This is a genomic window from Shewanella sp. Isolate8, from assembly GCF_022398495.1.
Taxonomy (GTDB): domain Bacteria; phylum Pseudomonadota; class Gammaproteobacteria; order Enterobacterales; family Shewanellaceae; genus Shewanella; species Shewanella aquimarina.
In genome coordinates this window covers 115,344-173,014 of the sequence record NZ_JAKEVI010000003.1, presented here as the reverse complement: position 1 = coordinate 173,014, position 57,671 = coordinate 115,344, and the positions used below count along the sequence as shown (strand labels likewise).

Genomic DNA, 57,671 nt, shown 5'->3' with positions numbered 1-57,671 from the left:
CGTATACTGGTGATGGATAAGGGGGAGCTGATCGCCAGCGGTACCCATGGTGAGTTGATGCAGAGCAACAGCCTCTACCGCGAGTTCGCCAGCTTGCAGCTACTTACCGAAGAGGCCTAAAGGATAGGAGAGTGAGATAAGGGCAGACAGGTTATATCTGCTCTTATCTGTTTCTATATTTAGCTAGACTAGCCTCTATGGCCGCCGTGGCCACCACGGCACTGATGGCGGGTTTCTCTGCCGCCATCTTCGACACCGATCTCACCGCCATCTTCAAACAGCTTAAATGCGCCTTGAGTCATATCGTTTTGGGTCGGGTCATCAAGGTGCCCGAGGCAGGTGTAGCCCACCCGATAGTTGCCGGCGGGCAGATAGCCCATGGCAAAGAACCAGTTGCCATTGTTGTCTTGGCGTATGGGGGAGATGGCCACCGGCGAGAAGAGGCCGTCGTCGCGGCTCTGGGCTATGTCACCCATCTGCGCCAGGCCGGTCACCTCGCTCGGGTAGAGATAGGCCATGTGATAGAACTGGCCGCCCTCGGGGGCGCTCGCTGCGTATTGAGTCTCACAATCGGCGATCCATTGAGGATCCATCTCGCCGAAGATGTGTCCCATGGTGTCGTCGTCGATGGAGTAGATACCGTGATGGTTGAGTTGATATTGGCCATCGGAAAGGTGCATTGACTGGTAGAGGTCGATCTCCATGGTCAGGTTGAGGTGCTGATGTTCGCCCAGGGTGAAGTTTGCCATGGGGAGGCGGCCATCTTCTATCATCAGCGGGTGCTGGCCCTGGCCATTTTCTATGAGGCAACCCTGGGCCTGATCGCCATTAACCAGGGTGAAGTGTACGTCGTGATATTGGCCTGCGGGGAGTTCTAGGCCGTCGATCACTCTGTGGCTGTCCATGCCTTGGTAGTCCAGCAGGTTAAACCTGTGCTGGGCCATATCCTGAGTGTGTAGCTGGCCGTGAGCATCTGTCATCACCAGTTTATCGAGCACCAGCTCGACCCGGCTGACCTGACTCATTGGCGAATCAGAGAGGGCGATACTCACTGTACCTGTGGCGAGTGGCTCTGGTGGACTGGTGTCATCGGAGCCGCAGCCGCTGAGCATAAGGCCAACGAAGGTGAAGGGTAAAAAAGCTAGGGGTAGAGTTAAGGGTCGCATCTTGATTAAACCTTTTAATGAGTTTTTTCTAATGGTTTTATTCATTCTAAGGAGTACTTGCACAAAAGGTAGGGAATTGCTGGTTAAAATTTGTACTCTGTGAGTGGGCTAACGCTTAGAACGTTTGGGTCTTTATACCCAAAATAAAGTGCGATAGGGAGGCGGGCTTTATCACAGGAGAGCTTTATTACATGAGAGCATTATTACAGGAGAGCGTTAGTCCTTGTGAACCTCAGGCCACATCCCTGCGTATTGGTTTGACGAATTGTTTTTCCAATACACCTCAATAAGTGGAGTATCGCGATGAGATGGCCTGTCACCTTTTCTCTTGTTTGTCTGTTAACCCTGCTAACGGCCTGCACCAGTGCGCCCAAGGGGATAGCGCCGGTGGAGGGATTCGAACTTTCGAGATACCTGGGCACCTGGCATGAAATCGCCCGTCTGAATCATGGCTTCGAGCGCGGACTGAGCCAGGTGACCGCCGAGTATCAACTGCGGGGCGATGGCGGCGTGAGCGTGACCAATCGCGGCTTCGATGCCAAGACACAAAGCTGGAAGAGCGCCGAGGGCAAGGCCTACTTTGTCCAGACGCCCGATATTGGCCACCTCAAGGTCTCCTTCTTCGGTCCCTTCTATGGCGCCTATGTGATCTACCGTCTGGATGCGGATTATCAGTACGCCTTCGTCACCAGCTATAACCGTGACTATCTCTGGCTGCTGGCGCGCTCGCCCGAGGTGGATGAGTCGGTAAGACAAGCCTTTATCACCCAGGCCGAGAAGCTGGGGTTCGATAGCCAGGCGCTGATCTGGGTGCAATAGAAAGCAGGGAGCAATAGATAGCTGGGCGTAATGGATAGCAATAGTTAGGACTGTCTAACCAAGACCTACTAATAATGGGAACAATGGGTGAATAAAAAAGGGCGCCCGAGAAGGCGCCCTTTTTAGGCCTTTCGACTCAAAGGCACTGATTTAGCCGACTACTTCCTCAACTCACGGCGTAGTATCTTGCCCACGGTCGATTTGGGCAGGGCTGGCATGAAATCGATTATCTTGGGCAGCTTATAGGCGGCCAGCTGGTTGCGGCAATGGTCGAGCAGGGCCTGCTTAGTGGCATCGTTTGCCAGCTCAGGTTCTCGCAGCACTATGGCGGCTTTGACTGCCTCGCCGCTACGACTGTCGTCGACGCCGATCACGGCACATTCCAGCACGCTCTCATGGGCGGCCAGCACATCTTCCACCTCGTTAGGATAGACGTTGAAGCCGGAGACGATGATCATATCCTTCTTGCGATCCACTATCTTATGCATGCCATCTTCCGTGGCCAGGGCGATATCCCCTGTCTTGAAGAATCCATCGCTGGTCATCACCTTGGCGGTCTCCTCTGGCTTCTGCCAGTAGCCGCTCATCACCTGTGGCCCATTGACCGCCAGCTCGCCTATCTCCCCCTGAGGCACCTCCTGGTCGTTGGCGTCGAGGATCTTCACCTGAGTGTCGATCACCGGGCGACCTATGGTGCCCAGACACTCGAGCCCTGGCGCGTTGAGGGAGACCACGGGCGAGGTTTCCGACAAGCCATAGCCTTCACTTATGGTGCAGCCCGTGGTGGATTGCCAGATGCTGGCCGCCGCCTGGGTCAGTGCCGTGCCGCCAGAGATGGTGATCTTAAGATGACTAAAGTCCAGCGCCTGGAAGGCCTGCTGATGGCAGAGCCCGACAAACAGGGTGTTGAGGCCGGCAAACCCGGTGAAGGGATGTTGCGACATGGTCTGAATCAGTGCGCTGATGTCTCTCGGGTTGGGGATGAGTACGCTGCAGCCCCCTTGCTCGAAGTAGACGAAGTTCACCATGAAGGCGTAGATATGGTAGATGGGCAGGGGCGCGACGAAGATCTCCTCGCCCTCAACAAACTTGCTGGCCAGTCGCGACTGCACCTGTAGCATGTTGGCCAGCAGGTTAGTGTGGCTGAGCATGGCACCCTTTGAGAGGCCCGTGGTGCCGCCCGTGTATTGCAGCGCCGCTAGGCTCTGCTGCTCGACCCGTACAGGGCGATATTCTGCCTGGCTGCCCAGGGCTAATACCTGGGTAAAGCCTATGTGCGCGAGGGGGCTATCGGCTTGAGGCTGGGGAGCGATCAGATCCAGCGGATGAGTGGCGATCACCGTCTCTATCTGGGTCTCGGGGAGCACGCCTTCCAGTGTGGGCAAAAGATCGCTCAGCACCACCAAGGCCTTGGCGCCCGAGTCTCGGTATTGGTGAATCAGCTCTCTCGGGGTATACAAGGGGTTGGTGTTGACCAGCACCATACCGGCCCGCAGCGCGCCGTAGGCGGCGATGACAAACTGGGTGATGTTGGGCAGCTGGATGGCGACCTTGTCGCCCACCTCAAGCCGGGTATGTTGCTGCAGGTAGGCGGCGAAGTTGCGGGAGTCGCGTTCTATGTCGGCAAAGCTGCTGGCCTTGCCCAGACACACATAGGCTGTCTTATCGCCATAGCGCTCGGCGGCGATTTCGATCAGATCGATCAATGAAGCATATTTCTCCAGGTCTACATGGACGTGAGAATCATAGGCCATGGACGCGTCTCCTCTGGTTATTATTGTGGGTATGATTGGGCGTCAGCTAAAAATCAAACAGGTGTTTAGACTGTGCTAAAAATCACCTCAGGTCAACCACTGTCGGTAGGGAATAAAACGGCTGTTTAACTTCTATCTACATGTTTAATATGATTATTTTTGAAGTGGTGAAATCCATCTGGTCTGACCTGATGTAGGCCAGGCGGTAAGCGGGAAGAGGCTTATCGCCTGGAAACCTAGGGCCTTTAAGCCTGATGACTTAGGCTTGATGATTTAGACCTGATGACCTAGGGCCTGATGACTTAGGCCTGAGCCTTGAATCGGAAGAGCAAGGGGTGAGAATCGCCCACCTTGTAGCGGGCGTTTGCCCCGGCGTTATGTTGCGCCGCCGGGGTTGGTTGTCTTAACCGAAGGGCTTAAAAGGCGCTCAGGCTGAAGAAGGGGCTGGCCTGGGAGACCTTCTCCTTGGGGTTATTCAGGTTGGTGACAGTGAAGGCGATGGTCTGTTTCTGCAGCTTGGCGCCGACAAAGTCCGCCTGCTTCTGCTCGAAAACAGTCACCGGATAGCTCAGCTGTTCGCCGGCCTTGATTAGCACCTGCTGTGAGGTCTCCTTGGCGAAGCCGTGGTTGCCTGTGTCATTGAGGCTGATAAGGTACTGGTGATCTTCTTGGGTCTTGTTGCGGATCTTCAGGGTATAGCTGTTCTCTATGCGACCGTCACCCACCTCGCGGTAGAGGCTCTGGCGGTCGCGGATAACGTTGAGATCTATGCTCTGGTGGCGATAGAGATCCAGGGCGAAAACGCTGAGCATGATGATCACCGCGATGCCATAGCCGACAAATTTGAAGGAGGTAAAGCGTTTCACTTCCTTCTTCTGCAGCTCGTTCTCGCTGGCGTAGCGGATCAAGCCCTTGTCATAGCCGAACTTATCCATGATCTGGTCGCAGGCATCGACACAGGCACCGCAGTTGATGCACTCATATTGCAGGCCGTTACGAATATCTATCCCCGTGGGGCAGACATCGACACACAGGTTGCAGTCGACGCAGTCGCCAAGATCGGTGGCCTGTTTGCGTTTTCGCGGCCCGCGAGACTCGCCGCGGGCGGCGTCATAGGAGACGGTCAGGGTATTGGCGTCGAACATGGCCGACTGGAAGCGGGCGTAGGGGCAGCAGTGCAGGCACATCTGTTCGCGCATCCAGCCTGCGTTGAGGTAGGTACACAGGGCGAAGAACCAGACCCAGGCGGTGACCCAGAAGCTGGCGCTTAGTGTAAAGATCTGTGGATAGAGCTCGCTGGCCGGGATGAAGTAAGCGATGAAACCACAGCCGGTGATCAGCCCCGCCAGTGCCCAGGCCAGATGTTTGGCGCCGCGTTTAAGCACCTTCTCAAGACTCCAGGGGGCCTTATCCAGGGCGTGACGCTTGTTGCTGTTGCCCTCAATCTGCCGCTCTATCCAGACGAAGGCGAAGCTCCAGCTGGTCTGAGGGCAGAGGTAGCCACACCAGACACGGCCCCAGAAGACGGTGACGAAGAAGAGGGCGAAGGCGGCGATGATAAACAGCCACGCCAGCAGGGTGAAATCTTGCGGCCACAGGGTCAGGTTGAAGAAGTGAAACTCCTGGCGCTCCACATCCAAGAGGATCGCCTGGCGTCCCTGATAGGGGATGAAGGGCAACAGGAAGAAGAAGAGGATAAGCAGGCTATTGAGGCCGGTGCGCAGACGCTGAAAGCGCCCCTTCTGTTCTTTTATGTGTATCTTACCGCGCTGCACCGGCAGATTGGTCACGGGGATGGCCTGGCCCAGGGCGGCCTTGGTGGCGATTGGGTTCTCTTTACTGCTGAGATCTTGACTCATTGGCTTTCCAAACTCTTGCTAGGGGAATTGCCGACAGCCAATGCAAGTTGAGATCCAAGTTTAGGAGTGTTGTAAGTTATTGAAATAAATATAATTGAATCAGATTGAATTCAATTCCATTGGCGATATATCGTGCTTTGGCGATATATCGCTAATTTGTATGAGATTGTCGTGAACGTTTTAGGCCGGACGCTTGATCCCCAGCTTGAGCATGCGGGATCTCAGGGTGCTGGCGGGGAGTCCCAGCACATTGGCGGCGCCGTTGGGGCCTGAGATACGCCAGTTGAGCCGCTTCAGGGTGCGGCGGATATGGGCGGCCTCCACCTGTTGCAGGGTCTGAAACTCCCCCTTGTCCTGAGGTAGCGGCTCGGCCTGTAGCGCCGGGATCTGCAGAATCTGACCGTGACAGAGTATGGTCTGACGCTCGATAACGTTCTGCAGCTCACGGACGTTGCCGGGCCAGTGATAGGCCATCAGGTGCTGCATGCCTTGCTTGCTGACCCCTTTGATCTTCTTACCCAGCTTATGGTTGAGGTTGAGCAGGATATCGCTGACCAATAGTGGAATATCTTCCAGCCTCTCCCTCAGGGGCGGCACATGCAGGGGGAAGACATTGAGGCGATAGTAGAGATCCATGCGGAACAGTCCCTGTTCTACCCGCTTAAGCAGATCGTGATGGGTGGCGGTGACCAGGCGTATGTCCACCTTGATGGGAGTACTACTGCCCACACGCTCGAACTCCTGCTCTTGGATCACCCTGAGCAGCTTAGACTGGGCCTCGAGGGAGAGTTCGGCTACCTCATCGAGAAACAGTGTGCCCTGGTGGGCCAGCTCGAACCGTCCCTTGCGGCGGCTGGTGGCGCCGGTGAAGGCGCCCTTTTCATGGCCGAAGAGCTCGCTCTCTAACAGGGTGGGTGAGAAGGCGGCGCAGTTGACGCTCACCAGGGGCTGATCGCTGCGATCGCTCAGGGCGTGGATGTTGCGGGCCACCAACTCCTTGCCGGTACCGTTTTCACCGTTGATCAGCACGGTACTGCTGGTATTGGCCACCAGTTTTATCTGCTGGATCAGCGACTGTATCGCCTCGCTCTCGCCCGAGATATTCACCTCCTGGCGGTGGCTGGCCAGCTCGGTCAGCAGGTAATCATTTTCGTTGGCCAACTTCTCCGACAGGGCCTGCACCTGCTTAAGCGCCTCCCTGAGCGAGGCCTCGGTCTGCTTCTGAATGCTAATGTCACGAAATATCGCGACAACGCCGATGAGACGGTCTTGCTTGTAGACAGGGGTCGAGGTGTAGTGCACCGGAAAACTGCTGCCGTCCTTGCGCCAGAAGAGGTCGTGGCTGATCTCCCTCGCGATACCGTCGTGGAGCGTGTTATAGATGGGGCACTCTTCCTGAGGATAGGGTCTGCCATCGGCATGGCTGTGGTGGTGACAGTCGTGGATATTCTTGCCCAGCAGCTCCTCGGCCTTCCAGCCCGTCATTCTCTCGGCCGCGGGATTGATAAACACGGCGTTGCCTTCGAGGTCGAAGCCGTATATCCCTTCTCCGACCGCGTTGAGCAGGAGTTTGTTCTCGGGTAGAAAGTCCACATGGGCATCATCGACCCTTGGGTGTTTACAAGCCATGCTCGCCGCTCCTTGCTGGCAATGCGCCTCTTGGGAGCGCAATCTTCAAATGTTCGCCTCGGAATATAGCTCGACATCCCAGGGGTGAGTTTGCGTCTATCTTAACCGGTTTTTCTGGTTGGCGTCATCAATCAATGTCGCGATATATCGTTATTCATTTTTGGGCCAACGAGTATGTTTGTTTTTCGCTATGCCTAGCCGACTATTTTAACTATCTCATTAGAGGTAGATGTTAGCCAATAATTGATTTTTTGAGTATTTCTGAACAATTACTCTAACCGGAATTGTTTAAGCTTTACTGACTAATCTATTTGGTTTTTTGCTGCCAAAACCGCATGAATGTTCAGTTTTTGGCCTGTATCACTAACCGACTATCGTCTAATTTAGATTAATTAGTATTAGCAATTATTTTTTATTTGTTATAGAAGTGTAAATGAAATGTATTCATTTCGCTCTGGGGAATGCCTGTGGTGATTCGCGTTAAAAAGGCGCGAATGATGGCGAAATATAAAAAAAACTATGCGGGAAATATGATGACAACACATAAAAATAAAGGTTTCGGCGTGAGTGCGCTGAGTTTTGCCATCTCTTTGGCATTGACAGGGTCGTTAGCGAGTACACAGGCGTTGGCCGATGAACAACAGGCTCAAGCGTCTGATAATATTGAAAAGATTGCTGTGGTGGGGACACGCTCTGCGCCGCGCTCTATCGGCGATTCGCCAGTGCCTATCGATATCATCAGCAGCGATGATCTTAAGAAGAATGGTTCGACCGACATGATCGATATGTTGGTCACCTCTGTACCTTCTTTTAACTCCCGTGCTCAGCCTATCAGTGATGCGGCAACCCTGATCCGTCCGGTCAACCTGCGTGGTCTGCCTTCCGATAGCACCCTGGTGCTTGTAAACGGTAAGCGCCGTCACCGCGCCTCGGTGATCGCCTTCCAAGGCGGCGGTATCAACGACGGTGCCCAAGGCCCGGATATCTCGGTGATCCCGAGTGCGGCACTGAAACAAGTAGAAGTATTACGCGATGGTGCAGCGGCGCAATACGGCTCAGATGCCATCGCCGGTGTGATGAACTTTGTGCTTAAGGATGACGCCGAGGGTGGCTCTATCACAGTCGGTCAGGGTGAATATTATGAGGGCGACGGTGCCACCACCACCATAGATGCCAACGTGGGACTGCCACTGTCCGATGCTGGTTTTGTGAACCTCAGCCTACAATACAAGAATGCCGATGCTACCAGCCGCAGCATACAGCGTCCCGATGCAGCCAACCTGATAGAGCAGGGCAATACCTTCGTCGAAGACCCCGCTCAGGTGTGGGGGAACCCAGAGATCAAGGATGACTATAGTTTCTTCCTAAACTCCGGCTATGACATCAATGATAATGCGCGTCTATATGCCTTCGGTAACCTCTCTTCGCGCGACGTGGTCGGTGGCTTCTACTATCGTAACCCACACAATCGTGGCAACGTCTACTCACTGGATGACGGTGAGACCCTGTTGGTAGGCGCGATCAATGGCGATCCTTCTACCTGCGCCGTGGTGCCTATTCCTAAGAATGCCGATGGTAGCGACGGCAACGTACTGGAAACCGATGCCTACCAGGCGATGCTGGCCGATCCTAACTGTTTCGCCATGAACCAACTGCGTCCGGGCGGTTATACGCCGCAGTTTGCCGGTACGGTAGAAGACAGCTCTTTCTTCGCCGGGGTGAAGGGCGAGCTGGGAGAGTGGAACTATGATTTCAGCGCGGGTATGGGTAACAACAAGTCGACCTTCAGCCTGAAGAACTCGCTCAACCCGTCACTGGGCTTAGACACACCGACCGACTTTGAAACTGGTGCCTATGAGCAGGCAGAGACTACCGTTAACTTGGATTTCTCTCGCATGTTGACCCTAGGCAGCGTCGAAGATATCAGCTTCGCGACAGGTTTTGAGTGGCGTGAAGAGTCGTTCGAGATCACTCAGGGCGAAGAAGCCTCTTGGGTGGCCGGTCCTTACGCCGACCAGGGCTTTAACATAGGCTCTCACGGCTTCAAGGGATTCGGTCCAGAGGCCGCAGGCAAGAACTCCCGTAACAATATAGGTGTCTATGCCGACATGGAAGCCTATCTGGGCGAGCGTTGGTTGCTTGGTGCTGCATTGCGCTATGAGGATTTCTCGACCTTCGGCGATACTCTTAACTACAAACTGACCGCGCAGTTCACGGCCACAGACGATCTCTCTTTCCGCGCCTCACACAGCACTGGTTTCCGTGCGCCTACCGTGGGCCAGGAGAACGTGGTAAACACTCAGACCTCTATCGTCGATGGCGATCTGATCCAGACCTTTATCGCGCCGCCAACGGATCCGCTATCGGCCTTCTATGGTGGTAAGGTGCTCAAGCCTGAAGAGTCTGTCAGTTACGCTCTGGGTGCCGTGTTTGAACATGAAAACCTTTTCGTGACAGTAGATTACTACAACATCGAGGTGACGGGACGTATCGCTCAGTCGAGCCAGATCGCGGTTGAGGCTGATGACTATGATGCGCTGCGCGCAGCCGGTGTCGAGTTCCCAGAGTTGATCTCTGCGGTGACTTACTACACCAACGACTTCGATACCACGACTCAGGGTATCGATCTTGTAGCCTCTTACGACACTCAGCTGTTGTCTGGCGATACCAAGTTTAGCCTGGCCTATGGCTGGACAGATACCAGTGTCGATAAGTACAACCCGAACACCACAGATGCGGGTAAGGTGCGTCGCTTAGAAGATGGTATTCCGGCTCATCGTGCGACGCTGACCTGGGCACAGTCTTGGGACAGACTCATCATGTCGCTGCGTGGTAACTACTTCGGCGAGTACTATGCGACCCACGCCGACGATACCTCGGATTGGGGTTCTGAGATGGCCGATTCGGCGGTGACTCTGGATCTCGAGTTAAGTTATCAGTTCCTCGACAGCTTGACGGTATCTATCGGTGCCAACAACCTGTTCGATCAGGAGGCGCAGAAGCTGAAAGACGGTACCCGTGGCGTGCTAGGCGCCGTGTACTATGAGAGTGGCCCGTTCGATTACAACGGTGGCTACTACTATAGTCGCGTGAACTACCGCTTCTAATCCTCGGTGCTTCAATCGGCTTAGACGTCAGCGATTGAGATAAGAAGAAGGCTGCTATGCAGCCTTCTTCTTTATAAAACTAATACCAATCACAGTAAATATGTGATCAGAAATAGCGTAGGAAAAACGCCTGAGAACAAAGAAGGATTTTTAGATAAGTAGTTATTCTACAATTAAAAATGCTAATACAGTTGTCGAGTGTTTTAACAAGCTAGAATGATTAATTATTTATTACGATTGGTATAACTTCGAGGTGGGAGAGAGGTTAGCAGATCGTCGATAGATAGCACCCTAGGCAGTACCAGGCCATTGGGATGCGCCTGACTGTAGACGATGTTAAAGGGAACGCCATAGGCCTGGTATCTGGCCAGGTAAGCCTCTATCCTGGCGTCGCTTTGAGTAAGATCGCCGCGCATCAATAGCATATCTTTATCCTTTAGCCGCTCAACCACCACCGCCTGATGCAGTACCCTGTCTTTGTTGGCCTTACATATGTTGCACCAGTCGGCGCTGACATCCACAAATACCGTTTTGCCCTTAGCAACCCAGGCGGGGATCTGCTCTGGCTGCAGTTGCTGCCAGGTCAGTTGTTTATAAGCTTGGCTATCTTCCTTGGGGAAGACAAAGTAAGTGACGGCGGCATTGAGTAGCAATAGACAGCTTAGGACGCCTAGCATGCCAATCGGGATATTCTTTCCCTGGCATCGCTTGTACACAAGCCAGACAAGCAGGCCAAATATCGATCCTAGGGTCGCGGTGCTTAGGAGGAGTAGGTTAGAGCTCATATCCTGGGGTTCATCAATCTGTCTGAGTATTGGGCCTTAGCCTAACATGTCTGCTGCTTACGCGGGGACAATAGAACAAGGCGCGGATGAATTCATGGCGTGGAGCCCTTGCGAGGGACTCTCTTCCCCAACAGATTAAACAGATCAATAAGTTAATGGCCTGACTTAGGTCGGTGCCTGCGCCACGCGCATTGGTTTAGTTTCGTCGGGAGTATTAAAAGCATCAGGGGATTGAGGTATATTGGCCTGCGCTGGATTCGCCAGTCGCCATCAGGTTGGGGCGATGTAATGCCTATTTCGTAGCGCCTATTTCGTAATTGTGAATGATAGAGGATACCGTATGAGTTTTAGTGCCTGGCTTGGTCTGCTAGCTATCTGTTGTTTGGGGGCCATGTCGCCCGGGCCTAGCTTGGCCATGGTGGTGCGTCACACCCTAGGTGGTGGTCGAGCCAACGGCATCGTCTGCGCCTGGGCACATTCCATCGGCATAGGTGTCTATGCGCTGGTGACCTTGCTGGGCTTGGCCGTGCTGCTTAAGCAGGCGCCGCTGGTGTTTAACGGTATCGCGATCCTCGGCGCCCTCTATCTTGCCTATATCGGCGTTCAGGCGCTGCGCTCTAAGGGCGGTATGTCGGACAAGTTGGCGGCGGGCAAGTCGACGGATCTTATCACTGCCGCACGCGATGGCATCGCCATCTCGCTGTTTAACCCAAAGATCATGCTGTTCTTTCTGGCGCTCTTCAGTCAGTTTGTGATGGTAGCCGATGAGCTGTGGGGTAAGTCGCTTATCGTGCTGACGCCACTGGTAGTCGATGGTCTCTGGTACACGCTTATCGCCTTCCTGCTGTCGCACAAGTCTGTGTTGCCTAAGCTCAGAGAGAAGGCGGCGCTGATCGATAAGCTCTCGGGTGTGGTGCTGATTCTGCTGGCGGTGCGGGTGCTGGTGACCCTCTAGCCCTATGGCGTAACGCTTGGTAGCCTTTATGGCGTCGCGCTTTTTAGGTGAGTAGCTGAGTAATACAAATGCGGCTAAGGGATCTCCCTTAGCCACATTGTTTTATCTATTTATGCCTATCGGCAGACTAGCCGTTGAAGACCTGTACGGCATCATCTTTGGCGGGCTCTTGCTGAGCCGAAGGTGGATTGTCGATATGATCGTCTAAGTTATCGTTCAACATATCCTTGTATTCTTTGGTAAACCACTCCAGCGCGTTGGTTTTCTCGGCCTTAAGATCGGCAGATTTCAGTGCGGCCTCGAAGGCGTTAAAGCGGGCGGCGGCAAAGCGCAGGGCTGTGCCTACTTTGGCAATATCCTGCTCCTCGGCGCTGAGCTCGTTGGCTAAGGCGATAAACTTGTCGGCTAACTGAAAAATAGTGGTTTCTTTTTGCTGTTCTGACATGCGCATGCTCACAGGTAGGTCAATAGTATGCTGGCATAGTAACGTAAATTAGCCGTTAATGAAGCATAGATTTAGAGGTAATGGGATCTATATCGCCAATCCCTATAGGCTCGCGAGATTAACTGGCGGGATCGCTGTCGACTAGTACGCGGCCATCGCGTGAATCATAGTAGATGCTGAGGTTCTGATTGTCGCTCAGGTGATAGCGACATTGATTCACACTGATGTAGTTTGCCTTATAATCTGTGCTGGTCTGAGCATCGCTGCGGGAAACGCTGGGCTCGTCGCCCTGAAAGACGGTTTCCCATACCGAGATACAATCTTCTACGTTGTCCAGCTGCGGCGAGGCCTCGTTATCGGTAAAGTAATGCTGCGCCGGCCAGCCATTGGCGTTAAAATCCATCTCGCCCGCCTCGCTGTCGCCGAAGGTCTTGAGGTTTTCCGCCGGCCCCGAGCCTACGCGAACGGCCCATACGGCGCGGGCCATGTCGATGCCGGACTTGAAGGCGCCGCCGGTGGCCTTGACGCTGGCCACTTGAGCGTCCTGGGAGAGGTTGATAAATTTTGGCAGGGCGGTGACCGCCAGGATCCCTAGCACTATGATGACGACCACGAGTTCGATAAGGGTAAAGCCGCGTTTATGTGCCAAGGACATCGTAAAACCTCTTGGGATTGTAGAGACTAAGCTAGGTAAGTCTTAGGCTAGGTCAGTCTTAGATGTGGCGTATGTATCTGTGCGAGTCGGACAACGCCAAAAGTACCACTCGATTCTAAGTTTTTTTTGAAAAGATATAAAGAGATAGCTATGACAGAGATCAGCTGCTGGCAAGATTTTATCGATCAAGAGGCACAGCAAGATTACTTCGGCCAGTTGCAGTCTTTCGTGCAGGGAGAGCGCGATGCAGGTAAGGCAATTTATCCGGCGAAGGAGCAGGTGTTTAGCGCGTTCGATCTGACGCCGCTGGATAAGGTCAGGGTGGTATTAATCGGTCAGGATCCCTATCACGGTGAGGGTCAGGCGCATGGCCTCTGTTTCTCGGTGCAGCCTGGGGTTAAGGTTCCTCCCTCGCTGGTGAATATGTATAAGGAGCTTGCCAGCGATATCCAGGGATTTGAGATCCCTGCACATGGCCACCTTGCTAAGTGGGCCGAGCAGGGGGTCTTGATGCTCAATACTGTGCTCACGGTAGAGCAGGGTAAGGCACATTCCCACGCTAAGGCCGGATGGGAGACCTTCACCGACAACGCCCTGAGGCTGCTCAATGGGCAAGCACGTCCGATTATCTTCGTGCTGTGGGGGGGCCATGCCATGAAGAAGAGCAAGCTTATCGAGTCAGACCGTCACCATCTGGTCACCGGGCCACACCCTTCGCCGCTTTCGGCCTATCGCGGATTCTTTGGTTGTAAACACTTCTCAAAAATCAACGAGTTGTTAAAGGCTTCCGGCGAGACACCTATCGACTGGCAGGTGTAAAATTCAGGCCGAGCTGCTACAAAATCATACTTGCCGTCCCCTGAAAAGCTAATTATATTGATAGAGGAGTGTAACATAACTGTTAACGGTTTTGGGTGGGATAACCCATAGAGACTGCAACAGGTTACAGCGGCTTGGGTAGGTGGCCGCCTACCAGGCTAGGCTTTCAAGGCGGACAGGAATATGGATATTAGAGCTAAGCGAGGAACGCTTGTTCGTTGGAATCAGGAACAGAGGGTAGGCTTTATCGCCCCGGACGACGGATCGGACGAACTCAGAATTTTTGGCATCAATTTACTCCCCTATGAACACATGCCCAAAGAGGGTGAATCCGTGGTGTATCGCCAATGGAAAGATTCGCTGCGCGGCACTAAGGTTACCAAGGGAGAGATAGACTTGGGCAACCCCATCACCTTGACCTCGCCCTTCGAGTCGCTTGATAAGTTCGATAACCACGAGGCCGTCAGCTGGCGGGTAAAGGTCGGTCTGGTGGCGCTGGCGATCGCCTTTGGTCATCTGCTCTATCTGTTTATGGTCAACTATGACTACTCAGCCAATGTAGACATCAAACCGCCGGAGGGGCTGTTTCCGCCAGGCTCTGAGTATTACGTGGGTAAGCAGGAGCTACAAGATGTGGTCTTTAGCTGCGATGCCCGGCAGCAATGCCTGCAGATGACCTCTTGTCAGGAGGCCAAATACTTTGCCAACCACTGCCCAGGATTTGAGGTTAACGTGGGTGACACGCCCTGTGTAAATCTCTGGTGTAAATCAAATTAAGTCTGAATCAGCGTATCAATTGGTTTTCACCAATTGGTATTGCTGGGCCAGCGCCCCTTTAATTCGCTCACCCTTGTCGTCCAACATGAAGAGTATATTTTCTCCCACCTGAAGCTTCATGCTTCTGGCCTTGTTATCAAGAGTGATCTTGCTGCCCATCTCATTCCAGTTAAATTGCCCGTTAAGGGTCACCTTGGCGGCCTGGCTCGGCTTGCCAAGGTATTCTTGGATGAGTCGGTAGCTGTTGTCGCCATTGAGTTGCAGGCTCATGGCGATTCCCTGGCAGTCGGCGCAGGGCAGAGTGCCTATGTAGAGACCCGGCCAATCCAGTGCATTGCGGCTGGTGTCGCCGAGCGGCATGGCTGACACAGAAGCTGCTGGCTGTGATATCGCGGCTTCTGGCTGAGGTTCAGGGGCTTTCGGGGCTGGCGTTTGTTGAGCGCAGGCGCCGAGGGCGAGCAGGACAACTGGGAGGAATCGCGCGCTTATCTTCATTATCTCTTCCTTAACGGGTGGCGAGCAGGGGAGCGTTGAAAACCAATGGCCAGCCTGCGTTATAAGTCTCTGCACACTTTAGTCTGTCTTCTCCATGCTTTCAAAGCGGATTTCATTCAATCGCTCTTTGCTCTCTTGCTAACCCTAACCTCCCAACCCTAAGGTCGGGAAATTAGACTAAAATGTGAACTATCCTTCTGTTAATCCTTATGAAACCTAAACTATGCCCAGTACCTTTACTCTCTGTGATACGAGCCACTCTGGCTACTCGTGCCTAATAATGCCCAGTACCGGCTTGGGTGTGGCTCGTCGTTTGATCTTCGCATTTGCGCTAGTGTTGGCGACGGTTTTTTCTGTCTGCTGCTCAGCCGATAATGGCGGCGCAATATCTGGCAAAGTGGCAGTTGCACCGATAAAGAAGCCAATCGATAAACTTTCTCTTGTAAGCGTGTCTAACGATTATCCCCCTTTTTATTCGGCGAATCTGCCATCGCAGGGGGTTATCTTTCATCTGGCTCAGGCGGTGTTTCAACACGCGGGGTATCCCATGGCTCACCGTTATTATCCTTTTGCCCGTGCCAAGGCCATAATGAAAAAGGGGGGCGCCGATGTGATTTTGGGTGTCTGGTATCGTCCTTCGAGGGAGGAGTGGATCGCCTTTTCTGCGCCGCTACTCTCGGTCAATGTCGTGCTCTATAAACGGGTGGATTCGCAGATAGCCTTTAATACTATGGCCGATCTTCGTCAGTATCGTATCGGCATTGGCCGGGGCTATGCTAATCCTGAGGCATTTCAAAACGCCGCGCTGAAAACCGAAGCCGCCAGTTCAGATAAGGTCAACCTAAAGAAGTTACTCGCCGGACGAATCGATTTAGTGCTGATTGGCGAAGATGTTGCGCAGTATCTGATCGCCCAATCTGGCGATCAATTTAAAGACAAGTTTGAGGTAGTAGGCGAGCCCCTGAGTGTGGAGCTTTTTCACCTTGGTCTCTCGAGAAGCCTGCCTCATTATCAAGAGGTTCTCGACGACTTTAATCGAAGTCTGACCGAGATGGCGCAAAGTGGCGAGGTGAATCGCATACTCAGCGAACATGGTTTTGGAACCAATGGCTATTGGCAGCAGAAACAGGCCCGTCGATAATAGAGCCCCCGCAACTGGCCTAGCCGGTATGGATGACAGATGGCGTCACTATCATGGGCAGGGGCACATCCCAGTGCTCTGTGGGTAGCGCTGCTACCTGCTGGCAATCGTGAGCATAGCCTATGGGGTAGGGTTTGCCTCTCAACTGCCAGTCACTCAGACAGCGATCATAATAGCCGCCGCCCATTCCCATACGATTCCCCTGCTTATCGAAGGCCACCAAAGGCGTGATGATCACATCCAGGTGCTGAGGCAAGATCATCTCAGTGATGTTGAGTTTAGGCTCCCAGATCTTGAGGCGATTCTGGATCAGGTGGCTGGTGGGATGGTATTTAAAAAATAGCAGGTTGCCCCGTGAAAAGGGGTGTAGACGCGGCAAATAGACATTCACGCCAGCCTGCCACAGGGTCTCAATCAGCGGCTGGGTATCCAGCTCGCCATCGCTGGTCAGATAGAGGGCGACGTGTTTCGCCTGACGCTGACCAATCACCGCCATCAGCCTTGTGGCTGCCTCATGGGCAAATTGTTTCTGGGTGTCGGCAGGAATCGCTCGCCTTGCGATGCGGATCTGATTTCTAATCGCCTGACGATTTTCTTGGTTGGCGGTGCTCGGCGCGAAGGCGGGTTTCAATATCCTTAACTCCATTCGAGGCTGTCATCGAGTTCGATGTTATGTGGGCAGTCTATCTCTGCTGAGTGGAGCTTTTCAACTCATGATAGGGATACCCGTTACTCATGGTCTGTTGGAATAGCAAATTACAGCCGTCTCTTATCGCTTATTACATGGAAATTAATTTGATGAGATCGGGACTACTGCTGTGGTGAGAGGCTAAAGTAGCGTGGAGAAAACTTATCTATCTTGTTGGCGTTAATTTTTTGTGTGAGTGCATTGATGAAGTTTTCTATGTCTGTATCAAGAGGAATATCTTTAAAGTTTAAGAAGTTGTAGTCCCACCACCTAAGCTCTAATAAGGCGTTTATCGTGTTTGGTGAGAATCGATAGCGGATCACTCTTGCTGGAATGCCACCGACAATCGCATAGTCGGGAACATCACGAGTGACTACGGCATTGGCAGCGATAACCGCACCATTACCGACAGTAATACCAGGCTTCAACACCACGTTGTTGCCAATCCAGACATCATTTTTGATAATGATTGCTGGACATTTGGCTCCATCAAAAGGTTTTAGGAGTCCTTCTGGAAGAGTGTCTAATTTGATTTCATCGTTTGAATAGGTCACTGCGCTAGTGGTGAAGCGTTTCAAAGGATGTTGGACGCCTAGACTTGTGACATTTCGAGCAATTGAGCAATAACGTCCAACAATGGTATTTCTGGGAAGGCTGCTGCGTGTATATGAATATGCGCCCATTGAATGCAAAATTTTGCCTTTGATGAAGGCCGTATTTTGCTCAATCTTAATAGCTGGATCCAGTTTAAGGGTTTTCCAATAAAAAACGGCCTTAGGTATCCTGATATTTAGTTTGGCAAACTGTTTGCGGACACGAAATCCCATAGATACTTTTTGGTACATGTGTAAATGGATGGTTTCCAATAGCTAGTTGGTTAATCTATATGGGATCTCCATAAGGCTGTCAGTAGCTTTTTCGCACTTTTCCATGAATTGTGCCTTACCTTTGTAATTCTTCTGTGTGGCTTTGATTGGTTTTGTTGTAACTGTTGTTGATTGTTTGGATTTTGGTGTTGAAGGTGAGGGGGGTGTAAGTTTTTTGAACCCACATAGGCTGCGAGGCAGGCAGTTTGCGTGGGGTATAAAAAAGGCTAGAAGGTGACCTTTTCTGATCAATGCCTTCCAGCCTCTCTAATTTGAATTGCTCCCCAAGATGCCGTTATCTGTGTAGCTCTTGAACCCATAATGGCTTCGAGGCGGGCATTTTGCGTGGGATATAAAAAAGCCAGAAGATGGTCAACCTTCTTCTGGCTTTGCTATTTATTAGCTTTAATGGTCTTAAAGCTTGAATTTGAATTGCTCCCCAAGTGTCGTTATCTGTGTAGCTCTTGAACCCACATAGGCTGCGAGGCAGGCAGTTTGCGTGGGGTATAAAAAAGGCCAGAAGGTGACCTTTTCTGATCAATGCCTTCCAGCCTCTCCAATTTGAATTGCTCCCCAAGATGCCGTTATCTGTGTAGCCCTTGAACCCATAATGGCTTCGAGGCGGGTAGATTGCTTGGGATATAAAAAAGCCAGAAGATGGTGAACCTTCTGGCTTTGCTATTTATTAGCTTTAATGGTCTTAAAGCTTGAATTTGAATTGCTCCCCAAGATGCCGTTACCGGTGTAGCCCTTGAACCGTAGGTTCAAGGCGGGTAAATGATTAAATCCTAAGGCTTCTCGGTTCGCGCCGAGCTTGCGCAATGTCATCAAAACATTCACCCTGAGTTTGTAAATATCGGCACAGGGACATAACCGACTCACGCACACCACAGGGAGCAAAATTGTTGCGTATCGACCTCTTAGATCGGGCGGCGATATTCGTTATAAATCGCTTCGCCTCACGCGTAATTACAGTTTAATCGCCTTTTGTTGCGCGCTCAACCAGCGCATTCTCTAAGGTCGACTGTAGCAGACCGATCTTTTCATCCATCTGCTTAATATAATCTTGATTCTTCTTCTGTTCTTCCAACAATTCATAGCCAATATTCAGGGCGGCCATGATGGCAATCTCTTCGCGGCTAAGATTGTTGGTTCGAGCACGCAGGGAACTCAGCTGCTTTTCCAGCTTGTCGGCCACATGGCGCAAGGCATCTTCCTGTCCTATCGGACAAGCGATGGAGTAGGTGCGGCCCAATAAGCTAATTTCGATAGCATGGCTACTCATTTGCGATGTAGATCCTTTTATCCTGTCGTTGAGCGGACTATATCGGGCTGCCCTGGAAAGTGCAATAACACTGGGGCCTTAATAACACTTTGTTAGATTAAATGTTGTTTAGATAACCAATAGCTTAGCATTGGTGGCCAGTGGCTGCGTGAATTGTGCACAGCTAACGCTATGGTGTAGCGCTGCCCATGGGTTAAGCCGGTTGCCGGCCTATGCTTTTGGCTTGGTCGAGCAGGCCAGATCTGCTAGCATGTCAGAAGTGAAATAATGACTGGAACACCTTATGGCAACCCCTCCCTCTTTACGCATCGAAATTCTGTTCGCCGAGCTCAATGCCGCCGATATCGCCCAACATCCCGTTGAAGTCCATGGCTCCCTGGTGGGACTGATCTGCGGTGGCGTTGGTCAAGCCAAGAGCGAGTGGATCAAGCCCCTGCTCGAATTGATCAACGATGGTCAGTTGCCGCCCCCCTCACTGGTGCAGCTGCTGGAAGAACTCTATCAAGATACCCTGGCGCGCATCACTGACGCCGATTTCGGTTTCACGCCTATGGCGCCGGAAGAGGAGGAGACCCTGAGCAAGCGCGTCGAGGCCCTGTCGCTCTGGGTGCAGAGCTTCCTGACGGGGATTGCCATGGCGCAGCCTAAGCTCAACCGCGCCTCGAGTGATGTCAAAGAGGTGATTCAAGATCTCGCCGAGATCGCTCAGGTGGAGTTCGATGTGGCCGAAGATGAAGAGTCCGAGGCAGCTTATATCGAGCTAATGGAGTTTGCCCGTATGGCGGCGCTACTCTGTTATGCCGAATTCGGCCCCGAGCCGAGTGAGATCAAAGATCAAGACCCCATGATTCATTAATATTGTCTGCATTTGAAGCGGCAGGCGCTAGTTAAGCGCTTGCCAACAATAGAGAAAGTGAATGACCACTTCGTCTTACCCTAAGCCGTTTGATATCGCCATCGTTGGCGGCGCCATGGCCGGTGCCACCCTGGCCCTTGGCCTGGCTAATTTAGCGCACACCCGGCAGCAATCGCTGCGTATCGCCCTTATCGAAGCCAACCGTCCCGGCGACGGCCATCCGGGGTTCGATGCCCGCTCCATCGCCATCGCCCAGGGCTCTATTTTCGAGCTGACCCGTCTCGGCATCTGGCCTAAGCTAGCCCACCTGGGCACGGCCATCGAGAATATTCATGTCTCGGATCGAGGCCATTTCGGCATGACCACACTTAATGCCAAGGATTTTCATCTGCCTTATCTTGGGCAGGTGGTGGAGCTCGAGCGTGTCGGTGCCAAGCTGTTTAACCTGCTTGAGCACCAGGATGTCAGCCTGTTTTGTCCCGCCAAGGTGGCCAGCATAGCCGCCGGGGTCGATGAGCAGCTGCTGATGCTAGACGATGGCACTGCCATCAGCGCCAAGCTGGTGGTAGCAGCAGATGGGTTACATTCTAAGGTCAGACAAGATTTTAAGCTGCCGCTTGAGCAGGTGGATTTCGAGCAGGTGGCGCTGGTGGCCAACGTGCTTACCGACACGCCGCATAGCGAGTGGGCGTATGAGCGTTTCACCGACAGCGGCCCGCTGGCCATTCTGCCTATGGCCAACGTGGACGGGCAACCCCGCGTCTCCCTGGTGTGGGCCCTGGCGCCTGAACATGCCCAGCTGATGCTGGGGGCAGATAAGTCCGCCTTCTTAGATGCACTGCAGGACGCCTTCGGCCACCGCGCCGGGCGTTTTATCGATGTGGGTGAGCGTCATGCCTACCCGCTTAAGCTTTCCTACATGGCGCGCCCCATCTATCAGCGCACCGTGTTTATCGGTAACGCGGCGCAGACGCTGCATCCAATCGCCGGTCAGGGCTTTAACCTGGGGCTGAGGGATCTCGTCTGTCTGCTCGAGGTGGTCGATGAGGCGCTCGAGCGGGGCGAGGATATCGGCGGCGCCAAGCTGACCCACGAATACCTGAGTCGTCGTCAGCAAGATCGCGACACGACAATCACCAATGTGGAATTTCTTGTGCGCGGCTTCTCCAATCAGCACTGGCCCTTGGTGGCCGGTCGCAACTTGGGGCTTAGACTGCTCTCCTGGTGTCCGCCGCTCAAGACCCCTATTGCCCGTAAAGCCATGGGGTGGAAATCGCCTCAATCTGCCAGTCAGTTTCGATAAAGGATCTCTCTATGTTCAGTACACAAACCTATGACGTTGCCATTATCGGCGGAGGCATGGTAGGACTGGCAACCGCTATTGGCCTGGGTCAGGAGGGGCTTAGGGTCGTGGTGATCGACGCCGGGGAAACCCAGGCAGTATCTGGCGAGGCCAGGTTAAGAGTCAGTGCCATCAACAAGGCCAGTCAGCGATTACTTACCCATCTGGGAGCCTGGGCCTATATCGATGAGTCTCGCGTCGGCCCCTATCAGAAGATGGCGGTGTGGGATAAGGATAGCTTGGGCAAGATAGGTTTCGATGCCCATTCTATCAGCGAGCAGACCCTGGGCAGCATCATAGAAAATGACAACATCAGCCATGCGTTGGCGACCCGAGCGAGCGAGCTTGGTGAGGTAACCCACCTTGAAAATCACCGTCTGGAAAAAATCGCCTTCGGTGAGCGTGAAGCCTGGCTGACTCTGGATAATGGCGACAATCTGTCTGCGGCGCTGGTAATAGGCGCCGATGGTGCTAACTCCTGGGTGCGTGAGCAGTGCAAGATCCCCATGACCTTCTGGGATTATGGCCATCATGCCATCGTCGCCTCTATTCGCACTGAGCTGCCCCATAATGCTACCGCCAGACAGGTGTTCTTAAGCGACGGCCCACTGGCGTTTCTGCCGCTGTTTGAAAAAGATCTCTGTTCCATCGTCTGGTCGGTACCACCGGCCAAGGCGCAAGCACTGCTTGAGGGAGACAAGATACAGTTCGAGCGCAGCCTTACCGCCGCCTTCGACGGTAAGCTGGGCATGTGCACGCTGGAAAGCGAGCCACAGGCCTTCCCGCTGCGGATGCGTTATGCCCGTCACTTCGCCCGTCACCGCTTGGTACTTGCCGGAGATGCGGCCCACACCATTCATCCGCTGGCGGGGCAGGGAGTCAACCTGGGCTTCTTAGACGCCGCCGCCATTATTGAGACCCTGAGCGAACTCAAGGCCAAGGGCAAGGATATCGGCGATTATGCCAATCTACGTCCGCTAGAGCGTTGGCGTAAGGCGGACGCGCTGGAGATGATCGCGGTGATGGAGGGCTTCAAGCGGCTGTTCGAAGGTAGCAATCCGGTGAAAAAAGCCTTCAGGGATCTGGGCCTCAACCTGGTGGATAACCTTTCTCCTGTGAAAACACTGTTTATGCAACAGGCTATGGGTAACAAAACCCGCTTGCCTGAGTTGTGTAAATAAGGCTTGAGAAAATGCGGCGGAATATCATTTTGTTTTTAAATACAAGTGGTTGACATCATTTGATTTGATATGCGGATTCTCATGTAAAAAAACTACATTTTAAACATGAGAAAAAGTAATGGAAAAATGGTTCGGATTAGAAAATTCTCTTGTATACAAAACTGTGACGCAAGGTATAATTTCGCCGCATTTTGATACCAAGCGCGTATCTTAAAACAGAATTTGTTGATGCATCTTATTCGACGCAATTGATGCAAAAACTCATCTTTGCAATCACATCCTGGCCCTAAAGTACCCTAGGTTCAGGTGTGTCAGTTCAGCACGGTTGACTATAATCGTCTGCTTCGCTACCGCCTATTGATGACAAGAGAGTGCTTGACCGACCCTTTCGGCCTTTGCCCCATTTCATCAATCATGCCCTAGCGCTGAGGCACCGCCAGGTAAGACCCGAAAAGGGCAAAAAAGAAGAGATAATAATGGCTAATAAAACTGTACTCTTTAACAAGCACCTAGAATCTAACGCCAAAATGGTCGACTTTCACGGTTGGGACATGCCGCTAAACTACGGCTCTCAAATTGAAGAACACCATGTTGTGCGTCAAGACGCAGGGATGTTTGACGTGTCTCACATGACAGTAGTAGATGTTACCGGTGCTCAGGCCTGTGATTTTCTTCGTAAGCTACTGGCCAACGACGTCGCCAAACTCAAGGTGCCGGGTAAGGCGCTTTACGGTGGCATGTTAGACCACAATGCAGGCGTTATCGACGACCTGATCACCTATTATCTCAGCGACACCCATTACCGTATCGTAGTGAACTCGGCCACTCGCGAGAAAGACCTCGCCTGGATCACCGAGCAAGTTAAAGGCTATGACGTGACCGTCACCGAGCGTCCTGAGCTGGCGATGATCGCCGTTCAAGGCCCTAACGCTAAGGCGAAGGCGGCGGCAGTATTTACCGATGAGCAAAACGCAGCAGTCGAAGGCATGAAGCCTTTCTTCGGTGTGCAGTCTGGCTCTCTCTTCATCGCAACCACAGGTTACACAGGCGAAGCCGGTTACGAGATCATTGTACCCGAAGCCGAAGCCGAAGCCCTGTGGCAAGCGCTGCTAGACGCTGGCGTTAAGCCATGTGGTCTGGGCGCCCGCGACACCCTACGATTAGAAGCAGGCATGAACCTATACGGCCAGGATATGGACGAGAGCGTTAACCCGCTGGCGGCCAACATGGGCTGGACCATCGCCTGGGAACCCGAAGATCGTGACTTCATCGGCCGTGAAGCACTAGCCGCTATCAAAGCCGCCGGCGCTGACAAGCTCGTTGGCTTGGTGATGGAAGCCAAGGGCGTACTGCGCACCGGCATGCCAGTCTTCTTCACCGACGCAGACGGCGTCGAGCAGCAAGGCGCTATCACCAGCGGCACCTTCTCACCAACCTTAGGTTACTCAATCGCCATGGCGCGCGTACCTAATTCTGTTGGCGATGTCGCAGAAGTCGAGATGCGTAAGAAGCGCGTCCCTGTTAAAGTGATCGCACCTAGCTTCGTGCGTAACGGTAAGCAGGCCTTCTAACTGTTTGATAAGGGTTATCCCTGTTTGACCGTCAGGTAGCCAAAAGGGCGTTGGTGAGTCTGGGTTGTTAGTCTGATACAGGCTAAGCAACTCGGGGCAAAGCTGCTAAAATATCGGCTGACCCAGTCCAACGACAGGCGCTTGAGTGGTTAAGCAGGCTTAGTTTTTAAAATTTAGCACTACGGAACAAGGAACAAAAATAATGAGCAATATTCCGACTGAATTGAAATACGCTTCTTCACACGAATGGATCCGCAAAGAAGATGACGGTTCATACACTGTTGGTATCAGTGAGCACGCCCAAGAGCTACTAGGCGACATGGTTTTCGTTGAGCTGCCAGAAGTTGGCGACAGCGTTAGCGCCGGTGATGACTGCGCGGTAGCCGAGTCGGTAAAAGCCGCTTCAGACATCTACGCACCCATTTCAGGTGAAGTGGTAGCGGTTAACGAAGCCCTGGAAGATTCTCCTGAGCTGGTTAACAGCGACGCTTACGGCGATGGCTGGTTCTTCCGCATCATGCCAAGCGACCTGAGCGAACTAGACAATCTGCTTGATGCCGAAGGCTATCAAGCGGTTATCGACGAAGAGTAATAGTCGATGACGACGAAGCCCCATATCGCATAGAGATGGGGCTTCGTTCGTTATAAGGCCATGCAATAAGCCATTGCCATATAACGAGAAGTAGAACCACATCAAACAACGAGACCGGTAACACCAGCCCCCTACAGCTAGGATACTGGCAAATATGGAACTAGGTTAATCATGACCACTGAAACCCTCACTCAGTTAGAGCAGCACGAACTATTCATCCGTCGTCATATCGGCCCGGACAGCGCAGATCAGCAAGAGATGCTGAACTTCGTTGGTGCAGAATCTTTAGAAGATTTAACGCAGCAGATAGTCCCTGAGTCGATTCGTCTTGGACGCGATCTTGCCGTTGGCAGCGCCTGTGGCGAAGCCGAAGGCCTTGCTGCGATTCGCAAGTACGCCGATAAGAACAAGGTGTTCAAGAGCTACATCGGCATGGGTTACTACGGCACTATCGTGCCAAGCGTGATTCAGCGTAACGTATTCGAAAATCCAGGTTGGTACACGGCGTACACCCCATACCAGCCTGAGATCGCCCAGGGCCGTCTAGAAGCCATCCTGAACTTCCAACAGGTGTCGATGGACCTTACCGGTCTTGACCTGGCCTCAGCCTCCCTGCTGGACGAAGCCACCGCCGCAGCCGAAGCCATGGCGCTGGCCAAGCGTGTCTCTAAGGCGAAGAAAGCCAACATCTTCTTCATCGCCGACGATGTGTTCCCACAGACTATCGACGTGGTAAAGACCCGCGCCGAGTGTTTCGGTTTCGAAATCGTCGTTGGCCCAGCCAGCGAAGCGGTTAACTACGAGCTGTTTGGTGCCCTGTTCCAATACACCAACCACTATGGTCAAATCACCGACTTCACCGAGCTGTTTGCTGCCCTGCAAGAGAAGAAGGCTATCGTGACTGTGGCCGCCGACATCATGTCGCTGGTGTCACTTAAGTCGCCTGGCTCTATGGGCGCCGATGTGGTCTTCGGTAGCGCTCAGCGTTTCGGCGTGCCAATGGGCTTTGGTGGTCCACACGCCGCCTTCTTCGTGACCCGCGATCAGCACAAGCGCTCGCTGCCTGGCCGTATTATCGGTGTGTCACAAGACACTCGTGGCAACCGCGCCCTGCGTATGGCGATGCAGACCCGTGAGCAGCATATCCGCCGCGAAAAGGCGAACTCAAACATCTGTACTGCACAGGTGCTGCTGGCTAACATGGCCTCTTTCTACGCCGTATTCCACGGTCCACAAGGCCTGAAGATAATCGCTGACCGTATCCATCGTCTGGCCGACATCTTCGCCGCCGGTCTTAAGGCCAAGGGCATTGAGCTGGTAAACGATACCTGGTTCGATACCGTTTCATTCAAGGTTGCCGACAGCGCCGCCGTACAGGCACGCGCCATCGCCGGCGAAGTGAACCTGCGTATCGATAGTGACGGCATCCTAGGTGTTGCCATGGCTGAAACTACAACTCGTGAAGATGTGGCGCAGCTGTTCGATATCGTGCTGGGCGAAGGCCATGGCTTGGATGTGGCAGCAATCGATGCCGACATCATCGCTAATGGCAGCAACTCAATTCCAGCCGAGCTGGTTCGTCAAGACGCCATCCTTGAGCATCCAACCTTCAATCGCTACCACAGCGAAACTGAGATGATGCGTTACATCAAGCGTCTGGAAAACAAAGATTTAGCGCTAAACCACTCGATGATTTCGCTAGGTTCTTGCACCATGAAGCTGAACGCGGCGACCGAGATGATGCCGGTAAGCTGGCCAGAATTTGGCAACATGCATCCTTTCTGCCCGCAAGATCAGGCACAGGGTTATGCTGAGCTTATCGAAGAGCTGTCAAACTGGTTGGTCGACATCACTGGCTATGACGCCATGTGCATGCAGCCTAACTCGGGTGCATCGGGCGAATACGCCGGCCTGCTGGCTATCAAGAAGTACCACGAGTCTCGCGGCGAAGGCCACAGAAACGTCTGTCTTATCCCTCAGTCTGCCCACGGTACTAACCCGGCTTCAGCCCAGCTTGCTGGCATGAAGATTGTGGTTACCGCCTGTGACAAGCAGGGTAACGTGGATATGGAAGATCTTAAGGCCAAGGCTGCCGAAGTGGCCGAAAACCTCTCTTGCATCATGGTCACCTACCCATCGACTCACGGTGTGTACGAAGAGACCATCAGCGAAATCTGTGAGGTGATCCATCAGCACGGCGGTCAGGTTTACCTGGACGGTGCCAACATGAACGCTCAGGTAGGTCTGACTTCACCTGGTTCAATCGGCGCCGACGTGTCGCACCTTAACCTGCACAAGACCTTCGCCATTCCACACGGCGGCGGCGGACCAGGTATGGGCCCAATCGGCGTTAAAGCACACCTTGCGCCATTCGTTGCCGGTCACGCCGTGGTTAAACATGGTCGTGAGTCAGACAACAACGGTGCGGTATCGGCTGCGCCATACGGCAGCGCCAGCATTCTGCCTATCACCTGGATGTACATCAAGCTGCTTGGCTACCAGGGCCTGAGACAATCGACTCAGATGGCACTGCTTAACGCCAACTACATGATGAAGAAGCTGTCTGCTCATTACCCTGTGCTATACACAGGCCGTAATGACCGTGTAGCGCACGAGTGCATTATCGACCTGCGTCCGCTTAAAGAAGCCTCTGGCGTCACCGAGATGGATATTGCTAAGCGTCTGAACGACTACGGCTTCCACGCGCCGACCATGAGCTTCCCGGTTGCCGGCACCTTGATGATCGAGCCGACAGAGTCTGAGTCTAAGGCTGAGCTGGATCGCTTCATCGAAGCCATGGTTGCGATTCGCGGCGAGATCGCCAAGGTTGAAGCCGGTGAGTGGCCAGCGGATAACAACCCGCTGCACAACGCACCGCACACCATGGCTGACATCATGGACAGCGAGTTCGACTCACGTCCATACAGCCGTGAAACTGCGGTGTTCCCAACGGCTGCGGTGAAGGCTAACAAGTTCTGGCCAACGGTTAATCGTATCGATGATGTGTACGGTGACCGTAATTTGATGTGTTCGTGTGCACCGATTGACGATTACAAATAATTGCTGCTTGGACTCGCTACTGCGGCGTTGAATCTCAGCTTTCGTGCTCATTGACACAAGTCAACTCCGCGCGAAAGCCTTCGATTTGCCGCCGCGGAGCGGATTGTGCAAAGAGTGCTTCGTCAGCGACGCAATTATGTAATAGCTAGCTTCATCTGAAGCTTAGATATCAAAAAGCGAACCCTTGTGGTTCGCTTTTTTACGCCCGTTAGAATTGAACTGTTTAATTTGGGCTGTGCGCGGTTGTTTGCGGACGAGTGGTCAACGGTATTGATAGTCGCAGGTGACGACGTCTCTGTCCTGGGTTGTAGTGGTGCCGTCTGGTGCGAGTCGTGTCGCGGCGATAGTCCTGTGCCAGCACTGGTTTAGGCGGATTTGATTCATTACAAAGTGCTCCGCCCAAGGTCTGTTTTGATGAAAGACCTCATACTCGCTTTGGCTGAAGTTAATTAAGGGAAGTTGGTCTGCTACGCTCAAGCCGTCTTCAGCGGTTTCTGTGCTTCTCAAGCCTTCTTCGATTGTCTCTGCGATTAACCAGGTTTTGTCTGTAAGCAGGAGTTTGAGGTGCAGTACTAAGTCATGTTCGCCAAGGAGTTTGACGTAAACTATGGGGTGCTTTCCTTCGTTAATTTCGCTCTGAATGTCCGTTGCTAGCAGGCTGGATATCTCTGTCTTGCTTTGCGCGATACGGATTAGCAGCGACTCGCTATCGCCTTCTAGCTCAAAGCTTTTTAGCTTAGAGTCTTCTAGCTTAACGTCTTTGGCACTCACTAGGTTAAGTTGAGGCAGGTTGGCGAGGTAACGGTTAAAGGCGGTAAATAGCTGCCCGGCGTGACGGTTCAGGCCGTCCATGGTGCCGCAGTCGCTATCACAACTAAGTGTCATGGTGGCGGAGAGAAATTTGGCTGCGATGATTTGTGGTGTGGCTTGTTCGTCAATCCCGTTGCTAACTAAGTTGAGCTCGATTTTGCTCATCATATGGACCTCTTGCCCGCTCTCCAGCATGGCGTCATTTCGATAGGTGAGGCTTGCCGTGTTGTCGATTGCGTCCTTCATACAGGGAGCCTCCATATGGGGATTCTGTAAGTCGGTATTTTCCAAGCAGGGGATGGCTAGGTTTGCCGCACCCTCTGGCAGCCCTAAAACGAGTGTGGAGGTCAGTGATAGAGTCAGCAATAACGCCGGTAATAAAAACGGTAGAGGTATCCGGTTAAGCTGTGTCATTCCCTTTGACATACTTACTATCCATTTGATCTAAAAATATAACCTTGCGGTATTAACTGGCTGTGGGCAATTGAATTTTCTTCAAGCGACCTCTTGGGTGGGCGCTATACCGAACTGCTTGCAGATGTGGTCGATACACAGGTCTTGCTGCTGGCTCCACAGGCCGTAGCTCAGGGGTATTAGGTTGACGCCGGCGCGCTGCAGTAGCTTGTAGAGGTTAATCTCGAAGAAGTCCTCCCAAGGGCCAGGGTAGCCAATTAAGTCTATTGCCAGATACTGGTCGCCGTAGCGGCAGAGAATATCCAGCTCCAGCCCCGCCATATGGTAGGCGCGCCACACAGTAATCCCCTTGGCCTCAAGCGCCTGGGTCACCGACTGACCGAACTCATCTAACGCATCGACATAGTTGTGTTTAGCCTCAAACTGGGTCGCCGAGGTGAGGTATTTAGCCAGCAGATTATTGTTAGGCAGCGCCGTTTCATCCAAAGACAGAAACAGCCACTGGGTCTGTTTGGCGCGGGTGATGGCCACGTTAAACATATCGGCGCGGTTAAGGTAGGCCGCGGCGCGACTGTCCTGTGCGGTCACGCTGAAGGAGAGCAGCATGATGTCGCGCTCCTCGCCTTGAAAGCCAAAAGGCGTGGCGATCCTCAGCTGATGACGTTCTATCTGCGCCAGGCTGAACCGGGCCATGATCTGCTTCGACAGATACTCTGTCTGATGTCGAAAACAGGAGAGTACCCCAATGCTTGATGGCACCAAGGCATCGGCCTGTTCCTCAATAAGCTGGCTCAGCTTGTCGATCAAGGCTTCGGCCTCGAGGAGGTTAATCCCCTTGGCGTCGCGCTCACCATTAACCTGAACTCTGTGCAGGTGTCCCGAGCTGGTGCAGGGCCTGTGCTGCATCACCTTGAGGGCATTTTGATAGAAGGCCTGGTTACTGAACTGGATAAGTTCAGGCTTGCTGCGAAAGTGCTCGTCCAGGAAGGCGACCTGCGTCTGGGCGCTCAACGAGCTAGATACCAGGTCTAACATGCTAGCATCGCGATAGCTCAGTAGTCCGCGTTTGTCGGGTGCTATACCGAGCTGGGTTTGAATGCTGGCTTGTTTCTCGCGAGACAGAAATGAGAAGTGTCTCAGCTGTTTGCTGTCGCCCACCACAAGTGCCGCCTTGGCGCGCTGCAGGGCGGGCAGACACTCGGCAATATTGGCCTGGGTGGCCTCGTCGATGATCACCAGATCGAACATCTCCTGCTGCATGGGCAATACCCTGTGCAGGTTGGCGAGGCTGGATAACCAGATGGGAAAGGTCTGCTGCAGCGCCGAGAAGTCTGTGTTGTAGAAGGCCTCCAGCTGTTTCGCCGACTGGCGGGCCCTTATCGCCTTGGCAAAGTTTACCAGGGAGCTGCGCTTGTTTTGCAGCAGACGACTTTGCCTGTGGCTGGTGGCTAGCTGCAGATACTCAAGGCTGAGCTTCTCTTTCTGCGCTATCAAGTTGTTTAAGCTGTCGAGCACCTCCCACTGGCGGGAGAAGCGCCTAATGCCGCCGCGATAGAACCAGTTATAGCAGGGCAGGCGCCAGCGGGATTTTTGCTGCTCGAGCCTCGCCAGCTTCTGGCCGCGACCGATGGCGCGTTTGCAATGGCGGGTAAAGCTCTGTTCCAGCTTGGCTTGCTGTTTGGTCACTATCTCGAGCTGCTTGTAGGCCTTCTGCAGCGCAATGTCAGTTACCTTCTTATTGGCGACGGGATGAATGCTGTTGAGCATGTCGTCCACCTGGGACTTGAGCTGCTTGATAAATTGCGGCGACCCGGCGCGGATCAGGCTACTGCCGAGCTGAAACTGTTGCTGCAACTTATCGGCTATCACGTCCACGGCAACATCTGTGTGGGCGGCGATCAGCACCGACTTGCCGCGCAATATCTGCTCGGCGGCTATGGTGGCTATGGTGTAGCTCTTGCCCGTGCCGGGCGGGCCTGAGATCTGTCCTAGGGTGTGGTTGGCGGCGATATCCAGCGCCTGCATCTGGGCATTACTCAGCAGTCCCGGCAGGCAATCTTGCTGGGTTGTGATCTGTCGTTTGCTCTGGAGCGATGGCTGCTGCTCGGCAAACAGGGCCTGTAGCGGCAGAGAAAGATCAGGAGCCGTCATCAATAGGTCGAGTTCGTGCAGTATGCCGCGACTGGCCAGGGATCGCTCGGCCAGCACCAGCTGGCTGCGACTCACCAGAAAGCCTTTGCGTTTGCGCCTTAAGCCTTCAAATATCGCTTCATCAATCAGCTTGGGAAAATGCAGTAGCTGAGTTGCATCCACATCGGCCTGTCCGGCGCGCAGCCAGGCAATCCAGCCGCTCACGTCCGTGGGGTTATCGCGCAGCTCCTGGGTTAGGCTATGGCCTTCCACTACGAGTTTTTCAAGTAGCGCCTCGTTGATGGTAAATGGGTTTTGGCCGGTTAATGACTCGCTGGCTTGCAGAAAGATCTCATCGCCATCGGCCTGTATCTGGCATTCGCGATAGAGCAGCGGTGTAACCACCTTACGTCGCTCGCCATTGAGCTCTATGGTGCCGCTAAAGAAGAGGCTGCAATGCAGCAATACCCGCTCACGCAGATAGAGGGCGCTGCGGTTCATTAACGCCGAGGCTAAGGTGTGGGGCAAGGGGAGACGGGGGAGAAAGCCACTGGCCAGCTCATCTTCGCCCTGTAGCAGCAGCTGATCTTGCTCGGCCAGCTTATGACACGACCAGAGGTTGATCTCGGCGCTGTCGTGCGCAAAGCACTGTTTGTAGTAGCTCAGAATCCCTTGCAAACCCTATTCATCCCCATGGTTTATTAGCGTTGCAAGAGTAACTTAACCATTAAATTTCAACAAGGTGTGGTGGGAGATTGCGCCCTGGGTTTTGCTCTTTACCATTGCATCTGAGGCGGTTCACCAGCACAATCAAATTCTATCGACAGACCGAGGTCATTTCCGGCAGCCAAGAATAAGAGCAAGCTGGCGGGTAAAGTAAGCGGCAAGCTTACGCAAGAGGTAACAAGAGCCATGCAGCAAGGATTCCCCATCACCATCACAGCCGATGATAGATTTTCCAGTTCACTTAAGCCGTTGTTGGCCAAGCTTGAGATGTGGATTAATTTCCAGGCGTTAAAGGCAGATTGGTATGGGAAGGAAGATCATGTCTTAACTTTCGACTTCACCCTGGTCAGAACCCTAGATGACAAGGCCGAGCAGTTAACCTCAGAGAACTGGATAGTCGAACCGGGTTACGCCTGCCACTATGAGAGCAGCCGTCTGATGACCATCGCCTTCATCGCCGTTGATGACTTGCTTGAGCGAGGTACGGGCATAGAACAAGAGATAAAAAGCCGCTTGGTCGCCGTTGCTAATGCTGTTGGGCAACGGCATGGCTTATTAGAGATGTCTTAGATAAGGTTTTTTCTTTAGGCTAGCTTGAAAAAGTTATGAAAGTTGAGGTTTGATGTCTGGACGTAGGTTCATAGAGACGTGAGTATATTGTTTTTTGGCTTTTAGTTTTTCAAAAAACGAAAACCAAATAATCGTATTTATTTCCATATAGTAGATGTCGACATCAAGTCGGATGTTACCGCTTTACATTGAATAGGAGATAGATATGAGTGAAATCACATTGTTTTGGGAGCTACTAAATGAGTTCGTTAATGGTGTTGATCTAGAAATGTTTACAGCACTGCTATTATTTGCAAATTTGATTTGTAACAAACCTGTTGATTTTAAAGCGGGAAATTTTCCTGCGAAAGCGGGTGCGGTTAATGTTTGTGCATTATGTGTGATAGTGATTAGCTAAAAAAGTTTTCAGTGAAAACAAAAAGCGACCTGATGGTCGCTTTTTGTTTCATTAGATAGGAAAAACAGAGCAAGTCTTGTTCAGGTTTTTAGGTGAATTAAAATTAATGTTTCCAAGTCAAGTTTAGAGCAATACCAAGGAAATTTTTGCAGCACCTCCGTCTCGTAAGTTTTATAGCTTAGCTATAGGCTCTTTTACTATTTCTACAAATTGTGCTTTTTCTATTTTTTGATTGACATAGTTAGCATTTAGCTTCAATTTAATTGAACTTCCTGTTCTAAGTGATTCAAATAGCTCATCTATTTCAGATCTGGCGCCTTCAATATTAGTCGCAACTCGTAAAGGGAATTCACCAGCAGCACAGTTTACATTAAATGTCATGTAATCTTTATGACGTTTCATACCCTGAATAATGCATTCTACTGTTAGAGGTTGACGGTCACGTACAGGTCTAGGCTGTTTAGCAACAGCTTTAATTGCTTCTTTATTAAGTACAGCTTCCCCAATGGTAATCTGTTCTGCATCTTGTGCACTTCGAACAATAGCTCTATGCCCTGCGTTGAACTGAGCAGAAGCTGTCTTTATACGTGTTAATGTTTCTTCACTAGCCTCTTCAGTGATTTTCTGTTGCAAGGCAGTAACAGTTACCTTGTGAATTTGTTGATTTGCATCTTGCAGTGCCGCAATGCTTAGCTTTTGTATTTCTGCTGTTACCTTTTCCGACTCAACTTTTAATCTGGCCTGCTCAACATCCTTTTGAACTTTGACTTGCTCTGTTTGATTTGATTGATAGCTATCAAATGCAAAATAGCCAGCAGCGCCCAAAACTAACGTGATTAAAACAGCTGCTTTATCTCTACTGTCCATGCTGCTCATAATGTTACCTAAAGATTCCAATGCCTTATTGGCCCAATTGTCAATTGTAGAGTTACTATCAGTAGACCCCTCTTTAATCTCAAAAATAAGCTCTAGGTCTTGTTTCTCGGTTGCTGATAGCTTGCGTAAGTCTGCTACCCCATATTTTATCAAAGCAAAGGCAAGGTAAACATCATTTTGGAACTGTACAAAACCTTCCATTACAGATGTCGGTAAGCTGCTGTGGTAACGTTTCCCTTTAATATTTAGCTCTATTTTTGGCCAATCTTTGAACTTAACATTGGCTGGGAAGTCCAGCTTTCCTTCTAGAACAGCCATCGAGAAGTCAATAAATTTTTGCTGGCTTGAAATCTCAAATAGCTCAGTAACACTTGTCATATATAGCTTTGCCTTCAGTTTTGTTATTGGTTTTTCTATTAATAATTGGTTGTTAATATGCCGATGTTTGGATTTATCAGCACTTATTCATTTGTTAATTTTACCTTGTAAAATGCTGGAAACAGAGTAAAGGTTTTACCCTTTTCTTAAGCGGTTATGTATTTTTTACTTCTTGTGCGCTATCACATATAGCTTTACTCAAGTTCTTAAGCCTATCTGGTGGAAGACAGTTTCGAAATTCTTTAAATAATTCCATCACCTCTTTCGGTCTGTGGGGCTGTCCAGTTAAGTGCGACCAGAAATAGGCAGTAACGCCATTTAAACCATTTGAGTTTCTAAGTACTAGCTCAAGCAGTTGAATTGGATAACCCTGGCTGTGGCGATTTATAGCATGAATACCGCCGTGCACGTATGAGCTTAATGGTTTCCATGAAAACTGTTTAAATTCTAGTAACGGATCCAATGCGTTTTTAGGTGCTTTACCTTCCATCTTTTGTAGCATTTCACTAAGCATGGGGGCTTTAGAATTTTTGGTTGCTGATTTATATGTAAGCTCCTCCAAATGCTTTTCTATTTGAATGTCTGTTGCAGCAAAATGGAACCAATGTGCCCTTACTAGTGCCTCGAATTGCAATCTCAGTAGCCCTGTTGCTGATGTGAAATTTCCGGTCGCCAACAGAATTTTAATACTTTCTGAATGTTCAAATGCGACGCTGCACATGATTCGGGCAGCCTGACTTTTTTTGGACGCTATTGCAGGAGGAATCGTCAAATACTCCGTCATTAACTTTTCAAACTCTGCAGATCTTAAAAGTAGGGCGTCCATTAGTTTCCAGCCTCACTCTTACTCAAACACCTTTGTGCAACCTGATAGACAATGGCGTCCATCTCTTGCTGGGTGAATGTTTGACTGTAGTCTTTGTGGCCGTTGACCTTGGGCAAGGTTTTCACCAACTGCTTGTGATTCAAGATGGGGAAAGGTGGCCTGGATTGGTTGGTGACGTACCAGCCAGGGAACACGAGTACAGGCATGGCATTGACCTCGACTCCGCTTGCCTTGGTGAGCCAGTTTCCGACCCACTTCGCTTGTCTGGAGGCCTGTTCAATCGGCTTGGTTTCATGCCAAGAGGGGAAGCATAAGCGGTTATCTTTGTAGAAGACTTCATGAGCCTTGCCGCCGTTCTGCTTGTCTTTAGTACGCTTGTGGCGGCCTTTGGTTTCTATGGCAAATACGCCATTTTTGCCTATGGCGAGGTGGTCGATATTAAAGCCCTCTGCCTGCACGTCGTGGAAGACCTGATAACCCAACGCCTGTAACCCGATAAGCTCGTTGGCTGTCGCTATTTCGGCGGTATGACCCAGACGCAGCTTGGTCAATTTCGTGAAGGCTTTCCAGGTTTTGTAGCCGCTATAAAACAGTCCTATGACTATGGTAAAGATGAATAGCCAGGGGACATCCTCTTGAATGATATGGGCCTTGAGGCTGTCAATGGCGAAGGGAAAGGCAACAACCATGACGGCAATAACCAAGGCGCCGATGACATCCATCTGTAGATCTTGAATCTGTTGCTGTAAGCCGTAGGCGGGAATGCGGATAAGTTGGTCGCGATCGACGGGTAAATCTAGGGTGAGGTCACGCCGTTTTAGAATTAGCCAAGCGACACTCATCACGACAAACATACCCGATAGCAAGACGGCTATTGATATGAGATTGGCTGCCAATTCTGTCATGTTCATCCTTGAAGCAAATGAAAGGGTATATCAGTGGTTAGAGATATAAACCCATGAATATGCGCATAATATACGCTCAATGTGTCTAAAAAGTAACTGGTAATTGGTCTAATTGTGACGTGTTTTTCGATCTTGCTGGCTGCGGCCTTTCAGGTGGGAGCTGGCTATAAGTTGGGCTCGCGTTCTGTGAGGACACGATCTTCATTGCTGTCGATTCTAAGGTAGACTCGTGAAGAGCAAGCGTAATTTATCAAGGAAGTAGAGGCTATATGCGATTTTCTAATACTAATGATCCCCATGGGCCTGGGTTTATCTATGTGATGCGTGAGCCCGAAAACCTCAATCAGATTAAGATTGGACTCAGCATAGACCCTATACGTCGTGCACGTGACTTGGATACGACTGGCCGCGCTCAAGAACTCGATGTCTATTTTGCCATGCAGGTCGACGACATGAAGAAAGTCGAGACCATTATCCATAATTACTTTGACCACCTGAGGTATCAGGGCACAGAGTTTTTTATGGTGGTGCACCCGCTGCAAGAGGTAGACCTTGGCAATCCTAAGTATCTGGATGAGTTGACTATGGATATCTATCTGGATACCCGGATTGAGGAGATCTGTGATGGCCTCAGCTCAATAGGGATCAAGTGGCACGAGGTTTCGATTTCCTATCTGCGCCAGAAGCATTTTGAGAGTGAAAATAACGGTGGGGGATTCTGGTAAGAATCACTTTCGTTGATGCTAAAACGATTTGGAGATCTCTCTATCGGTTAACCTTTGGGCATATGGAGCAGATCTCGTTATGCGGTGGAGCCCTAGCGCTCATAAGTATCGAGACGTTAAGGGTACTATTCACGCATCCACATTGGAGGCCAACCATAAGTCTCCGATACGGCTCTGGATATTTCGTGGATTAATTGAAAGCCGTTGTCCGAGTTGGTCATCACAACGAAGCCTCGTCCCGAATTTGCAAAGGAAACTGCGTAGCAGGTGTATCCGGCGTTTCCGCCGCTATGCCTAAAGCGAAATGCGTCTGCTTCACCATCTATTCCTATGCCTGTTCCACCCGCGCCGGGCACTCTGGTTAACATGGTTTTGGCTGATTGTTGTGATAGCAAAGTTTCATCCTCGCCGCGGTAGGCTTTACCTAGGGCTATCATAAATTTTGCTAAATCGGTGGGTGTGCTCCATAGACCTGCTGCCGCCTTCTCTGGATAGAGATGGTAGCCCCCTTCAATCATGGATTGCTGGCTATCGTATCCTTTTGCAATTTGGCTCTGAAGTTCATTTGGCAGTGCCAGTTCGAATGAGCTTTGGCTCATATTTAAAGGCTTGAGTATCAATTGCTGCATTAGTTGTGAGAAAGGCTGCGCACTAGTGTCTTCCATCAAGAGTTGCAAGACTGTCATGCCTCCGCCTGAGTAATACTCAGATTCACCTGGTTTTTGAAAGACCTTGACGGCGGGAGAGTTACTCAGGCTACTGCCTTGTAATATTTGAACTAATGAGGGAATAGTCTGGTTTTGGGTATAACCTTCGAATCCTGAGACATTCAGCCCAGATGTGTGGCTCATGATCCGGCTTGGTGTGACTTTTTGTTGTTGAGTAAATTGGTTTTCGGGTACATGCCAACGTTTAAGTTTTAAGTTCACATCTTCATTAAGCTCAAAGTTGCCGTTCTGAATCATTTTAAATGCTGCGACACTGGTGACCGCTTTTGAAATGGAAGCGGCCTGAAACAGCGTATCCCTGGTTACTCCTTGGTTCGATTCTATGTCTGGCTTGCCGTATCCCTTCGACCAGATAATTTGGTTGTTATCAAATACGGCAATGCTCACCGCCGGGACGCCATAAGCCTTCATTCGCGCTTCCAACGTATTGGTTGATGCGCTGCTGTTTCCATCATCGTCGATTGAACGAATACTGCTTTCGAATACTTGTTGTCGGGCGAGTTGTTGATTTGCGGCTGTCGATTCTTGGTTGCTGACCGAGCATCCTGCCAAAGCAAGAAACACCATTGTGAGTGTGAAATGGCTAAGCTTCATTTTGTTGCTCCTAATCTTCTTGTTTCCTGTCCCTGAGAAGTCACTTGTATGCCGTTTGTTTTATCGACAATAAAGGGGATTAGCTATGTATTCCAACACTTACATATTTCCAATTGTTACATTAAGTGTTTAGGGGCAGTCTCATTGGGAGTAGAGAGGGAAGTTAGCGAGCAACAGTGGTGGTTTGTGTTAGCTTAACTTGGGCATTTGATGGTTATCCTTTTCTTTTCTGTCTAGAGCAATCAATACGTTCATGGTGGAGAATATCTTGCAAAAGCTTTCAGGCATTACACCGCTTATCACTAAGTGCTATGACGCTAAGTCATTAAGGGTCTAATGCTCATGGCAGTATGTTCACAATGTTATAACAAAGCTTACCTGATTTGAGGTAGGTCAATATTAGATAAATCCCATTGGTTAAAATTTAACCGTTAGCTGTCGCCTTTCCACAGCTTAAAATCAATGGGGGCAAATATGATGTTCAATAAACTCTCCTTTATCGCGTTGAGCACGAGCTTGCTCATCGCCCAATGTTTTGCGGCAGATGTGGTGCCTACCGAAGTGCAGATGCCTGGGACTCAGCAGGGGCAAGCAGGCAATTTTGAGTCACCAGACAAGTGCGATAACTGCCACTCTGGCTATAACAAAACCAATCCTGAATATGAGCCTGCTACGGGCTGGCGCGGTAGTGCCATGGCCAATGCCAGTCGCGATCCGATTTTCTGGGCGACCATGGCGGTGGCAGAACAAGATTTTGATGGCGCGGGGGATTTTTGTATCCGCTGTCACAGCACCAAAGGCTGGTATGAGGGGCACTCAACTCCAACCGATGGTTCGGGCATTCCTGCGATGGATGACAATGGCGTGGATTGCGATACCTGCCATGTAATGACCAACACCGACAATTCCGATCCCGTGTTGCAAGGTGCGATGACTGCACCCTTTATTGCTAACTGTAGCGATAAAGCATTAGCGCCATCGGGTACATGTCAAAGTGCCAATGAAGGCTTTTACGGCAGCGGTATCTTGTCACTCTGGAGCGCCAGCAGCGCCAAGTTAGGCCCTTATGTCGATGCCGATGCCCGCCATCAGTTTATGCAGTCAAAGTTTCATCGCCATGTGGACTTTTGTGGCTCCTGTCATGATGTGTCCAACCCTGTGGTGGGCGATTTAGCTCCGGGTAATGGCACGCAGCCCGGAGCGCCGCAGGTGATCTCCTCTCAAGATGCCAGTGGAACCCCAAATGTGGGCGGCTCTGTGGTTGAGAAGGCAGCGTTTAATAACCCTCCTTATGCCTATGGCGTGGTTGAACGTACTTTTAGCGAGTATAAAGCCAGCGCATTTCCCACCACGCAGGTGGCCGATTTTCTCTCTCTGCCTGAAAACTTACGTCATCCAGGCGGCGCGATTGAGCAGACCTATCAGGCTGCGCTATTAGCGGGAACCGGCGGTAATTATGCCGATGGTGATATTCGTTATTTCAGCTGTCAAAGCTGTCACATGCGGCCAGTGCAAGGCGCCGGTGCGAATAAGCGCGGTGTTCAAGTGCGTAAAGACTTGCCACAACATGACTTTACCGGTGGTAATAGCTGGATTGGCGATGTCATCAAATATCAGGACAGTCGCTCGCAACTAAGGCTGGGTGATGGGCTGACCACGGTGCAGTTATCGGCTATCGACTTGGCGACCGAAAGGGCGAAGCAGCATCTGCAACAGGCGGCCAACTTGAGTGTGGCGGGTAACCTGCTCACAGTTGTGAATCTCACCGGGCATAAACTGATCTCTGGTTATCCCGAAGGTCGGCGTATGTGGCTTAACATCAAGTGGTATGACGGTGACGAGCAATTGTTACGTGAAGATGGCGCTTACGGGCCGATAGGTGTGACGCTTGCCAATCCTGCCGGTGGCGCAGCTGTTGAAGTGGAATCGATAGTGGATTTAACTGGTGCCAATACCCGTATCTATTCGGCGCATTATGGGATCACCCAAGCCTGGGCTGAGCGGTTAGTGTCCTTAGGTGTTAGCGGAGATATAGCGCTAGCCTATGACCGTTTTAGTGGCGAGGTGGTAACGACTCTGGCGGATTTAGCCGCTGGCAGTGCCGACAGTGTTGCGGAGAGTTTTCACTTTGCGTTAAACAATTATGTGGCGGCCGACAATCGTATTCCTCCCTATGGCATGAGCTTCGATGAGGCGAAAAGGCGCAACGCGCTGCCGGTGCCCGCCAATCAATTTGGCGCTCCTGGTGTTGGCGGTGTGTATGAGCATTATGATCGGCTGACCCTCAATCCTCCGGCCGGTGCCGTTTATGCCACTATCGACCTGTTTTACCAAGGCACTAGTTGGGAGTACATACAGTTCCTCTACTTGGCCAATAATCGCCAGAGCGCATTTCTCGGCGCCGAAGGCGATAACATGCTGGAAGCTTGGCTCAATACGGGGATGGCTAAGCCGCAGTTGATGGCGTCAACTACGTGGGGCTCACCACCTGTGACTGACGAGACCTTGGGGGTGAGTAGTATCAGCACCGGGTATTTACAGCAAAGCGGCAAAGGTAAATCTCAGACAACTACTTTTATCGCTTCAAGCACTATGACAGTCGGCGATGAGGTGGTTATTCGAGCCTTGGTGCAGGAAGCTAATGGCGAGCTAGAGGAAGGTGCCGTCGTCAGTATGAATGTGACCAACACTACGACGCTGGAAAGTTTTACGCTTGTTAGCGGCGCCAGTGACAGTGCAGGGGTTGCAGAGGTTCGCTGGAAAACCTCTGCGCCCAACAGAAAAGGCAATGGTGGTACGACGCCCGGTACTTATACCATTAGCGTGACCGATGTCAGCGGCAGTTGGGATGGTGTGCCGACCAGCAGTAGTTTCAACTTAGTGAATTAAAACTGGGGTTTATAAATGGTTTCAGGCACCGAAAGGTGCCTGATTTCTTGATTGATTTTGGGACTGATTTCTTGATTGATTTTGGGACTGATTTTGGGACTGATTTTGGGATTGATTTTGGGACTGATTTTACCGTTCAACCTGCATCCAATCGACTTCTACACCTGCCTGGTCAAACATATCCTGGCTGACCTTAATCTTATCGCCCCAGCGAGAGAGGAAGTCGTCGCTGGGTTGTGGGCTGTGGACCACCTTTAGCCCAGTCTGGATGATCTTGGCGGCGCAGTTGGGGCAGGGGAAGTGGGTCACCCAGATCTCGCAGCTGCTGAGATCCCGCTTGGCGTAGAGAATGGCGTTCTCTTCGGCGTGCAGTGTTTTGAGCAGTTTCATCTCGCGGTTGTCTGTCTCGGCGCTGTCGGAGATCCCGTGCGGGTAGCCGTTGAATCCCAGCGAGACAATGCGGTTGTTTTCGGTGATCACGGCGCCAACCTGGGTGGAGGGGTCTTTACTCCAAGAAGCTACGAGCTCGGCCATCTGTAAAAAACGTATTGCCCATTTGGTCATCATCTTCTTGAGGTTCCTCTGCTAAATATCTGAATATGCTAGGCGCTATTCTCTATGGAGAACAATGAGAAATCAACTACTGCTTAGTCTCTTAATTAATCACTTGCCTAGTCACTTTTCGAGCGGCTGCTTCGTTTAGAATTTTCGCTGCCTTGGCTATGGGAAACTGTCAGCCTGAGCTAGGCGAAAGAGGCTGGCTAACGCCTATTGACTGCAATTGACGGCTATTGAAAAGTGAGAGGGCCGGAGCCTCTGCTTAAAGGTTAGCTCGGTTTAGTCGCTGCCTGTCTTAGCGCAGTGCTTGGCATTTTCTGGCGTGCAGAGTTTGATGGGGGTAAAGACTATCTGCTCGAAGGCTTGGTCGCTGACGATCTTATGCAGAGTAAATATCGCCTGGCGACCCATCTCGTAGGGGCTCTGGCCTATGTTGGTATGGGCGAGGTGGTCTTGCAGCATGGCGAGCTGAGGCGGTGCCGCATCTGAGATAATCACGACTATCTCTTTGTTATTTAGCTTAATTTTATAGGGCGCTATCATCTTGCGATACAGGGCCTCATCGTTTTGCGGCCAGCCACCCACGGCGATAAAGGAGTCGGCCTTAACGGGTTTGCCCTTCATGACGGATTCCATCTGTCTCACCGCCTGACTGAGTTGGTCGAAGTTAGAGAAGGGCTCCCTGATCTCTGTCCAGCCGTTATCCTTGTGTAGGCGCTTTCCCGGTGGCGTGGTGTAGGTTTTACCTGAGAGCGCGCTGCGAATCCCCATGATCCTCAGGTTGAGGTTAGGGGAGTCGGGGCGACCGGTTTGTATGATGAGGCTACCGCCATTGGGCCTGAGCTTCTTGAGTTGCTCACCCAGTGCCAGGCCGAAGGCAAAGTTGTCTGTACCTATGTAGGCGCGGCGCAGATCTTGATGCTGGGCCAGGGTTGGGGCGTCGAAATCTGAGTCGTAGGTGATCACCGGGATACCGGCGGCCTTGGCCTTGGTGAGGCTGTTCTCGGCGAGAAACTTAGACTGGGTGATGGCCACGGCAATGCCGTCTATGCCTTGGTCGATAAGCTGCTCGATCACCTTATCTTGCAGTCTCACGCTGGAGATCTCTGGCCCCAGATAGATACACTCGACATCCTTGAGCTGTCTGGCGGCGGCTTCGCAGCCGAGCTTACTCTGATCGAAGAAGGCGCCGTAAAATTTTGGCACTACGGCGAATCTCAATGTTTTGGCACTGACATCGGCACTGAGCGTGGTGGTGGCCAGTAAGGTCAGCGAGATGAGTGTGATGAGTAACCGAGTCACAATAGCCTCTCGAATCCATTTCCTAATAACTAGGTTAGTCGTAGCTAAGGTATTAATAACTAACGTCTTGATTGCATAGCCATATCAAGCCAGATCAAGATTTCACATTTTGATAACCAAATGTAGCAAAGTGACACCGCCAAAGATATGTGTTGGATCAAGAATTTTTAGTGATAAATACGTGGAGCCTTGACTCTTCTGCTTGTGAAAGCGCCTCCGGTAGGAGGCGCTTTCATCCTACCCTAGGCCAGCTTGAATTTATTCACCATGGCGCTGAGCTTCTGATTGGCGGCAGCCAGGCTTTGGGTACTGGTCACCGTGTCTTTACCGTTTTGTACCAACTCTTGTGCCATGGCTTCTATCGTGTGCATGTTCTGGCTGATCTCTGCCGTGACCGTGCTCTGCTGCTCTGAGGCGCTGGCGATCTGACTGCCGAGATCGTTTATCTCTGTGATAGAGCCGGTGACTGTGCCCAGGCTAGAGGTCACGCGTGCGGTATCCTGGGTGACCCTGTGACAACTGTCGGTGGTTTCATGCATCACCTTTTCCGCTGTGTCGGCGTCGCGGCGTAAGGTGGAAAGGATCTGCTCAATCTGGTTAGTGCATGATTGGGTACGTGAGGCGAGAGAGCGCACCTCGTCAGCCACCACGGCAAAGCCACGACCTTGCTCGCCTGCACGGGCTGCCTCGATGGCGGCATTCAGTGCGAGAAGATTGGTCTGATCGGCGATCTCTTTTATCACGCTCAATACCGAGATGATCTGATTGGTATTACCGCTCATGGTATGAATGCTTTGGGTGGCCGACTGCATCTCCTCGACCAGGGCCTTAACACTGTTAGCGGCGTCAGAGACTCTGAGGCTAGAGGTCTGTGCTTCGTTGTCGGCCTGCTGGGTGCTGCCGGCCATTTTTACCGCGCTCTGGGCGACGGCATCGGCCGAGGCATTCATCTGGCTAATGGCGGTGACTACTAGCTCGGTTTCCGCTCTGTGATTGTCTAGCGCCAGGCTGTTGCGCTCCGAGTGGCTGTCGAGCTGGCTGATCTCGCGGGTGATTTTGCTGGAGGCCTGAGAGATCTCAAGCAACATGGCCTGCAGATAGCCGATAAAGCTATTGACCGAATGTCCGATGGCCGCCAGTTCATCTTTGCTGTTGATGGCGAGTCTTGAGGTTAGGTCGGCATCCCCGGTCGATAGGGCATCGATACGGTTTTTCAACATCACCATGTCGGCGATGATCTTGTTGAGCAAAAACACACAGAAGGCCAGGGCAACGATGATCAGAACGCTGGCAACGGCAATGCTACGGTAAATTTTTTCGTCAAATATCGCCGCAGTGCCATCGGTAAGCCCCTGCTCTATGGTTTTGATGCTGGACTCATAGGTACCAGTACCTATGACCCAGCCCCATTCGGGGAGTATCTTCCTAACATAGGCAATCTGAGTCTGCTGCTTATTGGTGGCCGGATTGGTGATGCTGAGCTCAAGGAAGGCATCGGCTTGATCCCCCAAAACCTGTTTGGCTTCTTGGGTGTTTTTGGTGCTCTGTCCTACCAGTGCTTGCTGAGGATGGGCTAATAGCTTGCCGTTGAGGTCTTGTATCCAGAAGTGACCATCCTCGCCAAACTTGGCGGCCAAAATGGCTTGCAAGGCATTGTTGACCTTGTCTTGTCTCAGAGTGCTGACATATTCACCTGTGGCGATCACTAAATTTAGCGGCTCGAAATAGAAAGAGGCAGAGAGTTTTTCTTCCACCTGTCCGGTTGATGGGTTGGAGAAGTAGTAGCTGGTGTAGCCTATGGGATTAGCCTTGGCCGCGGTGACGATATCCCTCGCATAGTAGTTGCCTCGCTCATCCAGTGCATCACGGCTATTGCCCATGGAAACACCGCCCATGCCCGAGGCCTCGTTTTCGAGGGTGTCGGCATTGTAGGCAAACAGGTAGCGGCCCTCGCCCCAGCGGTATTCATTGAGAAAGGTGTAGATCAACATAGCGGGATCGTCGGTGAGGTCATTTTCATATAGGCGGTTAATGACATCACGGAACATTTTGATCTCATCGCCTAAGGCCTGTTTGATGTTCTCTTCTCGTGATTGTTGGTAGAGGTCGTTGACTGAGCGGCTTAGAGTGTCGACTTGGCCGATAAGGTTCTGTTTGATGAGGGCTTCAACTTCATGACTGATATTGCGCTCTTCTTGTTTTAGCACCTCCTGAGCGATGATGAAGGTGTTAATGATAAACAAGCCGGAAACTGCAACGAGCAAAGCGCCTACTAATATGATTAGTTTAGCTTTTATTGTTATTTTCATAAAAACCAGCCTAGTTAATTTGACTAGATATAAGAAAAATCTAATGGATATTTAGTGGCAAAATTCAACTAAAGGCAATCGGGTGGTTACAGAATCGTGATGTGGATGCAACTTGTTTGACACAAATGAGAGTTGATTAACAGATATTGCTAAGAGGTGGGCCAGGTGGTATCGCAACTGGGTCTAACTAGTTGGCAACATTAGCCATTGAGGCTAGAGCGACGGAGTGACAGCGTGATAGAGAAGAGCAAGTATGAAAAAGGGAAGCCTGGGCTTCCCTTTTACGCAGTAGATTTGTCTCAGCCTGTTGCCTTGCTTGATTAAAGCAGGCGGCCGATAGCGACTACTTGTAGAAGGCTTCGATGGTGCCTTTGACTGTCATCATTAGCGGTTGGCCGTGACGGTCCAGAGCCTTAGGGCTAGGGATCTTCACCCAGCCTTCACTGATGCAATACTCTTCGACGTTGAAGCGCTCTTTGCCGTTTACAAGAATGCCGATGTCGTGCTCGAAGTAGTCGGCCACATGGTGTGGACTACGTGGATTGACGGATAGGCGATCGGGCAATGCAGGTAGTGATTTAGTGTCAGTCATAGTGGTTATCTTCAATCAAATAAGTTGTGCGCTATTGTAGGCAATACTGGTTATGGGCTCAAGCGAATAAACCCGCCTTGAGTTTTTGGCTTTGGGCTGGAAGAATGGCGCTCACTCCTGCCTTATTTAAGGCGCTCACGATTCATTTTAAGCCTTAGCACTTCATCCCAAGCACTAAGGTTAAGTTGAGACTCTAGCCCGAGGACATTGCCGCCATGAATGAAGCGATCGTCATCGCCTTACCCTCGCTGATTCATCGAATCGGTCGCGAGAAGGTGACTCAGGCGCAGACCTTAGCCGAGGATTTTGGTTGCAGCCTGAAGCGGGTGCGACGCTCACGTAATTGGCAGCTGGTGGGCGGGGCGGTTGATGTGCAGTCTTTTACCCAGGCACTCAAGCAGTGTCAGCCGGCGATGGCGCCCTATCTGATCACTAAGCTGGAGGCTGGCCTACTGCCGCATGCCGATAAGTTAGAGCCCCTGGAGGTGAAGTTGGTGCGAATGATCCGAGAGACCCCAGGTATCACCCTGGGGGAGCTGATGGAACAGACCCAGTGCACCATCATAGAGGCTCGCCAAGCAAGGTTTGAGGCCGACAGTTAAATGCTGTTTTTAAATCAAAAAAGAAGGGGGATTGCCAGGCTGGCCATCCCCCCTTTTTGTTAGATGAGTCATTACGCGACTCGATGAGATTAGGCTAGGCGCTCAGCTTGCGCCAGGCAGTGCCCATCAGGGTAAAAATAAAGGTGAACAATTTATAGGTGAGCCAGCAGAAACCGATAAAACCGCCGATCATCAGTACCCAGACGATCACCTCTATGGTGGTCGAAGGTTTCTTCTTGGCCTTGTCCGTTTCGCCATCTTGTTTGGCATCGACAGATTTTGCCGCTTGGTCACCGGCGGTTTGGCTCGGCTTGTGGCTCTGCGCGCCTCTGTCCGCTTCTGTATCCGCGCCTGTATCTGCGCCAGTATCTGCTTTAGTTGTGTCGCCTTTTGCCGCCGTGACCGCTTTGCCACTCAGCGGCTGTAGGCTGATCCCAAACTGATTCTGGTTGTGGTCCAGCCTCACCTTAAGTTTGCGGGTTTTATAGCCCTTGTCGCTCACCTCAAGCTGGTAGTCTCCAGGTCTGAGGGGCATGCCAAACTCATATTTAGGCCCTATGTTCATCACCCTGACCTTAGCCGAGGTCGGCTGGGTCACTATCTCCAAAGGAAAGGTCTTGCGTCCCTTCTCCCAAAAAGTGAGAGTCACCTGGCTGCGGCGCTTGGCCTGAACATAGACCTTGCGGGAGATGGCCTGCTTCTTCTTATCCTTGGGGCTGGCCTTGAGCCAATAGGTACCGGGGGTCAGGTAGGCTTGGCGGCTGATCTCAAAACCCGCTCCGTTGGCACGGGTAGACAGGGTTGCATTGTCGAGATCGCTGTTGCGGCCCAGAACCAGCAGGCCTGCATTTTTGTTGGTACTTATCAGTTGATACTGGTTACCTTCCACCTGAGCTATCAGGTGTGATAGCCCAGGCAGCTTGGCCAGTTCACCGGCAAAGGCCTCGAAGATGCCATCTTCTATCTTGTCTTTGATCTTCTGTTTCAGATCGGCGTGGGCGACCTCGGGGGCGAGGATAAGTAGCAGCGCCCCGCAGCAAGGTAAAATCCATTTATTCATCTGAACCTCCGATGATCTGCAGCAGGCTAGCGGCCAGTTCCGGGGCGGCTTCACCAAGTAGGTCGATAACCATTAATACGGTATCTGTGTCGCCGTGATTGACGATATAGTCACGAATGACCGCATCGACCATCTCTTTGTTTTGCTTATAGAGTTCCTCGCCGCTGCTCTTGATCAGCTCGTCTAACGCCTCACCCCTGAGGGCATCTTCGAGCTTGTCGGCCAGCTGGTTAGAGGCCTGGGTCTGGCGCTTGGCTTCGAAGGCGGTCTGGTTGCTTAGCTCTATGGTATGTTGGTTAATTTTCTCCTCGCTGATGCCCATCATCTGGGCGAATAGCGAGCTGATGTTGGAAAGCGCGACAACATCGAAGATATGTCTCTCGATTTCCGCTTTCTCCGGCATATTCTGTTTGGTCGGGCGGCTAACGTTACAGATGTTGGAGTCTGGATAGCACTTATATTCTCCTTTGTTGACCTCTACGCCATCGATAATCAGGCGCCACTCGAACACCAGACCGAATACCAGCCAGAGCATGTTACCGCCAGGATATTGGGTGTCCCCCATGGTGATGGTCTTGTGCTTGAGCTCTCCCGTCCAGACACCCGATGCACGATTACCCTGCTGTGCATTGAGGGACTGCATATAGCTAAATTCGAGCCTTACCTCAGGTTGCTTAAGGCCTAACTCGCTGTGTGGGGTGAACTGTAATAATTCATCGCCAAGAAAGCGTTTCTTACCTTGGTTGAGCACGCTGGCAAGCTGCTTCTCCAGCAGTCTGCCGGCGACATGAGGCTCAGGATAGGTGAAGCGCAGGTGTTCCGGGGTCTTGAGTAGCTGCGCCTCAAAGGCATCGGGCTCGGCTTTTCGCTCGGCGCGCGCCTTGCGATTTGCGTAGTAGCGTTGCATGAACAGCTGCGGGTCTAGGCCACTCCAACCAGAGACGAGCATGTTAATGTCTTCGATCTCGGCCGCCGTTTTGGTGCAGGGCATATGGGCAGCCTTGATGCTGATCTGTGAATGACCCGCCTTGATCACCTTATGTAGCATGTCGAGAAACTCGGCGTTGAGCCCGCGCTCGGCCCAACCCTTGCGGTACATCTCGAGTTTCAGGCGTCCGCGCTGGTCGATAGACTGCATGGCGATATCTGCCTTCTTGAGCATGCCGGTGCAGTGGGCACGCCTGAGGGGATTGCTGCGCGCCCAGGTTAAGAAGTCGCGGTAGCCGGCCTTGGTGTCGCTGGCGACGGCCTCCTGCCAGCGCTTATCGGTATGGCGATGGCGAGACAGATAGGCGGTGAGCCAGACAAGCAGCAGTAAGGTGCCTAAGAACTTGCTTATTCCCTGAAAGCGCGGCTCGTAGGGATATTGCTTGCTGAGGGATTTCTCGGTGGCCTGACTCATGGGAAAGCTGGTCTGATAGTCCAGCGACAGTAGCACGGGCTTGGCCAATGCTTTAATGGGCAGCAGGCGGTTCTCTTCCCAGGCGAATACGGTTTGCACCTTGCTCTTGTAGGTGTATATCTTGTCTGTGTAGATCTGGTATTTCACCGAGCCAAACGCGATCACCAAAAACCAGGAGACGGCGCCAAGCATGAGGTAGCGGGTCAGGCGTCTTAGCTTGAGTCGCCAAATCGAGTCGGGTTTAGACTTGCTGAGCTTGCGAATAAACATCCATGTCACAAAACAGCCAAGAATGATCAGTTTTATCATTGTCGCTTCCGTGTCCGAGCTGAGGTGTCATGGCGCGAGTTGGGCTGAGTGATTGAGTCGGTGCGCCACGAACTAGGGTTACTTTTGTTAAAAACTATACCTATAGCCGAGGGGAAAAGAAACCTAAGCATCCACCTAAGTGTGTGATTAATCACAGAAGATTAACAAGTTTGTCTTTGGGCACCTGGCCGAAAGCGGGATTGGACAGCGACAGCCCGGTGTTTTAGCTTGGCCCTTGCAAGGTTTACATTTGAATCTGGCGTAAAGGGGCTTGGCTCAATAAACAATAAGCAGCTCGGCAAGAATAGAGCTAAGAAGGAAGAGAGCTAAGAAGGAATAGAGCTAATAAGGAGTAGAGCATGTGTGGCCGACTCAATGTGATTAGCGATCCCCTGTGCGACTGGGTGTCGGGTCAGCTGGGGATTAAGTTTCACAGCGAGACCAATAGGGATCTCAGACCCACCCAGCGGGTGGCAACCCTAGCATCCGACGGTATGGCCCTAAACCAGGTCGATGCCAGTTGGGGGATAAAACCCGATTGGGCCAAACGCCTGCTGATCAACGCGCAGGCCGAGACGGTTAGAGAGAAACCTACCTTCGCCCAGGCGTTTGCTCATCACAGGGTAGTGGTGCCCTGTAGCGGCTGGTATGAGTGGCAACAGGCGAATGGTGCTAAGCAGAAGTATCTGTTTCAGAGGCGTGACGGGCAACCGCTCTTGATGGCGGGGCTAGTCTATCCTCAGCTTGATGGTGATCATGCCCTGGTGACCCTGACCACCAAGCCGATTGCCAGCTGCTCCCCCTACCATCACCGTATGCCGCTGCTTGTCGAGCCGCAGGCGCTGGACTTCTGGTTTGGCGCTGCACCCCATGAGTTGGATGCACTGCTGAGCTCGCCGGATATTCCCTTGTCTATCACCAGCTGTTAGCGGCTGTGAGGCCTATCTCCTGCGCCTGGGGGATTAATGCGCCATCGGGACGCGGGTTTGATTCTGGCTGGGCCGGAGGATTATCTGTGTGCTCCTGGGTGTGTGCCAGCGAGGTTTGTTGCCACTTCATCATCACTTTGGCTAATGCCCCCTGCTGGGAGAGGATGTCGATGGCCTGATTGACGGCGCTGACGAGTGCCAAATGGTTTACCTGCTTACTGAACATGAAGTGGATCTGGTTGCTGTCGACCAAGAGACTGAGTGGCGAGAGCACCACGCCATGGGATTGATTGGCCGTATAAGGCAGGGCCATGGCATCGCCGATCAGGATATCGCCTCTGTCATAGGCCAGCATCTGGATCGATTGGTTAGTGTTTGGGCTCAGTACCAGCAGGCCTTGATGTGACAGGGTATCTTTAGACGCCTGGTAGTCGGGGCCATACCAGCCGTAGAAGGGGGCCAATAGTTTAAGCTGTTGACTAAAGATATCTTGCCACTTTTCGACGTTTATCTGTTCGGCTCTCTCCGCCTTCACGAAGAGTTTGACCTCTTCACTACGATAGCTATTTGAAAAGTAAGCGTAGTTGGCTCTTTCATCGGTATAGCTGGCACCCATTATGATGTCTAGCATGCCGGTTTGTAACATCTGGTGGGCTCGTTTGGCTGGCATCTTGATGAAGTTGAGGCGACAACCCAGCTGCCGGGCGATCAAGGAGAGCATCTCGACATCCAGGCCTAGTACTTCGCCCTGTGGAGCTGTCCAGGAGTAGGGGGCCCAGTCGTTGAAACCGACGTTTAACGGCGTTGGACATAGGGAGGCGTCGGCTTGCGCCCAGGCTTGCCAAGGCGAGGTTAACAGCAATATGAGTAAGAGTATTTTTCTGTTCACACTAATTTTGTTCGCACTGTTTTTATTCAGACTACTATTGTTCGTACTACTTCTGTTCGTACTACTTCTGTTCGAACTATGGCCTGCCAGGTTGTCGGACGCTTGGTTAATCACTGTGGTTACTGGTGCTCGTGTGATTCTATGTCATCAATTTGGAACCTGCTCAAAGGGTGAGCCACCTCTGTAAGCCTAGTCTTTGCATTTAGCTTCTTCCAGCCAGAGCCTTTAGCTGGGGCTCAGAGGCTTTCTTATGATCCTGGTCAATATGGCGCCTATGAGTGCTTAGTATATTAGTTAGGTTTAATGCTTTGCGCTGCAGGTATGGGGATGAGGCCACTATGGGAGAACTGACGGATGCCAAGCTTATTCGCCTGTTAAAGACCTGTATCTTTATCGGGCTTTGCCTGATCGCGCTCGGGATCTATCTGCATAACTTTAGTGACACCATGGAGGCCATGGGGGTGACGGGCATTATCATCAGCGCCGTCTGTGTGGCCTTCGGCATGGTGCTCTCGCTACCCACCAAGATGTATCTCACCTTTATCCTGGTTAAGCGCGAGGCCGACAGGCAGGATGATTGAGTCGGATTAGTATTGCCTTGATATCAGCATGAGTGCACTTAGAACCATGGCCAGCTATCGGTCGATTCTTATCTATAGTTAGCAAATGTTGAATTAAAACTCAGTTTTTAACACAAGGTTAAGGTTTTGAAAGGCAAGGTAATTTATACTAGGCTCAAATAGGCCTGCCGAGCAGGCCTTCTTGTTTAATCTGGATGAGTATTAACGTATCGCTATTATGTATAGAGACGATCATCAGGAGGCTAACCTGACCTCCGCTAAGTACAAGAAGAGCATGCTCTATTCCTTGTTGCTCCTATTGTTTCTGTCTGCCGTGTTGGCGATTGTCTACCTGACGTCCAGCAACAATATCGCCAAACAGCGGGAGATGCGCCAATATGCCGAGCTTGGCAACATGCAGGCAAGCCTACTCGCCGAGCTGAATATCGTAGGAACGGACTTGGCCTACTATGCCCACAGTGAGCTGGCCATCTCGACCCTGCAAGATAAAGACCCTCAGGCCAAGCGTTATCTTACCTCGCTGATGTTCCAGATCGGTAACCTATACAAGCATTACGATCAGATCCGCCTACTCAATGATGAGGGCGATGAGGTGATCCGCATCGATCAACTGCGGGACGACAGCCTTTATCTGGTGCCGGACGAGGCGCTGCAGAATAAGGCGGACAGATACTATTTCCGCGAGCTTGCCGGACTCAGGCCGCAGGAGATCTATGCCTCGCCCTTCGATCTCAATATCGAGCATGGCGAGGTGGAGCTACCCTTTAAGCCCACCATACGTTTCGCCACGCCTATCTATGGCCCGGCCGGGGATTTTATCGGTGCAGGAGTGATCAACTATCAGGGTAAAGACCTGTTGCAGATCATCGAAGCGCTGAATGTGCATGAACATGACAAGGCCTATCTGCTTAACGGTAAAGGCTTCTACCTTATGGCAGATCAAGCCGATAAGGAGTGGCGCTTCATGTTCCCCGAGCGTGAGCAGCTTAAGTTTGGTGATGACCACCCAGTGGCCTGGCGCAAGATGCAACAGGCGGAGCTTGGCAAGGTGGTGACGGACGATGGCGAGTATTATTTCAGCCGCTTTCAGCTGGCGCCAGATTCACTGTTTACCATAGTGAATAAGGAGAGCGCCTATCTGGTTATGTTTGTGCCCGAGAGTAAGATTCAGGCCACCCAGCAGAATCTCAACAACAGCGCGCTGATCGCCTTCTTGTTGGTGTCACCCATGTTTGTCTTCCTGGCCTACAAGCTGGCCAGCGCTCAGGTCGAGCAGCAGCGTCTGTTTAGCCAGCTGACCTTCGATGCCCGTCACGATGCCCTGACAGGCCTGTATAATCGCAGCGCCATCATAGAGTATCTGGGCAAGAACATCAGCCAAAGCCGACGCCAAAAGTTCGATCTGGCGGTGAGCTTTATCGATGTGAACGATCTGAAGAGGACCAATGATCTGCATGGTCATGAGGCGGGAGACGATCTGCTCAGGGGCGTGGCCGAGGTGATCAACATGTCGATCCGCAATGGTGACTTTGCCGCACGTATCGGCGGAGATGAGTTTCTGATCGTCTTTGTGGACTGTGACGGCAGATGTGCCAACGATATCATGGAGCGAATTCAGGCCGCCTATGGCGTGATGGGACTGGGTAAGACAGGTAAGGCCTGGAGCCTGAGCTTTGGCTGTACTCAGCTGCTGCACGAGACTGACGATGTGGATAGCATCATAGAGCGTGCCGACAGCCTGATGTATGAACACAAGATGGGACAGAAGAATCAGCAGATGCCCTAGATGGGTCCAAAGGCGGCGCTTAGGCGCCGTCTTTGGCATTAATTCCGGCCATTTGGCCTTTTTCGGTAATTAACCCAAGACTAATGGGGTAAAAACACCGATAATTCCCCTCAATTGTTTCATTCTCAAAAATAGCCTGTTGGGCCTCAGGGCGTTGCAGCGCAGTGGAAAGCACCCCATGGAAATCAAAGTTAATTTTCTCGATAACCTTAGACTCGAAGCCAAGTTCGACGACTTTACCGTTACCGCCGATCAGCCGATCCGTTACAAGGGTGATGGCTCGGCGCCTAGCCCCTTTGATTACTTCTTGGCATCGTCTGCCCTGTGCGCCGCCTACTTCGTTAAGGTCTACTGCAAGGCCCGTGATATTCCCACCGACAATATCCGCCTGTCGCAGAACAATATTGTCGACCCAGAAGATCGCTACAACCAGATCTTCCAGATCCAGGTAGAGCTGCCCGATGACATCTCGGATAAAGATCGCGAGGGGATCCTGCGCTCCATCGACCGTTGTACGGTTAAGAAGGTGGTGCAGACCGGCCCCGAGTTTAAGATTGAGACGGTGGAAAACTTAGACGCCGATGCCAACGCCATGTTGATGGGCCAGCCTGATGGTGACACCAGCACCTATATTCTGGGTAAAGATCTGCCGCTGGAGCAGACCATCGCCAACATGACAGGCCTGTTAGCCGATCTGGGGATGAAGATAGAGATCTCCTCCTGGCGTAACATAGTACCTAACGTCTGGTCGCTGCATATCCGTGATGCGGCCTCGCCTATGTGCTTCACCAATGGTAAGGGCGCGAGCAAGGAGAGTGCCCTCTGCTCGGCCCTAGGTGAGTTTATCGAACGTCTGAACTGTAACTTCTTCTACAACGATCAGTTCTTCGGCCTGGATATCGCCAATAGTGATTTTGTTCACTACCCTAACGAGAAGTGGTTTGCCCTGACCGATGACGACTCGCTGCCAGAAGGGATGCTGGACGACTACAGCTTGGCCATCTACAACCCAGATGGCGAGCTGTGCGGCTCACACCTGATCGACACTAACTCGGGCAATATCGAGCGCGGTATCTGCACCATTCCTTATAAGCGTCGTTCCGATGGCGAGACAGTCTATTTCCCCTCGAACCTGATCGAGAACCTGTTTTTAAGCAATGGCATGAGTGCGGGCAATAACCTGCAGGAGGCCGAGGTGCAGTGTCTGTCGGAGATCTTCGAGCGTGCGGTGAAACGTCAGATCATCGAGCAAGAGATAGTGCTGCCGGATGTGCCCATGTCTGTGCTGGAGAAGTACCCCAGCATTCTGGCCGGCATCAAGGGGCTTGAGGAGCAAGGCTTCCCCGTGGTGGTGAGAGACGCCTCCTTAGGGGGTCAGTTCCCCGTGATGTGTGTGACCCTGATGAACCCTAAGACGGGCGGCGTGTTCGCCTCTTTCGGCGCGCACCCAAGCTTCGAGGTGGCACTGGAGCGCAGCCTGACCGAGCTGCTACAGGGCCGCAGCTTCGAGGGACTCAACGATGTGCCTAAGCCGACCTTCAACAGCATGGCGGTGAGCGAGCCGGAAAACTTCGTCGAGCACTTCATCGACTCGACCGGGGTGATCTCCTGGCGCTTCTTCAGCAATAAGGCGGATTATAAGTTCTGCGAGTGGGACTTCTCCGGCAGCAACGAGGAGGAGGCCAAGGGGCTGTTCGGCATTCTGGAAACCCTGGGTAAGGAGGTCTATATCGCCGAGTTTGAAGAGCTGGGGGCGTCGGCCTGTCGTATCCTGGTGCCAGATTACTCTGAGGTTTATCCGGTGGACGACCTCATCTGGGACAACACCAACAAGGCGCTGGACTATCGTGAAGATATCCTCAACCTGCACAGGCTGAGCGATGATGAGCTTGCCGAACTGGTCAATCGTCTGGAAGAGAGTCAGCTGGATAACTACACGGATATCCGCACTCTAATCGGTATCGTGTTCGACGAAAACACCGTCTGGGGACAGCTGACCATTATCGAGCTGAAGATCCTTATCTATCTGGCGTTGGGCGCACACGAAGAGGCGCTGGAGCTGGTGGAGGACTTCCTGCAGTTCAACGACAACACGGTTCAGCGCGGCCTCTTCTACCAGGCGATGAGCGCGGTACTCGAGGTGACTCTGGATGAAGAGCTTGAGCTTGAAGACTTTATTCTTAACTTTACTCGCATGTTTGGTGAAGAGGTGATGGCTCAGGTGGTAGGTTCGGTAAATGGCGAGGTGCGCTTCTCAGGCCTTACCGAGACCAGCATGGCGCTGGAAGGGATAGAGCCGCACCTGCGTCTCATCGAGAGCTACAAGAAGCTGCATCAGGCCCGCAAAATTAAAGCCGGCCTTTAATCTTTAGTACTGTGAGTTACAGATAGTGAGTTACAGATAGCGAGTTAAAAAAGCGAGCCTTGGTGCTCGCTTTTTTGTGCTTGCTGTTTGGTGCTCGCTTTTGGGTGTCGGTTAGCCGAGCGGTTAGCCGTTAGCCCTGGCGCAGGCGGCCGCCTTTTGCTGCTGCACCTCTGGGCGCTTGTCTTGCATTGCCTTGAGGATCAACTCATTACAGCGCTTCTGCGCTCTTTGCTGCTCACTGCGCATGCTTGGCTCGCCTATGTGGGCGATCATAGGTTTATAGCTGAGGGAGGCGCTGCAGTACATGGTCGATAGGCGTCTGCCATGCTGATTGAGATCGTCACGTCTAGAAAGCTGCTGGCACAGACTGGTAAACATGCGCTTGGCCTTGCGGGTGCAGTAGGCATATTGGGTGACATCCTGTTTGATGTCGGCGCAGACGCTGTTATCTCGGATTCGCCATAGCTGATGCTGAAAGCCGATGGCCGTGTCTTCATACACCAGGCGCTGGCTGACGACACGGGTGTTGGCGGCATCTTCATAGCTGGCGACAATGTTGCTGCTGACCATTTCCAGATAGGCGGCAAACAGCTGGGAGATAGGGTCCATGACTCGTCCTTAAGTGATTAGCCTTAGCGTTTTCCCTGCTAAAGGCTTCTGTTATGCCCCGCTAAGGGCTTCTGGGGCTTCTGTTATACCCCGCTAAGGGCTTCTGTTTTGTTTAGTAATTAAATGTTTGGGCTATAAATTAGGCGGCGATATTTTACGCGATTTATCGATTAGGTGCCAGCGTCGAGAACACTGCCAATGTATCCTTAATAGGTTTTGCCTTACAAACAATGCACTCTAAGGAAATAGTCACCATAGAATAAGCCGCCATTGTCGTTGAGGTATGGGACGGCACGTTGTTTAAAAAAGTAAGTTTCTCCATCGATCAAGAATGCCTTATCTCTACCGACGTTGTAGGGAGTGTTATTCTTATCGCGAATATTGCTGTACCAGGTTCGACTGTTTATGGCATTAAATAGGGCTGATCTATTTATTGGGATGGTACGTTTTATGACTCCCCAATCATCCCTGCCCTCGGGTTGGTGATAGGCCTGAGCAATGATCTCTCTATCACAGCGGTTTTCGATATGGATATAGACTTTCTTCGTGGTTTTGAATGCCACTTGCTCAAACTGAGTGACCTTATCGGGATGCCGAGCAATGATTTGCTCTATGTCTTGAATCACCTCATTTGAAAAGAGTACCGCTTCACCAATATGACCGTTCTCTTTGGCGCTTGATAAGACCCCGATTAATCTATGCCTCCTGGTTTTGGGATCTTTCATCATCATGCCTGCACCACTTGCGCCTGGGGCAACACGGCAATTGGATTGACCTATGAGTGAGCTTGTTTTCTTTAGCTCACAATCTTGATACCAAAGTGTGTTTTCTGCTTTATCCGAGGGGTAGCTCAACAGGCTCACGGGAAGATGATGGGCTTCAGTGGAAATTGCGCTTTCACTTATTGGCTTCACATAGCCAAAGCGCTTACCAAGCCCTTGTCCTGTATTAGGATTAATGACTTTTAAGATAGCGAGATCGCTAGTGTGAGTATTACGATTCAGTGATACCAAGCCATTGGGAAACTGTTGAACCTCCTTGTAGTCCTCCTTGATGTACTGCTTGTGTATCCACCCCTCCTCGATAAATACCCTAGAGCGTTTTTGTTGCCCCTCACCGAGGAATTGAGGAAAAAATTCAACACTCATGGCTGGGGTTGCACCCAAGTGGTCGAATACGCAATGGGCTGAAGTCATTAAGTATTGCTCAGCGATCAGAATAGCCGTGCAGAGGGAGCGGGTGTCTGTGGTCAGTCGGTTTTTGATGACCACCAAATTGCCGACACTTTCGGCTGGCACTATCTGACCGATTTGCGTGACCTGTACGCGCGAGTCTTGGTCAGAAAACTCAAATGCATGACAGTGAGATGTTATCAATACAGCCAGTAAAAGCAGTGTCTTGGGGATAAAGTCCATTTTATGTTGTTCTCTTTAATTAGCGCTATCGGGCATGTTTTATCTGCTCAATACAGGTGTCGGCATGCTGGTAATCTATGGTGATTGGCGTGATGCCAGCTGGGCTCTGCACAAACAGGGAGGGGAAGCTATTACCACCGATAGAGCG

The 57,671-nt window shown here is 51.8% G+C and carries 49 protein-coding genes and 1 other RNA gene (2 of these 50 cut by a window edge); 22 read left to right on the top strand and 28 right to left on the bottom strand.

The annotated features are described in order from the left end of the window. Positions 1-120 carry the 3' end of an ABC transporter transmembrane domain-containing protein gene (locus tag L1D43_RS13230; protein ID WP_239852261.1) on the top strand. Its footprint begins 1,710 nt before the window's first position, so only the last 120 of its 1,830 coding nucleotides appear in the window; the start codon falls outside the window, past its left edge; it ends in the stop codon at positions 118-120. A gap of 68 nt (positions 121-188) precedes the next feature. Here the strand turns inward: L1D43_RS13230 and L1D43_RS13225 are convergent, their stop codons facing one another. After that, positions 189-1,166 (bottom strand): DUF4382 domain-containing protein, encoded by a 978-nt coding sequence (locus L1D43_RS13225; RefSeq protein ID WP_239852259.1) that lies wholly within the window; start codon positions 1,164-1,166, stop codon positions 189-191. 303 nt (positions 1,167-1,469) lie between these two features. On the opposite strand from L1D43_RS13225, the gene L1D43_RS13220 reads away from it, so the two are divergent. After that, complete coding sequence (locus L1D43_RS13220; RefSeq protein ID WP_239852258.1) at positions 1,470-1,985, top strand: lipocalin family protein; 516 nt, start codon at positions 1,470-1,472, stop codon at positions 1,983-1,985. Positions 1,986-2,143: 158 nt separating this feature from the next. Here the strand turns inward: L1D43_RS13220 and L1D43_RS13215 are convergent, their stop codons facing one another. From L1D43_RS13215 to L1D43_RS13205, 3 genes are all read right to left on the bottom strand, one after another. Then, a complete protein-coding gene (locus L1D43_RS13215; RefSeq protein WP_239852252.1) occupies positions 2,144-3,739 on the bottom strand; it encodes an AMP-binding protein in 1,596 nt (531 codons plus the stop codon). A 416-nt stretch (positions 3,740-4,155) separates the two neighbouring features. Continuing rightward, positions 4,156-5,598: a cytochrome c oxidase accessory protein CcoG gene (gene ccoG, locus L1D43_RS13210; protein ID WP_239852250.1), complete on the bottom strand. Its 1,443-nt coding sequence runs from the start codon at positions 5,596-5,598 to the stop codon at positions 4,156-4,158. 180 nt (positions 5,599-5,778) lie between these two features. Beyond that, the gene (locus tag L1D43_RS13205) at positions 5,779-7,227 is read right to left on the bottom strand and encodes a sigma 54-interacting transcriptional regulator (RefSeq protein ID WP_239852248.1); all 1,449 of its coding nucleotides are present in this window, start codon (positions 7,225-7,227) and stop codon (positions 5,779-5,781) included. 530 nt (positions 7,228-7,757) lie between these two features. On the opposite strand from L1D43_RS13205, the gene L1D43_RS13200 reads away from it, so the two are divergent. Beyond that, positions 7,758-10,334 carry a TonB-dependent receptor gene (locus tag L1D43_RS13200; RefSeq protein WP_239852246.1) on the top strand — a complete coding sequence of 859 codons (2,577 nt, stop codon included), beginning with the start codon at positions 7,758-7,760 and terminating at the stop codon, positions 10,332-10,334. 224 nt (positions 10,335-10,558) lie between these two features. Here the strand turns inward: L1D43_RS13200 and L1D43_RS13195 are convergent, their stop codons facing one another. Continuing rightward, positions 10,559-11,011: a thioredoxin family protein gene (locus L1D43_RS13195; RefSeq protein WP_239852244.1), complete on the bottom strand. Its 453-nt coding sequence runs from the start codon at positions 11,009-11,011 to the stop codon at positions 10,559-10,561. Positions 11,012-11,459: 448 nt separating this feature from the next. On the opposite strand from L1D43_RS13195, the gene L1D43_RS13190 reads away from it, so the two are divergent. Beyond that, the gene (locus L1D43_RS13190) at positions 11,460-12,074 is read left to right on the top strand and encodes a LysE family translocator (protein WP_041508575.1); all 615 of its coding nucleotides are present in this window, start codon (positions 11,460-11,462) and stop codon (positions 12,072-12,074) included. A 127-nt stretch (positions 12,075-12,201) separates the two neighbouring features. Here L1D43_RS13190 and L1D43_RS13185 read toward each other — a convergent pair whose 3' ends face one another. After that, positions 12,202-12,519, bottom strand: coding sequence for a DUF3144 domain-containing protein (locus tag L1D43_RS13185; RefSeq protein WP_239852235.1), 318 nt, complete (start codon positions 12,517-12,519; stop codon positions 12,202-12,204). A gap of 118 nt (positions 12,520-12,637) precedes the next feature. Further along, a complete protein-coding gene (locus L1D43_RS13180) occupies positions 12,638-13,174 on the bottom strand; it encodes a prepilin-type N-terminal cleavage/methylation domain-containing protein (protein WP_239852234.1) in 537 nt (178 codons plus the stop codon). Between the two features lie 150 nt (positions 13,175-13,324). Between L1D43_RS13180 and ung the strand changes: the two genes are divergently transcribed. Together ung and L1D43_RS13170 are read left to right on the top strand one after the other, a co-directional pair. Further along, positions 13,325-13,993, top strand: a complete 669-nt coding sequence (gene ung / locus L1D43_RS13175; protein ID WP_239852229.1) for a uracil-DNA glycosylase — start codon at positions 13,325-13,327, stop codon at positions 13,991-13,993. A gap of 183 nt (positions 13,994-14,176) precedes the next feature. Continuing rightward, positions 14,177-14,770: a hypothetical protein gene (locus L1D43_RS13170; protein ID WP_152619074.1), complete on the top strand. Its 594-nt coding sequence runs from the start codon at positions 14,177-14,179 to the stop codon at positions 14,768-14,770. Between the two features lie 15 nt (positions 14,771-14,785). Here the strand turns inward: L1D43_RS13170 and L1D43_RS13165 are convergent, their stop codons facing one another. Then, positions 14,786-15,265 carry a copper resistance protein NlpE gene (locus L1D43_RS13165; RefSeq protein WP_239852227.1) on the bottom strand — a complete coding sequence of 160 codons (480 nt, stop codon included), beginning with the start codon at positions 15,263-15,265 and terminating at the stop codon, positions 14,786-14,788. Between the two features lie 223 nt (positions 15,266-15,488). Between L1D43_RS13165 and L1D43_RS13160 the strand changes: the two genes are divergently transcribed. Next, the gene (locus L1D43_RS13160; RefSeq protein WP_345773708.1) at positions 15,489-16,406 is read left to right on the top strand and encodes a transporter substrate-binding domain-containing protein; all 918 of its coding nucleotides are present in this window, start codon (positions 15,489-15,491) and stop codon (positions 16,404-16,406) included. Positions 16,407-16,425: 19 nt separating this feature from the next. Here the strand turns inward: L1D43_RS13160 and L1D43_RS13155 are convergent, their stop codons facing one another. From L1D43_RS13155 to zapA, 4 genes are all read right to left on the bottom strand, one after another. Then, complete coding sequence (locus L1D43_RS13155) at positions 16,426-17,037, bottom strand: 5-formyltetrahydrofolate cyclo-ligase (protein ID WP_239852215.1); 612 nt, start codon at positions 17,035-17,037, stop codon at positions 16,426-16,428. A gap of 179 nt (positions 17,038-17,216) precedes the next feature. After that, positions 17,217-17,921 carry a CatB-related O-acetyltransferase gene (locus L1D43_RS19895; RefSeq protein ID WP_275659149.1) on the bottom strand — a complete coding sequence of 235 codons (705 nt, stop codon included), beginning with the start codon at positions 17,919-17,921 and terminating at the stop codon, positions 17,217-17,219. A gap of 757 nt (positions 17,922-18,678) precedes the next feature. Further along, positions 18,679-18,859: non-coding RNA, 6S RNA (gene ssrS / locus L1D43_RS13145), on the bottom strand. Between the two features lie 77 nt (positions 18,860-18,936). Next, positions 18,937-19,245, bottom strand: coding sequence for a cell division protein ZapA (zapA, locus tag L1D43_RS13140; RefSeq protein ID WP_239852213.1), 309 nt, complete (start codon positions 19,243-19,245; stop codon positions 18,937-18,939). Positions 19,246-19,528: 283 nt separating this feature from the next. Here zapA and L1D43_RS13135 point away from each other — a divergent pair, with 283 nt between their 5' ends. The 6 genes from L1D43_RS13135 to gcvP all read left to right on the top strand — a co-directional run bounded on the left by L1D43_RS13135 (position 19,529) and on the right by gcvP (position 27,847). After that, on the top strand, positions 19,529-20,101 hold the full coding sequence (locus L1D43_RS13135) for a UPF0149 family protein (protein ID WP_041508588.1): 573 nt from the start codon (positions 19,529-19,531) through the stop codon (positions 20,099-20,101). Between the two features lie 61 nt (positions 20,102-20,162). Next, complete coding sequence (gene ubiH, locus L1D43_RS13130; protein WP_239852211.1) at positions 20,163-21,404, top strand: 2-octaprenyl-6-methoxyphenyl hydroxylase; 1,242 nt, start codon at positions 20,163-20,165, stop codon at positions 21,402-21,404. 11 nt (positions 21,405-21,415) lie between these two features. Beyond that, positions 21,416-22,624 carry an FAD-dependent monooxygenase gene (locus tag L1D43_RS13125; RefSeq protein ID WP_239852209.1) on the top strand — a complete coding sequence of 403 codons (1,209 nt, stop codon included), beginning with the start codon at positions 21,416-21,418 and terminating at the stop codon, positions 22,622-22,624. 476 nt (positions 22,625-23,100) lie between these two features. Beyond that, positions 23,101-24,195 carry a glycine cleavage system aminomethyltransferase GcvT gene (gcvT, locus tag L1D43_RS13120; RefSeq protein WP_239852207.1) on the top strand — a complete coding sequence of 365 codons (1,095 nt, stop codon included), beginning with the start codon at positions 23,101-23,103 and terminating at the stop codon, positions 24,193-24,195. A gap of 202 nt (positions 24,196-24,397) precedes the next feature. Then, positions 24,398-24,787, top strand: a complete 390-nt coding sequence (gene gcvH, locus L1D43_RS13115) for a glycine cleavage system protein GcvH (protein ID WP_041508592.1) — start codon at positions 24,398-24,400, stop codon at positions 24,785-24,787. Positions 24,788-24,958: 171 nt separating this feature from the next. Beyond that, positions 24,959-27,847 carry an aminomethyl-transferring glycine dehydrogenase gene (gene gcvP / locus L1D43_RS13110; RefSeq protein ID WP_239852206.1) on the top strand — a complete coding sequence of 963 codons (2,889 nt, stop codon included), beginning with the start codon at positions 24,959-24,961 and terminating at the stop codon, positions 27,845-27,847. A 261-nt stretch (positions 27,848-28,108) separates the two neighbouring features. Here the strand turns inward: gcvP and L1D43_RS13105 are convergent, their stop codons facing one another. Together L1D43_RS13105 and L1D43_RS13100 are read right to left on the bottom strand one after the other, a co-directional pair. Next, positions 28,109-28,903 carry a hypothetical protein gene (locus tag L1D43_RS13105; RefSeq protein WP_239852204.1) on the bottom strand — a complete coding sequence of 265 codons (795 nt, stop codon included), beginning with the start codon at positions 28,901-28,903 and terminating at the stop codon, positions 28,109-28,111. Positions 28,904-29,152: 249 nt separating this feature from the next. Further along, positions 29,153-31,879, bottom strand: coding sequence for an AAA domain-containing protein (locus L1D43_RS13100; protein WP_239852202.1), 2,727 nt, complete (start codon positions 31,877-31,879; stop codon positions 29,153-29,155). Between the two features lie 234 nt (positions 31,880-32,113). Between L1D43_RS13100 and L1D43_RS13095 the strand changes: the two genes are divergently transcribed. After that, positions 32,114-32,497: a hypothetical protein gene (locus tag L1D43_RS13095; protein ID WP_239852201.1), complete on the top strand. Its 384-nt coding sequence runs from the start codon at positions 32,114-32,116 to the stop codon at positions 32,495-32,497. Positions 32,498-32,702: 205 nt separating this feature from the next. Continuing rightward, positions 32,703-32,894, top strand: a complete 192-nt coding sequence (locus L1D43_RS13090) for a hypothetical protein (protein ID WP_239852200.1) — start codon at positions 32,703-32,705, stop codon at positions 32,892-32,894. Positions 32,895-33,065: 171 nt separating this feature from the next. On the opposite strand, the gene L1D43_RS13085 is transcribed toward L1D43_RS13090, so the two are convergent. The 3 genes from L1D43_RS13085 to L1D43_RS13075 form a co-directional block, all read right to left on the bottom strand. Then, a complete protein-coding gene (locus L1D43_RS13085) occupies positions 33,066-34,148 on the bottom strand; it encodes a hypothetical protein (RefSeq protein WP_239852199.1) in 1,083 nt (360 codons plus the stop codon). A 154-nt stretch (positions 34,149-34,302) separates the two neighbouring features. Then, complete coding sequence (locus L1D43_RS13080; RefSeq protein ID WP_239852198.1) at positions 34,303-34,974, bottom strand: hypothetical protein; 672 nt, start codon at positions 34,972-34,974, stop codon at positions 34,303-34,305. Continuing rightward, positions 34,974-35,879: a nuclease-related domain-containing protein gene (locus tag L1D43_RS13075; protein WP_239852197.1), complete on the bottom strand. Its 906-nt coding sequence runs from the start codon at positions 35,877-35,879 to the stop codon at positions 34,974-34,976. The genes L1D43_RS13080 and L1D43_RS13075 overlap by 1 nt, the downstream gene beginning before the upstream one ends. Positions 35,880-36,148: 269 nt before the next feature. Here L1D43_RS13075 and L1D43_RS13070 point away from each other — a divergent pair, with 269 nt between their 5' ends. Continuing rightward, positions 36,149-36,604, top strand: a complete 456-nt coding sequence (locus tag L1D43_RS13070; RefSeq protein ID WP_239852196.1) for a GIY-YIG nuclease family protein — start codon at positions 36,149-36,151, stop codon at positions 36,602-36,604. Positions 36,605-36,729: 125 nt separating this feature from the next. On the opposite strand, the gene L1D43_RS13065 is transcribed toward L1D43_RS13070, so the two are convergent. Next, the gene (locus L1D43_RS13065) at positions 36,730-37,926 is read right to left on the bottom strand and encodes a serine hydrolase domain-containing protein (protein WP_239852195.1); all 1,197 of its coding nucleotides are present in this window, start codon (positions 37,924-37,926) and stop codon (positions 36,730-36,732) included. 474 nt (positions 37,927-38,400) lie between these two features. Between L1D43_RS13065 and L1D43_RS13060 the strand changes: the two genes are divergently transcribed. Next, complete coding sequence (locus L1D43_RS13060) at positions 38,401-40,815, top strand: cytochrome c family protein (RefSeq protein WP_239852194.1); 2,415 nt, start codon at positions 38,401-38,403, stop codon at positions 40,813-40,815. Positions 40,816-40,944: 129 nt separating this feature from the next. On the opposite strand, the gene L1D43_RS13055 is transcribed toward L1D43_RS13060, so the two are convergent. The 4 genes from L1D43_RS13055 to L1D43_RS13040 all read right to left on the bottom strand — a co-directional run bounded on the left by L1D43_RS13055 (position 40,945) and on the right by L1D43_RS13040 (position 45,576). Next, on the bottom strand, positions 40,945-41,382 hold the full coding sequence (locus L1D43_RS13055; protein WP_239852184.1) for a cytidine/deoxycytidylate deaminase family protein: 438 nt from the start codon (positions 41,380-41,382) through the stop codon (positions 40,945-40,947). Between the two features lie 270 nt (positions 41,383-41,652). Then, on the bottom strand, positions 41,653-42,645 hold the full coding sequence (locus L1D43_RS13050) for a substrate-binding domain-containing protein (RefSeq protein WP_239853213.1): 993 nt from the start codon (positions 42,643-42,645) through the stop codon (positions 41,653-41,655). Between the two features lie 272 nt (positions 42,646-42,917). Further along, on the bottom strand, positions 42,918-44,918 hold the full coding sequence (locus tag L1D43_RS13045) for a methyl-accepting chemotaxis protein (RefSeq protein ID WP_345773707.1): 2,001 nt from the start codon (positions 44,916-44,918) through the stop codon (positions 42,918-42,920). A 409-nt stretch (positions 44,919-45,327) separates the two neighbouring features. After that, the gene (locus tag L1D43_RS13040) at positions 45,328-45,576 is read right to left on the bottom strand and encodes a DUF3297 family protein (RefSeq protein ID WP_011866839.1); all 249 of its coding nucleotides are present in this window, start codon (positions 45,574-45,576) and stop codon (positions 45,328-45,330) included. A 215-nt stretch (positions 45,577-45,791) separates the two neighbouring features. On the opposite strand from L1D43_RS13040, the gene L1D43_RS13035 reads away from it, so the two are divergent. Next, positions 45,792-46,178 (top strand): ribosome recycling factor family protein, encoded by a 387-nt coding sequence (locus L1D43_RS13035; RefSeq protein WP_239852180.1) that lies wholly within the window; start codon positions 45,792-45,794, stop codon positions 46,176-46,178. Positions 46,179-46,272: 94 nt separating this feature from the next. Here L1D43_RS13035 and L1D43_RS13030 read toward each other — a convergent pair whose 3' ends face one another. Together L1D43_RS13030 and L1D43_RS13025 are read right to left on the bottom strand one after the other, a co-directional pair. Beyond that, entirely contained in the window at positions 46,273-47,238 is a 966-nt protein-coding gene (locus tag L1D43_RS13030; RefSeq protein ID WP_239852178.1) for a hypothetical protein, read from the bottom strand. After that, positions 47,231-48,949, bottom strand: coding sequence for a hypothetical protein (locus tag L1D43_RS13025; protein WP_239852176.1), 1,719 nt, complete (start codon positions 48,947-48,949; stop codon positions 47,231-47,233). The genes L1D43_RS13030 and L1D43_RS13025 overlap by 8 nt, the downstream gene beginning before the upstream one ends. A gap of 359 nt (positions 48,950-49,308) precedes the next feature. On the opposite strand from L1D43_RS13025, the gene L1D43_RS13020 reads away from it, so the two are divergent. After that, positions 49,309-49,878 carry an SOS response-associated peptidase gene (locus tag L1D43_RS13020; protein ID WP_239852175.1) on the top strand — a complete coding sequence of 190 codons (570 nt, stop codon included), beginning with the start codon at positions 49,309-49,311 and terminating at the stop codon, positions 49,876-49,878. Here L1D43_RS13020 and L1D43_RS13015 read toward each other — a convergent pair. Next, positions 49,865-50,767 (bottom strand): transporter substrate-binding domain-containing protein, encoded by a 903-nt coding sequence (locus L1D43_RS13015; RefSeq protein ID WP_239852173.1) that lies wholly within the window; start codon positions 50,765-50,767, stop codon positions 49,865-49,867. The genes L1D43_RS13020 and L1D43_RS13015 overlap by 14 nt on opposite strands. A 347-nt stretch (positions 50,768-51,114) precedes the next feature. Between L1D43_RS13015 and L1D43_RS13010 the strand changes: the two genes are divergently transcribed. From L1D43_RS13010 to L1D43_RS13000, 3 genes are all read left to right on the top strand, one after another. Then, positions 51,115-51,348 (top strand): hypothetical protein, encoded by a 234-nt coding sequence (locus L1D43_RS13010; RefSeq protein ID WP_239853211.1) that lies wholly within the window; start codon positions 51,115-51,117, stop codon positions 51,346-51,348. Between the two features lie 217 nt (positions 51,349-51,565). Further along, entirely contained in the window at positions 51,566-53,134 is a 1,569-nt protein-coding gene (locus L1D43_RS13005; RefSeq protein ID WP_239852172.1) for a sensor domain-containing diguanylate cyclase, read from the top strand. 178 nt (positions 53,135-53,312) lie between these two features. Next, entirely contained in the window at positions 53,313-55,499 is a 2,187-nt protein-coding gene (locus L1D43_RS13000; protein ID WP_239852171.1) for an OsmC domain/YcaO domain-containing protein, read from the top strand. Positions 55,500-55,622: 123 nt separating this feature from the next. On the opposite strand, the gene L1D43_RS12995 is transcribed toward L1D43_RS13000, so the two are convergent. From L1D43_RS12995 to L1D43_RS12985, 3 genes are all read right to left on the bottom strand, one after another. Next, positions 55,623-56,108: a hypothetical protein gene (locus L1D43_RS12995; RefSeq protein WP_239852170.1), complete on the bottom strand. Its 486-nt coding sequence runs from the start codon at positions 56,106-56,108 to the stop codon at positions 55,623-55,625. Between the two features lie 221 nt (positions 56,109-56,329). Then, a complete protein-coding gene (locus L1D43_RS12990; RefSeq protein ID WP_239852169.1) occupies positions 56,330-57,523 on the bottom strand; it encodes a trypsin-like serine protease in 1,194 nt (397 codons plus the stop codon). Between the two features lie 25 nt (positions 57,524-57,548). Further along, positions 57,549-57,671 carry the end of a DsbA family protein gene (locus L1D43_RS12985; protein WP_239852164.1) on the bottom strand. The gene runs 483 nt beyond the window's last position, so only the last 123 of its 606 coding nucleotides appear in the window; its start codon lies beyond the right edge, outside the window — the gene reads right to left on this strand; it ends in the stop codon at positions 57,549-57,551.

What these genes read in the sequence shown, in the direction of transcription:
- L1D43_RS13105 (WP_239852204.1), bottom strand. Translation starts at nt 28,903, where the DNA reads ATGAAGGACGCAATCGACAACACGGCAAGCCTCACCTATCGAAATGAC.
- L1D43_RS13185 (WP_239852235.1), bottom strand. Translation starts at nt 12,519, where the DNA reads ATGTCAGAACAGCAAAAAGAAACCACTATTTTTCAGTTAGCCGACAAG.
- L1D43_RS13025 (WP_239852176.1), bottom strand. Translation starts at nt 48,949, where the DNA reads ATGATAAAACTGATCATTCTTGGCTGTTTTGTGACATGGATGTTTATT.
- gcvP (WP_239852206.1), top strand. Translation starts at nt 24,959, where the DNA reads ATGACCACTGAAACCCTCACTCAGTTAGAGCAGCACGAACTATTCATC.
- L1D43_RS13085 (WP_239852199.1), bottom strand. Translation starts at nt 34,148, where the DNA reads ATGACAAGTGTTACTGAGCTATTTGAGATTTCAAGCCAGCAAAAATTT.
- ung (WP_239852229.1), top strand. Translation starts at nt 13,325, where the DNA reads ATGACAGAGATCAGCTGCTGGCAAGATTTTATCGATCAAGAGGCACAG.
- L1D43_RS13055 (WP_239852184.1), bottom strand. Translation starts at nt 41,382, where the DNA reads ATGATGACCAAATGGGCAATACGTTTTTTACAGATGGCCGAGCTCGTA.
- L1D43_RS13040 (WP_011866839.1), bottom strand. Translation starts at nt 45,576, where the DNA reads ATGACTGACACTAAATCACTACCTGCATTGCCCGATCGCCTATCCGTC.
- zapA (WP_239852213.1), bottom strand. Translation starts at nt 19,245, where the DNA reads ATGAGTAGCCATGCTATCGAAATTAGCTTATTGGGCCGCACCTACTCC.
- ubiH (WP_239852211.1), top strand. Translation starts at nt 20,163, where the DNA reads ATGACCACTTCGTCTTACCCTAAGCCGTTTGATATCGCCATCGTTGGC.
- L1D43_RS13170 (WP_152619074.1), top strand. Translation starts at nt 14,177, where the DNA reads ATGGATATTAGAGCTAAGCGAGGAACGCTTGTTCGTTGGAATCAGGAA.
- L1D43_RS13095 (WP_239852201.1), top strand. Translation starts at nt 32,114, where the DNA reads ATGCAGCAAGGATTCCCCATCACCATCACAGCCGATGATAGATTTTCC.
- L1D43_RS19895 (WP_275659149.1), bottom strand. Translation starts at nt 17,921, where the DNA reads ATGGGATTTCGTGTCCGCAAACAGTTTGCCAAACTAAATATCAGGATA.
- L1D43_RS12990 (WP_239852169.1), bottom strand. Translation starts at nt 57,523, where the DNA reads ATGGACTTTATCCCCAAGACACTGCTTTTACTGGCTGTATTGATAACA.
- ccoG (WP_239852250.1), bottom strand. Translation starts at nt 5,598, where the DNA reads ATGAGTCAAGATCTCAGCAGTAAAGAGAACCCAATCGCCACCAAGGCC.
- L1D43_RS13215 (WP_239852252.1), bottom strand. Translation starts at nt 3,739, where the DNA reads ATGGCCTATGATTCTCACGTCCATGTAGACCTGGAGAAATATGCTTCA.
- L1D43_RS13070 (WP_239852196.1), top strand. Translation starts at nt 36,149, where the DNA reads ATGCGATTTTCTAATACTAATGATCCCCATGGGCCTGGGTTTATCTAT.
- L1D43_RS13080 (WP_239852198.1), bottom strand. Translation starts at nt 34,974, where the DNA reads ATGGACGCCCTACTTTTAAGATCTGCAGAGTTTGAAAAGTTAATGACG.
- L1D43_RS13135 (WP_041508588.1), top strand. Translation starts at nt 19,529, where the DNA reads ATGGCAACCCCTCCCTCTTTACGCATCGAAATTCTGTTCGCCGAGCTC.
- L1D43_RS13000 (WP_239852171.1), top strand. Translation starts at nt 53,313, where the DNA reads ATGGAAATCAAAGTTAATTTTCTCGATAACCTTAGACTCGAAGCCAAG.
- L1D43_RS12995 (WP_239852170.1), bottom strand. Translation starts at nt 56,108, where the DNA reads ATGGACCCTATCTCCCAGCTGTTTGCCGCCTATCTGGAAATGGTCAGC.
- L1D43_RS13090 (WP_239852200.1), top strand. Translation starts at nt 32,703, where the DNA reads ATGAGTGAAATCACATTGTTTTGGGAGCTACTAAATGAGTTCGTTAAT.
- L1D43_RS13125 (WP_239852209.1), top strand. Translation starts at nt 21,416, where the DNA reads ATGTTCAGTACACAAACCTATGACGTTGCCATTATCGGCGGAGGCATG.
- L1D43_RS13195 (WP_239852244.1), bottom strand. Translation starts at nt 11,011, where the DNA reads ATGCTAGGCGTCCTAAGCTGTCTATTGCTACTCAATGCCGCCGTCACT.
- L1D43_RS13160 (WP_345773708.1), top strand. Translation starts at nt 15,489, where the DNA reads ATGCCCAGTACCTTTACTCTCTGTGATACGAGCCACTCTGGCTACTCG.
- gcvT (WP_239852207.1), top strand. Translation starts at nt 23,101, where the DNA reads ATGGCTAATAAAACTGTACTCTTTAACAAGCACCTAGAATCTAACGCC.
- L1D43_RS13180 (WP_239852234.1), bottom strand. Translation starts at nt 13,174, where the DNA reads ATGTCCTTGGCACATAAACGCGGCTTTACCCTTATCGAACTCGTGGTC.
- L1D43_RS13075 (WP_239852197.1), bottom strand. Translation starts at nt 35,879, where the DNA reads ATGACAGAATTGGCAGCCAATCTCATATCAATAGCCGTCTTGCTATCG.
- L1D43_RS13035 (WP_239852180.1), top strand. Translation starts at nt 45,792, where the DNA reads ATGAATGAAGCGATCGTCATCGCCTTACCCTCGCTGATTCATCGAATC.
- L1D43_RS13065 (WP_239852195.1), bottom strand. Translation starts at nt 37,926, where the DNA reads ATGAAGCTTAGCCATTTCACACTCACAATGGTGTTTCTTGCTTTGGCA.
- L1D43_RS13030 (WP_239852178.1), bottom strand. Translation starts at nt 47,238, where the DNA reads ATGAATAAATGGATTTTACCTTGCTGCGGGGCGCTGCTACTTATCCTC.
- L1D43_RS13220 (WP_239852258.1), top strand. Translation starts at nt 1,470, where the DNA reads ATGAGATGGCCTGTCACCTTTTCTCTTGTTTGTCTGTTAACCCTGCTA.
- L1D43_RS13165 (WP_239852227.1), bottom strand. Translation starts at nt 15,265, where the DNA reads ATGAAGATAAGCGCGCGATTCCTCCCAGTTGTCCTGCTCGCCCTCGGC.
- gcvH (WP_041508592.1), top strand. Translation starts at nt 24,398, where the DNA reads ATGAGCAATATTCCGACTGAATTGAAATACGCTTCTTCACACGAATGG.
- L1D43_RS13020 (WP_239852175.1), top strand. Translation starts at nt 49,309, where the DNA reads ATGTGTGGCCGACTCAATGTGATTAGCGATCCCCTGTGCGACTGGGTG.
- L1D43_RS13060 (WP_239852194.1), top strand. Translation starts at nt 38,401, where the DNA reads ATGATGTTCAATAAACTCTCCTTTATCGCGTTGAGCACGAGCTTGCTC.
- L1D43_RS13190 (WP_041508575.1), top strand. Translation starts at nt 11,460, where the DNA reads ATGAGTTTTAGTGCCTGGCTTGGTCTGCTAGCTATCTGTTGTTTGGGG.
- L1D43_RS13205 (WP_239852248.1), bottom strand. Translation starts at nt 7,227, where the DNA reads ATGGCTTGTAAACACCCAAGGGTCGATGATGCCCATGTGGACTTTCTA.
- L1D43_RS13005 (WP_239852172.1), top strand. Translation starts at nt 51,566, where the DNA reads ATGTATAGAGACGATCATCAGGAGGCTAACCTGACCTCCGCTAAGTAC.
- L1D43_RS13225 (WP_239852259.1), bottom strand. Translation starts at nt 1,166, where the DNA reads ATGCGACCCTTAACTCTACCCCTAGCTTTTTTACCCTTCACCTTCGTT.
- L1D43_RS13200 (WP_239852246.1), top strand. Translation starts at nt 7,758, where the DNA reads ATGATGACAACACATAAAAATAAAGGTTTCGGCGTGAGTGCGCTGAGT.